The sequence below is a fragment of the Ruminococcus callidus ATCC 27760 genome, assembly GCF_000468015.1.
GTDB lineage: Bacteria > Bacillota > Clostridia > Oscillospirales > Ruminococcaceae > Ruminococcus_C > Ruminococcus_C callidus.
In genome coordinates, this window is record NZ_KI260408.1 from 28,857 (window position 1) to 86,527 (window position 57,671).

Annotated in this window: 52 protein-coding genes and 1 pseudogene (1 of these 53 only partly in view); 51 read left to right on the forward strand and 2 right to left on the reverse strand. The window is 46.6% G+C overall.

From position 1 onward, the window contains the following. Positions 1-47: 47 nt before the first annotated feature. Positions 48-1,961, reverse strand: coding sequence for a C39 family peptidase (locus tag RUMCAL_RS14635; protein WP_169725999.1), 1,914 nt, complete (start codon positions 1,959-1,961; stop codon positions 48-50). Positions 1,962-2,242: 281 nt separating this feature from the next. On the opposite strand from RUMCAL_RS14635, the gene panB reads away from it, so the two are divergent. The 11 genes from panB to RUMCAL_RS14640 all read left to right on the forward strand — a co-directional run bounded on the left by panB (position 2,243) and on the right by RUMCAL_RS14640 (position 14,186). Beyond that, positions 2,243-3,085, forward strand: coding sequence for a 3-methyl-2-oxobutanoate hydroxymethyltransferase (gene panB, locus RUMCAL_RS07845; protein WP_021682186.1), 843 nt, complete (start codon positions 2,243-2,245; stop codon positions 3,083-3,085). Beyond that, complete coding sequence (gene panC, locus RUMCAL_RS07850; RefSeq protein ID WP_021682187.1) at positions 3,082-3,942, forward strand: pantoate--beta-alanine ligase; 861 nt, start codon at positions 3,082-3,084, stop codon at positions 3,940-3,942. The genes panB and panC overlap by 4 nt, the downstream gene beginning before the upstream one ends. Then, complete coding sequence (gene panD, locus RUMCAL_RS07855) at positions 3,939-4,322, forward strand: aspartate 1-decarboxylase (RefSeq protein WP_021682188.1); 384 nt, start codon at positions 3,939-3,941, stop codon at positions 4,320-4,322. Before panC ends, panD begins: the two co-directional genes overlap by 4 nt. Positions 4,323-4,334: 12 nt before the next feature. Next, positions 4,335-5,528 carry a bifunctional phosphopantothenoylcysteine decarboxylase/phosphopantothenate--cysteine ligase CoaBC gene (coaBC, locus tag RUMCAL_RS07860; protein ID WP_021682189.1) on the forward strand — a complete coding sequence of 398 codons (1,194 nt, stop codon included), beginning with the start codon at positions 4,335-4,337 and terminating at the stop codon, positions 5,526-5,528. Between the two features lie 306 nt (positions 5,529-5,834). Continuing rightward, positions 5,835-6,467, forward strand: coding sequence for a peptidylprolyl isomerase (locus tag RUMCAL_RS07865; RefSeq protein WP_021682190.1), 633 nt, complete (start codon positions 5,835-5,837; stop codon positions 6,465-6,467). Between the two features lie 93 nt (positions 6,468-6,560). Continuing rightward, positions 6,561-7,952: a UDP-N-acetylmuramoyl-L-alanine--D-glutamate ligase gene (murD, locus tag RUMCAL_RS07870; RefSeq protein WP_040647552.1), complete on the forward strand. Its 1,392-nt coding sequence runs from the start codon at positions 6,561-6,563 to the stop codon at positions 7,950-7,952. A gap of 1 nt (position 7,953) precedes the next feature. Then, positions 7,954-8,973, forward strand: a complete 1,020-nt coding sequence (locus RUMCAL_RS07875) for a M42 family metallopeptidase (RefSeq protein ID WP_021682192.1) — start codon at positions 7,954-7,956, stop codon at positions 8,971-8,973. After that, positions 8,967-10,004: a M42 family metallopeptidase gene (locus tag RUMCAL_RS07880; RefSeq protein WP_021682193.1), complete on the forward strand. Its 1,038-nt coding sequence runs from the start codon at positions 8,967-8,969 to the stop codon at positions 10,002-10,004. Before RUMCAL_RS07875 ends, RUMCAL_RS07880 begins: the two co-directional genes overlap by 7 nt. After that, entirely contained in the window at positions 10,001-10,786 is a 786-nt protein-coding gene (locus RUMCAL_RS07885) for a GNAT family N-acetyltransferase (RefSeq protein ID WP_021682194.1), read from the forward strand. Before RUMCAL_RS07880 ends, RUMCAL_RS07885 begins: the two co-directional genes overlap by 4 nt. Before the next feature lie 3 nt (positions 10,787-10,789). After that, positions 10,790-12,064 (forward strand): methionine gamma-lyase family protein, encoded by a 1,275-nt coding sequence (locus tag RUMCAL_RS07890; RefSeq protein ID WP_021682195.1) that lies wholly within the window; start codon positions 10,790-10,792, stop codon positions 12,062-12,064. A 196-nt stretch (positions 12,065-12,260) separates the two neighbouring features. Further along, positions 12,261-14,186 carry a protein kinase domain-containing protein gene (locus RUMCAL_RS14640; protein ID WP_051343743.1) on the forward strand — a complete coding sequence of 642 codons (1,926 nt, stop codon included), beginning with the start codon at positions 12,261-12,263 and terminating at the stop codon, positions 14,184-14,186. A 1,146-nt stretch (positions 14,187-15,332) separates the two neighbouring features. Here the strand turns inward: RUMCAL_RS14640 and mnmL are convergent. Beyond that, positions 15,333-16,238 carry a tRNA modification radical SAM protein MnmL/YtqA gene (gene mnmL / locus RUMCAL_RS07900; RefSeq protein WP_021682198.1) on the reverse strand — a complete coding sequence of 302 codons (906 nt, stop codon included), beginning with the start codon at positions 16,236-16,238 and terminating at the stop codon, positions 15,333-15,335. Positions 16,239-16,781: 543 nt separating this feature from the next. On the opposite strand from mnmL, the gene miaB reads away from it, so the two are divergent. The 40 genes and pseudogenes from miaB to RUMCAL_RS08090 form a co-directional block, all read left to right on the forward strand. Next, positions 16,782-18,194 carry a tRNA (N6-isopentenyl adenosine(37)-C2)-methylthiotransferase MiaB gene (miaB, locus tag RUMCAL_RS07905; protein ID WP_242823497.1) on the forward strand — a complete coding sequence of 471 codons (1,413 nt, stop codon included), beginning with the start codon at positions 16,782-16,784 and terminating at the stop codon, positions 18,192-18,194. Further along, on the forward strand, positions 18,191-18,607 hold the full coding sequence (locus RUMCAL_RS07910) for a YlbF/YmcA family competence regulator (RefSeq protein ID WP_021682201.1): 417 nt from the start codon (positions 18,191-18,193) through the stop codon (positions 18,605-18,607). Before miaB ends, RUMCAL_RS07910 begins: the two co-directional genes overlap by 4 nt. A gap of 48 nt (positions 18,608-18,655) precedes the next feature. Continuing rightward, positions 18,656-21,280 carry a DNA mismatch repair protein MutS gene (gene mutS / locus RUMCAL_RS07915; RefSeq protein WP_021682202.1) on the forward strand — a complete coding sequence of 875 codons (2,625 nt, stop codon included), beginning with the start codon at positions 18,656-18,658 and terminating at the stop codon, positions 21,278-21,280. Between the two features lie 72 nt (positions 21,281-21,352). Further along, positions 21,353-23,365, forward strand: a complete 2,013-nt coding sequence (gene mutL, locus RUMCAL_RS07920) for a DNA mismatch repair endonuclease MutL (protein ID WP_021682203.1) — start codon at positions 21,353-21,355, stop codon at positions 23,363-23,365. A 3-nt stretch (positions 23,366-23,368) separates the two neighbouring features. Further along, entirely contained in the window at positions 23,369-24,331 is a 963-nt protein-coding gene (gene miaA / locus RUMCAL_RS07925) for a tRNA (adenosine(37)-N6)-dimethylallyltransferase MiaA (RefSeq protein ID WP_021682204.1), read from the forward strand. A gap of 73 nt (positions 24,332-24,404) precedes the next feature. Next, positions 24,405-24,644: an RNA chaperone Hfq gene (hfq, locus tag RUMCAL_RS07930; RefSeq protein ID WP_040647553.1), complete on the forward strand. Its 240-nt coding sequence runs from the start codon at positions 24,405-24,407 to the stop codon at positions 24,642-24,644. Positions 24,645-24,690: 46 nt separating this feature from the next. Beyond that, entirely contained in the window at positions 24,691-25,968 is a 1,278-nt protein-coding gene (locus tag RUMCAL_RS07935) for a biotin/lipoyl attachment domain-containing protein (RefSeq protein WP_021682206.1), read from the forward strand. Beyond that, a complete protein-coding gene (locus tag RUMCAL_RS07940) occupies positions 25,958-26,656 on the forward strand; it encodes a YggS family pyridoxal phosphate-dependent enzyme (RefSeq protein WP_040647555.1) in 699 nt (232 codons plus the stop codon). The genes RUMCAL_RS07935 and RUMCAL_RS07940 overlap by 11 nt, the downstream gene beginning before the upstream one ends. Positions 26,657-26,691: 35 nt before the next feature. Beyond that, complete coding sequence (locus tag RUMCAL_RS07945) at positions 26,692-27,189, forward strand: cell division protein SepF (protein WP_040647556.1); 498 nt, start codon at positions 26,692-26,694, stop codon at positions 27,187-27,189. Positions 27,190-27,213: 24 nt separating this feature from the next. Next, positions 27,214-27,969 carry a YlmH family RNA-binding protein gene (locus tag RUMCAL_RS07950; protein WP_051343745.1) on the forward strand — a complete coding sequence of 252 codons (756 nt, stop codon included), beginning with the start codon at positions 27,214-27,216 and terminating at the stop codon, positions 27,967-27,969. A gap of 43 nt (positions 27,970-28,012) precedes the next feature. After that, complete coding sequence (locus tag RUMCAL_RS07955) at positions 28,013-28,663, forward strand: DivIVA domain-containing protein (RefSeq protein WP_040647558.1); 651 nt, start codon at positions 28,013-28,015, stop codon at positions 28,661-28,663. Positions 28,664-28,729: 66 nt separating this feature from the next. Then, positions 28,730-31,510, forward strand: coding sequence for an isoleucine--tRNA ligase (gene ileS / locus RUMCAL_RS07960; protein ID WP_040647560.1), 2,781 nt, complete (start codon positions 28,730-28,732; stop codon positions 31,508-31,510). Positions 31,511-31,528: 18 nt separating this feature from the next. Continuing rightward, positions 31,529-32,041, forward strand: coding sequence for a signal peptidase II (gene lspA, locus RUMCAL_RS07965; RefSeq protein WP_021682212.1), 513 nt, complete (start codon positions 31,529-31,531; stop codon positions 32,039-32,041). After that, positions 32,034-32,948, forward strand: a complete 915-nt coding sequence (locus RUMCAL_RS07970; RefSeq protein WP_021682213.1) for an RluA family pseudouridine synthase — start codon at positions 32,034-32,036, stop codon at positions 32,946-32,948. Before lspA ends, RUMCAL_RS07970 begins: the two co-directional genes overlap by 8 nt. A 34-nt stretch (positions 32,949-32,982) precedes the next feature. Next, positions 32,983-33,735 (forward strand): annotated as a pseudogene (locus RUMCAL_RS16530) (Cof-type HAD-IIB family hydrolase); the annotation flags it as partial. 45 nt (positions 33,736-33,780) lie between these two features. Then, positions 33,781-34,620: a transketolase gene (locus tag RUMCAL_RS16535; protein WP_040647615.1), complete on the forward strand. Its 840-nt coding sequence runs from the start codon at positions 33,781-33,783 to the stop codon at positions 34,618-34,620. A gap of 3 nt (positions 34,621-34,623) precedes the next feature. Then, complete coding sequence (locus RUMCAL_RS07980) at positions 34,624-35,574, forward strand: transketolase family protein (RefSeq protein WP_021682215.1); 951 nt, start codon at positions 34,624-34,626, stop codon at positions 35,572-35,574. A 101-nt stretch (positions 35,575-35,675) separates the two neighbouring features. After that, positions 35,676-36,233, forward strand: coding sequence for a putative ABC transporter permease (locus tag RUMCAL_RS07985; RefSeq protein ID WP_040647562.1), 558 nt, complete (start codon positions 35,676-35,678; stop codon positions 36,231-36,233). Positions 36,234-36,282: 49 nt separating this feature from the next. Continuing rightward, complete coding sequence (locus tag RUMCAL_RS15075; RefSeq protein ID WP_021682217.1) at positions 36,283-36,576, forward strand: PRC-barrel domain-containing protein; 294 nt, start codon at positions 36,283-36,285, stop codon at positions 36,574-36,576. Positions 36,577-36,730: 154 nt separating this feature from the next. Continuing rightward, the gene (gene rpsB / locus RUMCAL_RS07990; protein WP_021682218.1) at positions 36,731-37,471 is read left to right on the forward strand and encodes a 30S ribosomal protein S2; all 741 of its coding nucleotides are present in this window, start codon (positions 36,731-36,733) and stop codon (positions 37,469-37,471) included. A gap of 115 nt (positions 37,472-37,586) precedes the next feature. Further along, the gene (gene tsf, locus RUMCAL_RS07995; RefSeq protein ID WP_021682219.1) at positions 37,587-38,510 is read left to right on the forward strand and encodes a translation elongation factor Ts; all 924 of its coding nucleotides are present in this window, start codon (positions 37,587-37,589) and stop codon (positions 38,508-38,510) included. Between the two features lie 207 nt (positions 38,511-38,717). After that, positions 38,718-39,449 (forward strand): UMP kinase, encoded by a 732-nt coding sequence (gene pyrH, locus RUMCAL_RS08000; RefSeq protein ID WP_021682220.1) that lies wholly within the window; start codon positions 38,718-38,720, stop codon positions 39,447-39,449. Positions 39,450-39,507: 58 nt separating this feature from the next. Then, on the forward strand, positions 39,508-40,062 hold the full coding sequence (gene frr, locus RUMCAL_RS08005; protein WP_021682221.1) for a ribosome recycling factor: 555 nt from the start codon (positions 39,508-39,510) through the stop codon (positions 40,060-40,062). Between the two features lie 44 nt (positions 40,063-40,106). After that, on the forward strand, positions 40,107-40,868 hold the full coding sequence (uppS, locus tag RUMCAL_RS08010; protein ID WP_051343747.1) for a polyprenyl diphosphate synthase: 762 nt from the start codon (positions 40,107-40,109) through the stop codon (positions 40,866-40,868). A gap of 2 nt (positions 40,869-40,870) precedes the next feature. Continuing rightward, positions 40,871-41,686, forward strand: coding sequence for a phosphatidate cytidylyltransferase (locus RUMCAL_RS08015; protein WP_021682223.1), 816 nt, complete (start codon positions 40,871-40,873; stop codon positions 41,684-41,686). Positions 41,687-41,782: 96 nt separating this feature from the next. Further along, positions 41,783-42,928, forward strand: a complete 1,146-nt coding sequence (locus RUMCAL_RS08020; RefSeq protein WP_040647565.1) for a 1-deoxy-D-xylulose-5-phosphate reductoisomerase — start codon at positions 41,783-41,785, stop codon at positions 42,926-42,928. A 90-nt stretch (positions 42,929-43,018) separates the two neighbouring features. Then, positions 43,019-44,086 (forward strand): RIP metalloprotease RseP, encoded by a 1,068-nt coding sequence (gene rseP, locus RUMCAL_RS08025; protein ID WP_021682225.1) that lies wholly within the window; start codon positions 43,019-43,021, stop codon positions 44,084-44,086. A gap of 12 nt (positions 44,087-44,098) precedes the next feature. Next, the gene (gene ispG, locus RUMCAL_RS08030) at positions 44,099-45,136 is read left to right on the forward strand and encodes a flavodoxin-dependent (E)-4-hydroxy-3-methylbut-2-enyl-diphosphate synthase (protein WP_021682226.1); all 1,038 of its coding nucleotides are present in this window, start codon (positions 44,099-44,101) and stop codon (positions 45,134-45,136) included. An 11-nt stretch (positions 45,137-45,147) separates the two neighbouring features. Next, the gene (locus RUMCAL_RS08035) at positions 45,148-49,485 is read left to right on the forward strand and encodes a PolC-type DNA polymerase III (protein WP_021682227.1); all 4,338 of its coding nucleotides are present in this window, start codon (positions 45,148-45,150) and stop codon (positions 49,483-49,485) included. A 77-nt stretch (positions 49,486-49,562) separates the two neighbouring features. Continuing rightward, positions 49,563-50,759, forward strand: a complete 1,197-nt coding sequence (hisZ, locus tag RUMCAL_RS08040) for an ATP phosphoribosyltransferase regulatory subunit (RefSeq protein WP_021682228.1) — start codon at positions 49,563-49,565, stop codon at positions 50,757-50,759. Continuing rightward, on the forward strand, positions 50,760-51,395 hold the full coding sequence (gene hisG, locus RUMCAL_RS08045; RefSeq protein ID WP_021682229.1) for an ATP phosphoribosyltransferase: 636 nt from the start codon (positions 50,760-50,762) through the stop codon (positions 51,393-51,395). Between the two features lie 5 nt (positions 51,396-51,400). Beyond that, positions 51,401-52,699: a histidinol dehydrogenase gene (hisD, locus tag RUMCAL_RS08050; RefSeq protein ID WP_040647620.1), complete on the forward strand. Its 1,299-nt coding sequence runs from the start codon at positions 51,401-51,403 to the stop codon at positions 52,697-52,699. After that, positions 52,699-53,628, forward strand: a complete 930-nt coding sequence (locus tag RUMCAL_RS08055) for a restriction endonuclease (protein WP_021682231.1) — start codon at positions 52,699-52,701, stop codon at positions 53,626-53,628. The genes hisD and RUMCAL_RS08055 overlap by 1 nt, the downstream gene beginning before the upstream one ends. A 21-nt stretch (positions 53,629-53,649) precedes the next feature. Then, the gene (hisB, locus tag RUMCAL_RS08060; protein ID WP_021682232.1) at positions 53,650-54,231 is read left to right on the forward strand and encodes an imidazoleglycerol-phosphate dehydratase HisB; all 582 of its coding nucleotides are present in this window, start codon (positions 53,650-53,652) and stop codon (positions 54,229-54,231) included. Positions 54,232-54,233: 2 nt separating this feature from the next. Further along, positions 54,234-54,842 (forward strand): imidazole glycerol phosphate synthase subunit HisH, encoded by a 609-nt coding sequence (gene hisH / locus RUMCAL_RS08065; RefSeq protein ID WP_021682233.1) that lies wholly within the window; start codon positions 54,234-54,236, stop codon positions 54,840-54,842. After that, positions 54,839-55,567 (forward strand): 1-(5-phosphoribosyl)-5-[(5-phosphoribosylamino)methylideneamino]imidazole-4-carboxamide isomerase, encoded by a 729-nt coding sequence (gene hisA / locus RUMCAL_RS08070; protein WP_021682234.1) that lies wholly within the window; start codon positions 54,839-54,841, stop codon positions 55,565-55,567. Before hisH ends, hisA begins: the two co-directional genes overlap by 4 nt. Before the next feature lie 3 nt (positions 55,568-55,570). Beyond that, positions 55,571-56,326, forward strand: a complete 756-nt coding sequence (hisF, locus tag RUMCAL_RS08075; RefSeq protein ID WP_021682235.1) for an imidazole glycerol phosphate synthase subunit HisF — start codon at positions 55,571-55,573, stop codon at positions 56,324-56,326. 23 nt (positions 56,327-56,349) lie between these two features. Beyond that, on the forward strand, positions 56,350-56,715 hold the full coding sequence (locus tag RUMCAL_RS08080; protein WP_021682236.1) for an SdpI family protein: 366 nt from the start codon (positions 56,350-56,352) through the stop codon (positions 56,713-56,715). Then, positions 56,702-57,049, forward strand: a complete 348-nt coding sequence (gene hisI, locus RUMCAL_RS08085) for a phosphoribosyl-AMP cyclohydrolase (protein ID WP_021682237.1) — start codon at positions 56,702-56,704, stop codon at positions 57,047-57,049. Before RUMCAL_RS08080 ends, hisI begins: the two co-directional genes overlap by 14 nt. 211 nt (positions 57,050-57,260) lie before the next feature. Beyond that, positions 57,261-57,671 carry the 5' portion of a hypothetical protein gene (locus tag RUMCAL_RS08090; protein WP_040647568.1) on the forward strand. It continues 357 nt past the right edge of the window, so the window shows 411 of its 768 coding nt (coding positions 1-411); it begins with the start codon at positions 57,261-57,263; its stop codon lies off the right edge, out of view.

Here is a 57,671-nt window from a genome sequence, read left to right on the forward strand (position 1 = left end):
GCCAGACGCTCTTTGTGCGGTATTGCCTTATGTGCTGTGGTTCATGATTATAGAATGACAACTGCCTGATAGCCCATTTGTGCATATCGTGCTTCCACCACGCTGCGTTTATAGGCAACCAGTCCCTTGCTCTGGTACGGATCATTCATGTAGTAATATTCCGCATCATAGCCTACCAGCACCAGACAATGCTCATGCCGTTTCCAAGTGAACAATTGACCCGTTTCCGGAATGACCCACTGTCTGCCGTTGTCCACATTTACCATGTTAATTGAAGCCCAAACCGCCACTGGAATACCATTGTCAATATAATCCGTCAGCAGGGACGTGAAAGCAGTACCAGTCAGATTCTTTGCAGTCTTGCCGTTTCCAAGAATCTTGTTCATGGCTTTTGTAAGCACCGGAGCATAGCAGCCAAACCCGCTGGAAGAACGCGGATCTCCCACAAACTTGCTGTTGGGGTCTGGTCCGTACTGTATACCGTTTTTCCATGTAAAGCCGCCCTTATCCAGATACTTATCCACAAAATCGGCAACGCTGACGTTGTAGCCGGCGTTTTGCAACAGCATGACAGCACTGGCACTTTCACAGCCGGTAGGGAATCCACTCTGGCTGATATATTTTACTGACAACTGCCGCTTTGTGATAACGCCGTTGCTATCAGTGGTAATACCATTTACTGTTTTACTGCATTGCAGAATGCCGGTATCGTCCGCAAAAAGGTAAGACTTTCCGTCAATCACCGTGACACCATGAGCCGGAATGCCATCTTTCTGAAAATAATATCTGTTCTTATCAATGTCCAGCCAGCCGATTGCCATGGAACCGTCTGCCTGAAAATAATAGCTGAAACCATTGGCAGCTTTTTGCCAGCCGATGACCGCAGAACCGTCTGTCCGGAAACAATATCGTTTGCCGTCAATTGTCTGCCAGCCAGTGCAAAGCTGGGCATCTGCTCCGAAATAGTACAGCTTGCCATTTTCTTTCAGCCAGCCAGTCTTTGCAGCACCGTCTTCCTGAAAATAATAGGTGGCACCACTAATGCTTTGCCAACCAGTGACCATAGAACCATTTTTTTCGTCAAAATAATATGTCTGGTTGTTCTGATAGAACCAGCCTCTGTGGAATGCACCGTTATTGTAATAATAGCGAGTCGTGCCATCCGGCATCTTCTGCATGCCCTCTTGAATAGCACCGTTTTCTTCCGAGAACGGATAATATTCTCCGTCTACCTGCTCCAGACCAGTATATTTTCCCTTTTCTTCGGAAATATAATAATTCCGGTTGTTCCAGTTGATCCAGCCGAACGTGATCGCACCGGTTTCCGGATCGTAAAAATACCGCTTACCGTCAACTGTCTGCCAGCCAGTGTGCAACGCTCCGTCTTCATAGAACCAGTAGGGAGCACCGTCGATCTCATGGATCCCGCCTTTCAGCACTGCACCATCTGCTTCGGCGTAGTAGATCGGGCTGCCTTCTTCCGCACGAAAGAAACCGGTCTGCAAAACACCGTCTGCATTGAAGAAATACCGGCGGGAAATGTTGTTATTCTCCAAAACCAGCCAACCGGTTTGTTTACCAGTGTCTTCTTGAATGTAGTACCGGCTGCCGTTCCAGTCCAGCCAGCCGAACTGTGATTCCCCAGTTTCTTTGTCATAGTAGTATCGATTCCCATTGACAGTCTGCCAGCCGGTAAGCAGTACACCACTTTCCGAAAACACGTAATATTTTCCGTCAATTTCCTGTGTGCCAGTCAGCTTATTGCCATCGGTATCATAGTAAATAATAGAACCGTCCGCCTGATGCACCCAGCCTGTAGTCAACTGCTCCGACTGTGTTGTTGCGGTGGCAACCGGCGGGATCGTTTCTATTGTTTCATCTGCATACGCAGGAGTTGTCAGAAGCGACAATCCCAGAATCGCCGCGGCAACAGTTCCTGTCCCAATCCATATTTTTTGCATGTGATGCATGAGTGTATCCTTTCGCTGTCCATGTTGCATGTAAATGTTTCTAACTACTATTATACGAGAACAAAATTGCGTTGTCAATGCTTTGCGAATTTTCAGCATATTTCTCAAAAATGAGTAGGGTTTTCACCAGAAAAGCTGTCACTTTTTCAGGAATCCAGAATCGGAAAATCGTTCTTTCCGCCTTGACATTTTCACATCTTTCTGCTATGATAGATACTGGACAGTATTCCCCATGGGAAATTGTACTATTCTCTGTTTGGAGGAATTGATTTATGAAACAAACGGTACAGACGCTTCAGGCGATGAAAGAACGGGGAGAAAAAATTGCGATGCTCACCTGTTATGACTACACCACCGCGAAGCTGATGGACGAAGCCGGCATGGATATGCTGTTAGTCGGCGACTCGCTGGGGAATGTAATCCTCGGCTATTCCGACACCATTTCTGTGACTATGGAAGACATGATCCACCATACCGCTGCGGTTTCCAGAGGTGTACAGAATGCTATGGTTGTAGCAGACATGCCGTTTTTGTCCTATCAGACCTCTGTTTATGACGCAGTTGTCAACGCTGGCAGGCTGATGAAAGAGGGCAGAGCCGGTGCTGTGAAGCTGGAGGGCGGCAAGCTGGTATGTGAACAGATTCGTGCCATTGTCAACGCTTCCATTCCGGTAGTAGCACATCTGGGGATGACGCCACAGTCTGTCAACACGCTGGGCGGATTCAAAGTACAGGGCAAAACTGCTGATGCAGCAAGGCAGCTGCTGGAAGATGCCAAAGCGGTAGAGGAAGCCGGAGCCTTTGCATTAGTCATGGAGTGTGTGCCGGCAAAGCTGGCTGCATTGGTCACCAAGACACTGCATATTCCCACAATTGGCATTGGTGCCGGAGCAGGCTGCGACGGACAGGTACTGGTATATCAGGACATGCTGGGCATGTTCTCGGACTACCGTCCGAAGTTTGTCCGGAAATTTGCCGAAGTCGGAAAAGTGATGCAGGAAGCATTCGCGTCGTACCGCAGTGAAATACAAGAGGGGAATTTTCCCACAGAAGAACATTCGTTTGCCATTTCTAACGAAGTAATGGCACAGCTGGAACAGGAGGCACAAGCATGAAAATCGTAGAAACAGTTGCAGAAGTACGGGAACAAGTCAAGGCTTGGCGAAAAGAGGGACTGACCGTCGGATTGGTTCCTACCATGGGTTACCTGCACGAAGGGCATCAGAGCCTGATTGCGAAAGCCTGTGCACAGAATGACCGTGTTGTGGTCAGCATCTTTGTCAATCCGACCCAGTTCGGACCCAACGAAGATCTGGAAAGCTATCCGCGGGATCTGGAACACGATGCTGCACTCTGCGAGAGTACTGGTGCCGCACTGATCTTCCACCCTACACCGGAAGAAATGTATCCCAAGGGATTTTGCAGCTTTGTGGATATGAACGTTCTCACCAAAGAGCTCTGTGGCTTGAGCCGTCCGGTACACTTCCGCGGTGTCTGCACCGTTGTGTCCAAGCTGCTGCATATCGTCCAGCCGGACAAAGCCTATTTCGGCGAAAAAGATGCCCAGCAGTTGGCGGTTATCCGCCGTATGGTGCTGGATTTGAATATGAACGTAGAAATCGTCGGCTGCCCTATTGTGCGGGAAAGTGATGGCCTGGCAAAGAGTTCCAGAAACACTTACCTTAGTCCTGCGGAACGCAAAGCCGCACTGGTGTTAAGCAAGAGCATTTTTGCCGGAAAGCAGCTGGCAGAAGCCGGAGAAACTGATGCAGCAAAGCTGGTACAGGCAATGACCAAGATCATCGAAGCCGAGCCGCTGGCAAAAATCGATTATGTAAAAGTTGTTGACCTGATGACTATGCAGCAGATTCCGAAGCTGGACAGACCGTTTCTGGCAGCAATTGCGGTTTATATCGGAAAGACACGTCTGATCGACAACTTCATGATGCAGGCAGGAGGTACCGCTGAATGAATATCACCATGCTGAAAGGCAAGATTCACCGTGCTACTGTAACACAGGCAGAACTGAATTATGTGGGCAGCATCACTGTGGATGCAGATTTACTGGACGCTGCCGGCATTCTGGAATATGAAGCGGTACAGGTGGTCAACATCGCAAATGGCAACCGCTTTTTGACATATACCATTGCCGGTGAACGGGGCAGCGGTGTGATCTGCCTGAACGGTGCTGCTGCACGGCAGGCACAGACCGGCGATAAGGTGATTTTGATGTCCTATGCTCAGGTAACACCGGAAGAAGCCAAAACCATGCAGCCGAAAGTTGTTCTGGTGGACGAGCACAACGCCGTGGCAAAAATCTCCCACTATGAAAAACACGGCGAACTGGCATAAGGCGGTGAGAACATGCTGCAGGGAAAAACAGTCGTTCTCGGCGTAACCGGAAGCATTGCGGCTTATAAGATCGCTTCTCTTGCCAGCAAACTGGTAAAGCTGCATGCTGATGTGCATGTGCTGATGACACAGAACGCAACAAATTTTATTACGCCGATCACTTTTGAAACACTGACCGGAAACAAATGTCTGATCGATACCTTTGACCGAAACTTTCAGTTTGATGTGGCACATGTCAGTTTGGCAAAAAAAGCAGATGTCATGCTGATTGCACCGGCTTCCGCCAACGTGATCGGAAAAATCGCCAACGGAATCGCTGATGACATGTTGACCACAACTGTTATGGCAAGCACCGCACCGGTGTTGATTTCGCCTGCCATGAATACTCACATGTACGAGAATCCCATTGTGCAGGACAACCTGCAAAAGCTGGAACGATTCGGTTACAAAATCATTGCACCGGCTGTGGGAATGCTGGCGTGCCATGACGTGGGAGCGGGAAAAATGCCGGAACCGGAAATGCTTCTGGATTGGATTCTGCGGGAAATCGCCTGCAAAAAAGACTTGCAGGGCAAAAAGATACTGGTCACTGCGGGGCCAACACAAGAAGCTGTAGATCCGGTGCGTTACCTGACAAACCATTCCACCGGTAAAATGGGATATGCACTGGCACGATGTGCCATGCTCCGCGGAGCAGATGTGACACTGGTAACTGGTCCTACGGCAATCACACCGCCGCCTTTTGTACAAACTGTTGCTGTGACCTCTGCAGAGGAAATGTATCAGGAAGTGACCAAACGGGCTGCGGAACAGAATGCCATTATTATGGCGGCTGCTGTGGCAGACTACCGTCCGGCAACAGTTTCTGCGGAAAAACAGAAAAAACAGGCAGGAGATGCAGTCTTACCGCTTTCCCGTACCAAGGACATTCTGGCATATCTGGGCGAACATAAGCCAGCAGGACAGTTTCTCTGCGGCTTCTCTATGGAAACCCAGCACATGCTGGAAAATTCCAGAGCCAAACTGAAGCAAAAACACTTGGATATGATCTGTGCCAACAATCTAAAAGTTGCTGGTGCCGGCTTTGGAACCGATACCAACGTAGTAACACTGATACAGGCTCAAAAAGAACAAGAATTGCCGCTGCAATCCAAGGAAGCTGTGGGACACGCAATTTTAGATGTCATTGCAAAGACGTTATCATAAGGAAGCACTGCATAAAGCCCGCCTGACGGCTTTGCACGCAATCTGCGTGCAGAATTTCTGTACAATCCGCCGAAAAATCTGACTACACATCTTACGCACAAGCTTTATGCAGTGTTTCTATAACAAAAAAGTCTTGCAATTCCAAAGAAAACATGCTATAATATCATTTATCCGTAGGAGTTTATTTTACCTTCCAGTTCGCTCTGAAAGATACAAGGCAAACTCTGCTGGCACTCCGAAAAGGGAATGCCGAAAAAATCAGCAGAATCGGCAAATTGCCGAGTTCTCACAGAAAGGCAATGCAATATGAAAAAACGTAGTTTAAAATTTCTGGCACTGGGCATCAGTGCTGTTATGATGATGGGAACCCTCGGAGCCTGCGGTTCGTCCAAGTCGGATTCTTCTACAGCAGACGGCAGTTCTTTTGTCATCACACTGTATCCGGACGAAGCACCGATCACTTGTGAAAACTTTGAAAAGCTGGTCAAGGACGGCTTTTATGACGGTCTGAAGTTCCACCGTGTAGTAGATGGTTTTATGGCACAGGGCGGCGATCCGAGCGGTGACGGTACCGGCGGCAGCTCTGAAACGATCAAGGGCGAATTCTCTCAAAACGGCGTAGAAAACAATCTTTCTCATACCCGTGGTGTAGTTTCCATGGCAAGATCCAACGATCCGGACAGTGCTTCCAGCCAGTTCTTCATCTGCTATTCTGATGATGACACATTTCTGGACGGACAATATGCTGCATTCGGAAAAGTTACCGAAGGTATGGACGTAGTAGATTCTTTCCTGAAGGTAGAGCGTTCTCTGGGTTCAGACGGTGCACAGTCCTCACCGAATCAGGACATTGTTATGGAAAAGGTAAAAATGATTGACGACGATTCTGACGGCAATCCCCGCGTAGAAATCACCATGAATGATTTTCTGAACGAATAAGTCATTTTTATTGTTCAAAAGAATGATTTGCAGCAGGCACGTATCCATTTGATCGTGCCTGCTGTTCTGTCACAAGCTAGGAGGAAAGCAATTATGCATAACGTTGCACGTTTTTTTGAAACCATGCAGAACAGCCGCGTGGCATTTATCGGAACCGGTGTTACAAATGGAGATATTATCCGCCTGTTTCGCAAAAAGGGCATTGATGTTACTCTGCTGGACCGCAAGAATCCGGAACAGCTGGGAAAAGTCTACACAGAATTTGAATCTCTCGGAGTCAAATTCTGTCTGGGGGACAGCTATCTGGATTCCCTGACTGATTATGATGTAGTTTTCCGTTCACCAGGCATGTACTATCACAACGAAAAATTGCAGGAAGCACGCAAAAAGGGCGTTGTTATCACCTCCGAAATGGAAGTATTCTTCTCTCTCTGTCCGTGCAAGATCTATGCCGTGACCGGTTCAGACGGCAAGACTACAACCACCACACTGATCTCAGAGTTCCTGTCCCATGCTGGCTTTCGTGTACACAAGGGAGGCAATATTGGTCGTGCTCTGCTGCCGATTATTGAAGAAATCCGCGAAGATGATGTGGCTGTCGTAGAACTTTCCAGCTTTCAGCTGCTGTCCATGCGGCAGTCGCCGGATGTTGCAGTCATTACCAATATCGCTCCGAATCATCTGGACGTACACGGTACGATGGAAGAATATATCTATGCCAAAACCAATCTGATTGCACATCAGGATGCATTCTCTAGAACCATTCTGAATCTGGACAACGAACCCACTATGCATCTGGCATCAATGGTTCGCGGCACGCTGACTACGTTTTCCCGCAGAACCAAACCGGAATTCGGCACCTATCTGCGGGAAGATGGTATGCTGTGCTTTACCAAAGACGGCAAGGACACACCGGTTGTCCACATGAATGACATTCGGATTCCGGGCATGCACAATGTAGAAAACTACCTGGCTGCAATCAATGCCGTATGGGGCACAGTTTCTGTCGAAGATATACAGTATGTGGCAAAGAATTTCGGCGGTGTAGAACATCGTATCGAATTCGTCCGCGAACTGGACGGTGTCAAGTGGTACAATGACAGCATTGCCACCAGTCCGACACGTGTACTGGCTGGACTGCGTTCTTTCCAACAGAAACTGATTGTCATTATGGGCGGATATGATAAGAAGATTCCTTTTGAACCAATGGCAGATACCGTCTGCAAACAGGTGAAGCTGGTATTGCTCATGGGCGTAACCGCAGATAAAATCGAAGCAGCGATCCGCGGCAGCCAGTTCTATCAGGAAGGTGCTCCGGAGTTGGTACATGTTGGCTCCATGGAAGAAGCAGTACAGGAGGCAAGAAAGCGTGCCAAGACGGGGGATATTGTTACACTGTCGCCGGCTTGTGCAAGCTTCGACCTCTATCCGAACTTTGAAGCAAGAGGAATCCACTATAAAAATCTGGTAAAGGAGCTGCACTGACATGGATTTGTTGAATTTGCTGGAACAGCTGACAGCAGCTTCCGGCGTGTCCGGCAGTGAAAACAGCATTGCTGCAGTGGCTCAGGAACTGCTAACACCGTACTGTGACACTGTTGAACAGCGACAGGGAAATGTCATCGGCATACTGGGCGAACGCCAAAGCGGCAAGCCACATGTGCTGTTAGATGCCCATATGGATCAGGTGGGCTTTCTGGTCACTGCGATTACAGAGGACGGTTTTGTCCGTGTTGGAAATGCCGGCGGGTTGGACTGTCGGTTCATGCCAGCACAGCGTGTCGTAATTCATGGAAAACAGGACATTGCCGGTGTGATTTGCTGTATGCCGCCGCACTTGCAGAACGGCGAAGAACATGTGCTCTCTGTCACAGAACTTGCAATTGATACCGGATATACCAAAGAAGAACTGGAGCAACTGGTAGAAGCAGGAGATACTGTTTCTTTCGATATGCCGCTTGTACCGCTGCAATCCGATTTTGTATGCAGCCGTTCTCTGGACGACCGCTGCGGCATGGCTTCTATTCTCTATGCTCTGTTTCTGATACAGGGAGAAGAACTGCCATGCAGCTGCTCCATTCTGTTTTCCACACAGGAAGAAACCAGCGAACGCGGTGCCACGATCGGTGCCTATGACATTGAGCCGGATATTGCCCTCGCTGTAGATGTGACATTTGCACTGGAACACAACGGTGATGCCACAAAATGCGGCAGCATGGGAAAAGGTCCGATGATCGGCATTTCTCCTTCTCTTTCCCGTAAAGTTACTGATGATTTAATTGCAGCAGCAGATGCAGAAAAAATCGCATGGCAACCGGAAGTGATGTCCGGCAGAACTGGTACCAATGCAGACTGCTTTTCTGTCACAAAGGGCGGCGTTTGTGCCGGAACGGTATCCATACCGCTGCGGTATATGCACACACCGGCAGAAGTAATTCAGATCTCTGATGTGAAAAAAAACGGTGAACTGCTGGCTGCTTACCTTAGGAGGTGCGGAACATGCTGAACCATTTTGAAACCCTGTGTAATCTCTGTGCATCGTCCGGTGACGAATCAGAAGTTCGCAATTATATTCTCTCTGTCCTGCGGGAACGAAAAGATGTTACGTGGGAAATCGACCCGCTGGGCAGTTTGCTGGTACAAAAACAGGGAAAAAAACGTGCTCCGCACAAGCTGATGATCAGTGCCCATATGGATGAAGTCGGCATGATCGTCACTCACGTCAACTCCGACAGCACATACTGTCTGGAAGCAGTCGGCGGCGTAGATGCATCAGTTGCACTGGGACGGCAAGTGCTGGTCGGTGAAGAGCATCTGCATGGTGTAATCGGTACAAAGCCGGTGCACCTGTTGTCTGCGGACGAAAAGAAAAAATTGCCCAAGTGGGACGAACTTGTTCTGGATATGGGTATTCTGCCGGAAGCAGAACGGCGGACAGCAGCCCGCGAGGGAACTTATGTCTATTTCGCTCCAAACTTTACCCGCATGGGAAAAAGCCGTGTTTGCAGCAAGGCAATTGATGACCGTGCAGGTTGTGCTATGCTGCTGCACCTGCTGGAGCAGGAAGCCCCCTACGATTTTACCGCTGCTTTTCTGGTGCAGGAAGAAATCGGACTGCGTGGGGCAAAAGCGGCAGCCTATACAGTCAATCCGGAATTTGCTCTGGTTCTGGAAGCCACCACTGCCGCAGACATTGCCGGTGCAGAGGGTGATGCAAAAGTGTGCAGTCTGGGCGAAGGTCCGGTAATATCCTTTATGGATCGCGGTGCAATTTATGATAAGGAATTATACCGTCTGGCATTTTCCATCTGCGAAAAAAACAAGATTCCGTGCCAAACCAAATCCCGCATTGCCGGCGGAAATGACAGCGGTGCAATTCATGCCAGCCGCGGTGGTGTACGGACACTGGCAATATCTTTGCCTTGCCGTTATCTGCATTCGCCGTCTTGTCTGGCGGATTTGAAAGACCTTGATGCTTGCACGGCTTTGCTGCCGCTGCTGATAAAATCCATAATGGAAGAAGTTTCATCGATATGATACAACAAATCACTGCATTTTCAGCAGCGGAAACCGCAATTCTAGAACAAAGCTGGCGTGGCAGACAAATGCTTGCCTATCAGAAAGCATACGGCGGCAGCTACGATTTCTGCCGCTTCTTTCGGGTGACAGGCTGTGGCGGCACTGGCTGGCTGTTTTTGTTTAATGCAACCCTGCTGATCTGCACCGAAGGAGATGTGCCGGAAGAAGAAATCTGCACATTCACTGCTATGCATCTGCCGTTTCGGGTGGAGTGTCCGGCATCGTTGCTGCCGATCCTATCGCAGATTCCAAACTATCAAAAACTCCACCGTTCCACATTTCAGCTAACGCCTTCAGAGCCCTCACCGGTATTCTGTCCAGAGGACATTAATGACACGCCCAAGCTGCAAGATGTTTATCAGATCTTGCAGGAAGGATTTCCCAATTTGTTGGAATATTCGCTCTGGCTGACAGACGTTTCGCATCGCTGCCGTCACCATATGAGTCAGGTGCTGACCTATAAGAATAGTTCTACGCTGACACTGGTGTACGACTGGAAAGGACATGTGCTGGTGGGACAAGTTGCCACAAAACTTGCACAGCGTGGAAGCGGTTATGCACGGGATTTCCTGCGGTGGATCGCTGGAGAACTGGCACGAGAGGGCAAACAGGCTGCTCTGTTTGCATTGGATGTGCGAATCAGCTTTTATCGGGAAATCGGATTTCAGGAAATTGAATCGGAATATGTATTGGAACGACAGGATATTCCCAAAGAACAGCAAGAAAAAGGAGCACTGTAAGCTATGCAGATTCAAAAATTTTTTCCCATTGACGACAGGCTTGCTGCGGCAGCAGAAGCCGCAGAGAAAAGCTGTGCAGCCGACTTTGCCAGAATCGAGGATAACGCTGCCTATAATGGTGCCAAAGTCTTGGCTGCTTTCCAGAAAAGCCGTGTCAGTGAACCTTGTTTCTATGGCACAACTGGTTATGGCTATGGCGATCAGGGCAGAGAGGTTCTGGATAAAGTCGTAGCAACTGCATTTGGCACAGAAGATGCACTGGTACGGCATAATTTTGTTTCCGGTACGCACGCTCTGACAGTGGCACTGTTTGGTATTCTCCGGACAGGAGATACGATGGTTTCTCTGACTGGCAGACCTTACGACACATTAGAGGGCGTAATCGGATTGAACGACGATACCCAGAGTGGCTCTCTGAAAAATTTCGGCGTGACCTATCGGGAAGTGCCGCTTTTGAAAGACGGTACACCGGATTATGAGGCAGTTCCTGATGCCGTTCGCGGAGCAAAAGTTGCCTATATTCAGCGTTCCCGTGGGTACTCTCTACGACCGGCACTGACCGTAGCACAAATCCAACGGCTGGCAGAACTGGTTCGCAGCACAAATCCAGACGCAGTCATTATGGTGGATAACTGCTACGGCGAATTCGTAGAAACCAGCGAGCCGGTAGAAGTTGGCTGTGATCTGATGATCGGTTCCATGATTAAAAATGTTGGCGGCGGTATTGCCCGCACCGGCGGCTATATTGCCGGAAAGGAAGCCCTTGTGCAGCAGTGTGCAGAGCGTCTGACCTGCATCGGTATGGGCAAGGAAGTAGGCTGTTCACTGGACATGAATCGGGAATTGTATCTCGGCTTCTTCCATGCACCGGATACCACGGCAAATGCATTAAAAACCGCAGACTTTGCAGCTGCTCTGTTCGGCAGCTTTGGCTTCTCCTGCCACCCACCAGTAGGTACAACACGTGGGGACATTGTAGAAGCGATCTGTCTGGGGGATGAAGCACATCTGACTGCATTTTGTCAGGGAATCCAGCAGGGTTCTCCCGTGGATTCCTTTGTAGTACCAGAGGCGTGGGATATGCCAGGCTATACCAGTAAAGTCATCATGGCAGCTGGTGCGTTTACCATGGGAGCCTCCATTGAATTGTCTGCTGATGCTCCGATTCGGGAGCCATTTGCAGTCTGGATGCAGGGTGGCATGACCTATACTTCCGGAAAGATCGGCGTGCTTCTGGCAGCACAAAAGATGCTGGATCAAGGATTGATTTCGCTCTGATACCGAAAAACAGTATCAAATCTATTACAAATGGATACAATTTGAACAGGATCAAATGAAATTTCAGGGAAAACAGTTGACATCGCTTAGAGTTGCTGGTAAAATATAATTTGCAGAATTTGAATTCCTAACAGATTTCCAAATCCAGGAATTTTAATAATAAAACCTGCCGAACCAAAAAACAGGAGGTATCGCTTTGGGAGAACGGAAATTATGCTATGGCTGCATGGAACGCACAGAATTTTCTGGCGGAGTCTGCCCCAATTGTGGATATTACGACAACGCTCCGAGTGACCCGTCTTTTATCATTCCGGGAACAAAACTCAATAATCGTTATATTGTCGGTGTGACACTGTCTGTCAACGGAGAAGGTATCACTTATCTTGCGTATGACCAATCCATTGGCTGTAAAGTATATCTGCGGGAATATATGCCACCAAATCTGTGCAATCGTGTCAGCGGTTCACCTGTGATCAGCGTGATTCCGGCACGGCTCGCACAATATAAGGCACTGATGGCAGAATTCACCGAACTGCATAAATCACTGGCACGGCTTCGCGGACAAGTGCATGTCAATACAGTGGTAGACCTGTTTGCAGAAAACAATACTACTTATGTGGTAGATGAATATATCCAGAGTGTCCGCTTTGTAGACTACCTGAAAGATAATGCCGGGGAATTGACATGGGGACAGCTTTCACATATGCTACCGCCGCTGCTGACAACACTGAGTCTGCTACACAATTCCGGCGTAGTGCACCGTGCAATTTCACCAGATACTATTTATGTAACAGATAAGGGCGAATTACTGCTGACAGCATTTTCTATTGCCGCAGTCCGCACTGCCAATACGGAACTGGAATGCGAAATTTACAATGGATACGCTGCACCGGAACAGTACTCTGCCAACGGACAGCAGGGCACATGGACAGATGTCTATGCTGTATGTGCGGTCATTTACAGAGTTCTGACCGGCTCTATGCCGCCCTCTGCAATCAGCCGTATGGAAAATGACAATCTGGTTGCACCGGCAGTTCTGAACCCCAACATTCCTCGTCATGTTTCCAATGTAATCATGCAGGGACTGAACCTGAACGGAACAGAACGTACCAAAACGGTAACCGAATTGGTAACTCGTTTGTTTGACGAACATGCAGAGGAAGAAGATGCCATTTATGGCGGTTTCGACAATGGTGGCTACGGACAGCAACCATATGCAAACCAGCAGCCTTATGCAGATGAACCGTATTCGGAATATCCGGAACAGCCTTATGATGACCAGAACTATCCGAATTATGATACTGGCTATTCTGATGATTACGCCTATGATGATTATCAGGAAGAAGATAATTATCGCCAGCCGCAAAAGGCAGGAGCAGTAGATCGTCTGCGTGTTCCGATCATTGTGGGAATTGTCTTGCTGTTGATTTTGCTGATTGTGGTATTCGTGGTAGCTGGTGACCTGTTCAAAGGAGATTCTTCCGAATCCAGTAAAACTACAACAGCAATTTCTGAAACTACTGCTGTTTCTGAAACACAGGAAGTGACTACAACGGCAGCAGTGGGTGACAGCGTGATGCCGCAGCTTCTGGGAAAGAACTTTGAGAATGCTAAAACGCAATACGCTTCGTGGATCACATTTGATGCAGAGGAAGTATTCAGTGACCAGTATGCTGCCGGACAGATCTGCTGGCAGGAATATGAAGTAGGCGATACTTTTGATTCATCTAAAAAAGTAAAAGTACAAGTCAGCAAGGGCTCCGCAACAGTTGAGATTCCGTCTTACTCCGGAAGCGGACACAACTCTTACGGAGAAAAACTGGACGAACTCAACATTCCTTATACTGAATCTGCAGAGAGCAGTTCCGGCTATAGCAACGGCAGTGTCATCCGTATTGTTGTAACGAAAAACGGACAGGAAACTGATCTGGGGGCAGGAGATTCGATCAATCTGAACGACAAGTATCAGGTCATCGTATATTATGCCTATAATCCGGAACCGGAAACGACTGCACCACCGGAAACAGAACCTGTAGAAGAAACCACAGCTGCTCCTGCAGAAACTGTACCGGAACAGCCGCCTGCTACAGAACCAGCTCAAACCGCAGCACCAGCACAGTAATTCGGTTTTGAAAATTCAATAAATTAAAAAGGCGGAGCAAGTTTTCCCTTGCTCCGCCTTTTTAATTTGCGTATATCTAAGGAAATACGCTCATTTCTATCCACGTATCCGTGTGTTTCATTTTAAATATAATTTTTAAATCAAAGCAGCATAGAAACAGTATGCGTTTATGCAAATAAGTTATCCTTTAAAAAATTATATAAGGTGACAGTTTATTTTGAAATATTATATCATGCAAAAGAATAAAAAGCAAATGCCCTGATTTCTTTTTCATTATTCAAAACAAACAAAATCGAATAGAATTTCTGGAAAAATATATTGACATTGCACTTGAAGTGTGGTATGATATAAACAACGAAAGGGAACAGCGACAAGGAGCTGGCGAAAAGATCTAAGTTGAATGATTCCCGAGCGATAAGTTTCCCAAGGTTTAAGGTTCATTCCTTTTGCGGAAACGATTTTACATCAAAAGGGAGGGCGAGATCCGATGGCAAGTGAAGAATCACAGTTGGATATGCTGTCAATATCGGGTGAATCGCCGGTGATGCAGGATTAAGAACGTAGCGAGAAGTCAACTTCGATTGGCTGTGGGCACGTAAGAAATGATAAAAAAATCTGTAAGCTGGTTGCACCTGATGCATGACATTCGCAACTGTCTGCATGAAAAATCTGTTATTTGAATTGGCAGCATATATTTAATTTCGTGCGATGACGGCATGAAATCTCCGGCACATAGTTGCCTTTACATAGTATGCTGATCTCCCAAGTAACAATCTCAGGTGATTCCCATGAAGTAAAATGTTTTGATTTATCAGTCACTTCGAATGAAAAAGGTGATTCCCATGGAAAGAAAAGCTTTTCTTTGAAATATAACAGAAAAGGTGAGTCCCATGGCTTGATATTGTACTTGCAAAGATCATAGGAAACGTGTTCTATCGGAAAGGACGTGTTTAATGTGTGGCTTTTAAAAAGACGATTTGTATGGTACGAAACAACGTGAGGAGTGAGTCCAATCGAAACTGATGCGAAAGAATGAAAGTTCTTTCATAAAATGAACCGAATAAAAATGTCCGGAATGGAGGTCTACCGTTCCGGATTTTTTGTACCCGCAAAAAGCCGGACGAAGATGCACATTCGTCCGGCTTTCTATGTTTGATAGTATTTTCCCTGCCAGTTATCTGTCTGCTTCAGATGACGAGCAATCGCGTTTCGCACTGCAAGTTTATCCCTGCTCCATAGCGGAGCCATCAATCTGTCAGAAGCACCGTCACCAGTTAGCCGTTCCACTACAGTTTCCGGCGGCAGCAGGCTTAACTGTGCCGCAGTAATCTGCACGTATTCCTGCATGGAAAGTGGCTGTAATTTTCCAGCTTTCCACAGTTGCTCCAAAGGTGTATCCCGAAGAATATGCAGCAAATGGATTTTAACAGCATCAGGGCGTAATCTGCCAATCCCACGGGCTGTTTCCAACATATCTGCATCTATTTCTAACGGCAGCCCGTTGATTAAATGCACACAAATTCGAATCTTTCTCTCCCGCAGTGCGGCAAACGCCTTTTGAAAAACCGCAAAAGAATACCCTCTGTGAAAAAAACGTGCCGTTTTTTCGTGAATAGTCTGCAATCCCAATTCAACAGTCAGATGCGTTTTGTCAGAAATATTTTCCAAAACAGAAAGGATCTCCTCAGATAGACAGTCCGGACGGGTACCAATTGCAATTCCGACTACATCAGGCTGCTGCAATGCCTCTAAATAACAGCTTTCCAAGTAATGCAGATCCCCATATGTATTGGTGTGTGCCTGAAAATAAGCAATGATGCCTGCTTCAGAAATATGCTGCTGGATTCGCTGTCGTTCTTGTGCAAGTTGCTGTGTAACGGTGCCGCTATGGGTAAAATGCCCGCTGCCGCCGTCACAAAAGATACAGCCGCCGGTTCCGATAGTTCCGTCAATATTAGGGCAAGTGCAGCCAATGTCCAATACTGCTTTCTGTACTGGTCTGCCAAATGTCTGCTGATAATACGCCGATGCAGAAAAGTATCGTTCTGCCATAAAATATACCTCCAAACAGAAGAAACCGGCAGGGAAAAGGAGAGGAGACCTGCCGGTTTCAGTTCAATTTATAGGAACGTACAGGAACAAAAATTTGTTTTGCAGGTGTATGCGTGCATCCGCTGCAAAACCAAACTTTGAAAATGAAGATGATGAAAAAGAGGTTACCCGTTTGAAACGGTGGAAAGGAGTGATAGATTCCTGTACGAGTATGGTTGGTCCGCTTCTTGCAAGAAACGGTAAGAATATCAGCGGCACTCTTGCACCGTACTTATGCACATGTGAAACAATTGCTTCAAATGACGATGGTAACAGTATATCAGTGGTTTGTGATTGCCTTGTGAAAAGTGGCTGGAAATTATCTGAAAATCCCCTTCTGCGATTTTCCTGAAATTTCGGAATGGAATTCCGAAGGGCAAATTCAGAAAAAGCCTTGCTTTTTGCAGAAAATTCGAAAAAAATTCTTGCAAAGAAAAGTGAGTTATGCTATAATAAAGTGTAATGACCTTTTTCAATGGAATACAGAAACGGAGATAGAGAATTATGGAATGTCGGAACAATCAGACAATGACAGCAGTGACAGAAGCCATGCGGCATCAGTTACAACCCTATCTATTTCAAGATCGGGACGTTGTGCGTGCACATGTGCATAGTTTTGGCTGTCAGCTGAATGTTTCAGACGGCGAACGAATTCGCGGCATGCTGATCGAACTGGGCTATACAATGACCGATTCCTATGAAGATGCAGATCTGATTCTGTTCAATACTTGTGCCGTGCGGGAGAGTGCGGAAGATCGGGTATACGGCATTCTCGGCAATGTAAAAAAGTACAAAAAGGCAAACCCGAATCTAATTCTGGTGCTTTGCGGCTGTATGGCATCGGAAGAACATACAGCAGAATTTGTCCGGACACATTATCCCTTTGTGGATATTGTTTTCGGTACTGCTTCTCTCAGCCGTTTTCCACAGTTGCTTCTGGAACATTTTCAGGGAAAAAAGTTTGCCTGTGATACCGGCGAATACGACGCCATGTATGAGGGAATCGTACCGTCACGGGAGCACCCGTTCAAAGCTTCTGTCCCCATTATGTTCGGCTGCAATAATTTTTGCACATACTGTATTGTACCGTATGTTCGCGGACGGGAACGCAGCCGTGATCCGGAACAGATTTTAAATGAAGTCAAACAACTGGTAGCAGACGGCTATAAAGAAATCATGCTGTTGGGACAGAATGTAAACTCCTACGGAAAAGATTTGGAGCAGCCGCTGACCTTTGCACAGCTACTTCGAAAAGTCAATGCAATTCCGGGAGAATTTGTAGTTCGGTTTATGTCGTCACACCCGAAAGATGCTACGCCGGAACTGCTGGACACAATTCTGGAATGTCCGAAGATCGGGCACCATTTGCATTTGCCGGTACAAAGCGGCAGCGATGATGTGCTCCGCCGCATGAATCGCCGCTACACCGTAGAAAAATATATGGAGAGTGTCAACTATCTTCGGCAAAGAGATCCGGATTTTTCCTTGACAACCGATTTGATCGTTGGATTTCCGGATGAATCCGAAGCAGACTTTCAAGGCACACTGGATTTGATCCGAAGTGTGCAGTATGATAACATCTATACATTTATTTATTCCAAACGCCGCGGCACCAAGGCTGCGGAAATGGAAGATCACACCACAGATGCTGAAAAGAAAAATCGTATGGAGCGTTTGCTTGCCTTGCAGCGGGACATCGCTTCTGAACACAACAAACGCTTCATTGGCAGAACACTGCGAGTACTGGTAGACGGGGAGAGCAAGCGGAAAGGCAGACTGGTCGGAAAGGACAGTGCATTCATTATTGTGGAATTTTCCGGTGACCCCTCCCTGATCGGCACATTTCAGAATGTCAGAATTACAGAAGCCAGAAACTGGGCAGTACTTGGCGAACTGGTAGAGGAGGAACAGGCATGACAGAAGTAGAAGCTGCGGTAAGACAATTGGGCAAAGCAATTCAGGCAGACCCGCGTTATCAGGCGTATTGGAAAGCCAAAACCGATAATGATGCAGATACAGAACTGCAGGAAAATATACAGGCATTTAATCTGAAAAAAATGTCCTATCAGCATGAAACTAAAAAGCTGGAGGAAAACCGGAATCCGGAAAAATTGGAAAAACTGGAACAGGAGATACAGGCACTTTATTTGCAGATCATGGAAAACCCGAACATGCAGGCTTTTGATACTGCCAAGCAGGCAATGAATATGATGATGCAGGAAGTGGACACCATTTTGTCCCTGTGTGCAAACGGAGAAGATCCGGATCGGTGTCACCCGGATCTGACCAACTGCACTGGCAACTGTTCTTCCTGCGGCGGCTGTCACTGAACACCTGTCGCGAAACAAGTTCTGAAGTGATTATCGGAGGTGAATCCCATGAACTTAGCAGATGTCCCCAGAGAAAAACTTTCTCCTATGATGCAGCAGTATGCAGCGACCAAAGAAAAATACAGTGACTGTATCGTGTTTTTCCGATTGGGCGACTTTTATGAAATGTTTTTCGAAGATGCTATTCTGGTTTCCAGAGAGTTGGAACTGACACTGACCGGAAAAGAGTGCGGTCTGGAAGAACGGGCTCCCATGTGCGGCGTACCGTATCACAGTGTAGAACTCTATTTGAAACGTCTGGTGGATAAGGGATACAAGATCGCAATTTGCGAGCAGATGACAGATCCAGCATTGAGCAAAGGCTTGGTAGAACGTGATGTCATTCGTATTGTTACGCCGGGTACGCTGATCGAGAGCAGCATGCTGGAAGATGATTCCAATAACTATATCTGTACCCTGTATTACGGAAATGACGGTTCCTGTGCACTTTGCTTCGCAGACCTTTCCACCGGAGAAATGTCCCTGACAGTACCACAGGAAGCATCTGACCTTTCTGTCCGCATTATGGACGTGCTGTCCCGCTACATGCCGGCAGAACTGGTAATGAACAGTCAGGCACTCTCTTTGAAGTCCGTTATGGATTTTATCAAAGTTCGGCTGCAGTGTGCAGTTTCTCTGCGAGATGACATCTGCTTCGATCCGGTACAAAATCGGGAATTGGTATGCCAGCAATTCGGTGTTCCTTCCTTGGATTTGTTGGGCATGACAGAAGACGGTGCTGATGTCAGTGCTGTCTGTGGTATGCTGGATTATATTCGGGAAACTCAGAAGCGAAACATCGCACGTTTTGTTTCCATTGAAGTTGCAGACAGTGCTTCAGCAATGGGGCTGGACTTGAACGCCCGCCGCAATCTGGAGCTGACAGAAACCATTCGCAACAAGGAGCGAAAAGGTTCGCTGTTATGGCTGTTGGACGATGCCAGAACCGCTATGGGCAAACGGCTGTTGAAAACATGGTTGGAACAGCCGCTGGTGCAGCCCGTCAAGATCATGGCAAGACTGGACGCAGTAGATGCATTTGTCAAGAAAAGCCTTGTGCTAATGGAAGTCCGAGATCTGCTGAACAACGTCTATGATCTGGAACGTCTGATGACAAGAGTCATTTACCAGAAAGCCACTCCACGGGATTTGAAGTCACTCTCCATGACTGCCCAGCAGCTGCCGGAACTGAAAGCACAGCTACGACAGCTGGCAGGGGATTCCCGCTTGCTGGCAACGCTGGAGCAACAAATTTCGCCGCTGGAACGAGTGTGTACATTAGTAGAAAATGCAATCGTAGATGATCCGCCAATCACTTTGAAAGACGGCGGCGTGATTCGGGACGGCTTCCATGAAGAACTGGATCGGCAACGCCACATTATGAACGGCGGCACACAGATTATCGATGAAATTCTTCAGCGGGAAAAAGAACGTACAGGCATCAAGGGTTTGAAAATTGGCTATAACCGTGTCTTTGGCTATTATCTGGAAGTTACTCGTTCTTATTATGATTTGATTCCCTCGGACTATATCCGAAAGCAAACACTGGCAAACAGCGAACGTTTCATCACAGAAGAACTGAAAAATGTAGAGAATGAAATTCTCGGAGCCAAAGACCGCGTACTGCGTCTGGAAGAAGGCATTTTCTCCGAAGTGCGGGATTGCCTGGCTGCCATGCTGAAAAAAGTTCAGGAAACAGCAGCGGCAGTTGCACAAGTTGACGTGCTGGCTTCATTTGCCAATGTGGCAATTGAGAACGACTACACAAAACCGGAAATCGCAGTAGACGGCAGCATTCAGATTACCGGCGGCAGACACCCTGTTGTGGAACGCATGCTGACAGAGGAAATGTTTGTGCCGAATGACACCTATCTGGATACCAAAGCACAGCGTATGCTGATGATCACCGGACCAAATATGGCAGGTAAATCTACATACATGCGTCAGGTGGCGTTGATTACGCTAATGGCTCAAATCGGTTCTTTCGTGCCGGCAGAGTATGCCAAAATTTCTGTCGTGGATAAGATCTTCACACGTATCGGAGCATCAGATGATCTGACAGCCGGACAGAGTACCTTTATGGTGGAAATGAAAGAGGTTTCAGACATTTTGAATTATGCCACCAAGAACAGTCTGGTAATTCTGGACGAAGTAGGCAGAGGCACTTCCACGTTGGACGGTGTTAGCATCGCACGTGCTGTAGCAGAGTACATCAGCAGCCGGAAAATCGGCTGTAAAACTTTGTTCGCCACCCATTACCATGAACTACTGGATTTAGAACAAGAAATCGACGGGGTAAAAAATTACAGCGTTGCTGTCAAGAAGCACGGCGATACCATTCGGTTTCTGCGAAAAATCGTTCCTGGCGGCGTTGATGACAGCTACGGCATTGCTGTTGCAAAACTCGCAGGGCTGCCGGATCAGGTCGTCAAACGTGCCAAGGAACTGCTGGCAGAAATGGAAGCACAGACAGCAGTATCCGCCCCGAAGCAAACCGCACAGACTGGACAGATCAGTTTTGCAGCAATGCAGCAGGAACGGGCAATTGCCACCTTGCAAAAAACACATCTGGCAGAATTAAGTGATGCAGAATGCAGGGAACTACTGGCTGATCTCACATCGATGCTGTCCTAGTATGTAAACACGCTTTAATAAAAGTGTTCACATGTCCGCGGTAAAATACCGCTTAGAAAGAAGGTGTTTGTCATGCCGCATATTACAGTTTTGCGGAAAGAAATTTCTGAATTGATTGCCGCCGGAGAAGTCATTGAGCGTCCGTCTTCTGTTATCAAAGAAGTGGTGGAAAATGCAATCGATGCCGGAGCAAAACACATCACAGTGGAAATTCAGCATGGCGGTACCACTTACATGCGAATCGTAGATGACGGCTGCGGCATGGCACCGGAGGAAGTACCTACTGCTTTTCTCCGTCACGCCACCAGTAAAATTGCAGAAAAAACCGATCTGGATCACATTTTCACATTAGGCTTTCGCGGTGAGGCTCTGGCTTCCATTGCAGCAGTGGCAAAAGTCACAGTATTGACGAAGCGAAAAGAGGATGATTTCGGCACCAGCTACAGCATTTCCGGCAGTACAGCAGGAGAATTGGAACAGACCGGTTGTCCGGACGGGACAACACTTTTGATCCGCGACCTGTTTTACAATGTTCCGGTTCGGAAAAAATTCATGAAACGAGATGTGACCGAAGCAAACGCCGTCAGCCAGATCGTTCAGAAAATCGCATTGTCACACCCAGAAATCGCATTTCGCATGATACGGGATAACCGAACGGAATTCCGTACCGACGGCAGCGGTGACTTGTACACTGCAATTTATGCCATTCTGGGAAAAGAGTTCGCTCATGACTTGATACCGGTTTCTTATGAGGACGGCATGAATCAGGTGACTGGTTTTGTGGGAAAGCCTTTGTACTCCCGTTCCAACCGAACGTTTCAGAATTTCTTTATCAATGGCAGATATGTTCGATCCAGACAGTGCAGCGTAGCTTTGGAAAACGCCTATCAGAATTTGATCATGGTCGGAAAGTTTCCCACCTGCGTGTTGATGCTGCAAGTTCCGCCGGAACAGGTAGATGTAAACATTCACCCTGCAAAAGCAGAAGTTCGTTTTTCCAATGAAAAAGCAGTCATGGACAGTTTATTCTTCGCAGTGAAAAATGCCCTGATGAAAAACGGCTTGATTTATGAGTTTCAAATGGATCATGTTCCACAGCGGGATTGGACTGCACAGCCAGAACCTCAACAGGAATTTGTGCAACCAGCATTGCCGCAGATCTCAGAGCCAGAACCAGAAGTGCTCCTTCCGCCGACAGAAAAGCCAGCAGCAGAACCGGCACCGAAAGAAACGACAAGGGAAACTGTTGCCCCACTGGTCAGCACCGCTTCGGCAACCATTGCAGTTCCGCCAATCGTTCTTCCGGAAACAAAATTTCATGATGAAGAACTGGAAGAAACAGCATATACAGAACAAACCGAAAGATCTCGACCTGTGGAGCCGGTTTCCATTCCAGAGTTGTCTGAAGGAAAGTATGAGTTTCTCAACAGTCGTTCCTTTGCAGAAAATCCTGTATCAGCAGCAAAAGAAACACTCCCAGCAGTGCCAGAACCCAAGGCTCAAGAGCATGTACAGATTCACGTGCTGGGAGAAATTTTTGAGAATTATATCATTGCAGAAGCTGCAGAAGAAGACAAACTGCTGATTTTTGATAAACATGCCGCACATGAGCGAGTGCTCTTTGAACAGCTTCGCTCCGGAGCATCAAAGCTGACCAGCCAGATGTTGCTTCGCCCCAGCGAAACTTTGCTTTCCATGGAAGAGTTTTCAGCGGTACAGGAAAATCTTCCAAAGTTAGCAGAAATGGGATTTGCCTTTGATTGCAGTAGTCCGCCGCAATTGCGGGCAACTGCCGTGCCGTCTTTCGTACTGCCACTGAATATTGATGAGGTTGTCACAGAGATCGCACATAACCTAGTACTAGGAAAACGCGATCCGCAGGTACACACTTTCAACGATACTCTGCACACCATTGCCTGCAAATCTGCCATTCGTTCCGGCGATCATTCCACCATACAAGAATTGCAGAAGCTGGCACAGCAAGTATGGGACGATGAAAATGTCCGACACTGTCCGCACGGCAGACCGGTAATGTTTGTGATTCGAAAATACGATCTGGAAAAACAATTCCGGCGGAGGGTATAGGTCATGACAGATTCAGAAAAAATACCAGTACTTGCAGTGGTTGGCCCCACGGCATCCGGAAAAACTTCACTTGGCGTGATGCTGGCAAAAGCATATCATGGAGAAGTTGTTTCCGCAGATTCCATGCAGATCTATCAGGGACTGAATATTGCAACGGCAAAGCCCACACCGGAAGAGCAAGAGGGTGTGCCGCATCATCTGATCGGCTGTGTCCCTGTGAATGCCACATTCAGCGTTGCAGACTATCTGGCGTTAGCAAAACCGACAATTGCAGAAATCTATCACCGAAAGCACCTGCCCGTCCTTGTCGGCGGAACTGGCCTTTACGTTTCATCATTGCTTTCCAACGTGCAGCTGGCTCCAACTACGCAGGACGCTGCACTACGGCAAAAATTTCTGGAATACGCCAAAGAGCACGGCAACATTGCACTGCATGACCAGCTAAAAGCATTGGATCCAGAAGCCGCAGCGGAAATCCACCCTAATAATCTGGTGCGTGTGATACGTGCACTGGAGGTTTGTACGCTGACAGGAAAAACATTCACCGCATGCAAAGCCGAAAGTCACCAGATCCCAAGTCCTTATCAATCCCTGATCATCGGCCTGACTTATGAACGGTCGGTGCTTTACGAACGAATCAATACACGGGTGGATCAAATGATAGAACAAGGCATGATCGAAGAAGCTTATCATGTGTATCAAAACGAAGCACTTCGGACTGCTTATCACGCAATTGGCTATAAGGAACTGATTCCATATTTTGAAAAAAAGATGCCATTGCAGGCGTGTATCGACAAAATTAAACAGGAAACCCGCAGATATGCCAAAAGACAGTTGACATGGTTCCGCAAAAATGATCGAATTCAGTGGATTATTTTAGACAAATCTGACAAGAAACCAGAAATTATGGAAAAGTGTCAAAAAATTATAGCCAAGTCCGGAGAAATGTGCTATAATATAAATTGAGCATTTATATACAAAGAGAAAATGAATGCAAAGCGCATTCGGTATTTTTCGCTCAAAGAAAAGGAGTCTAACAATGAACAACAAAAACATGAACCTTCAGGACGTATTCCTGAATCAAGCCCGAAAGGATCACATCGGCGTTACAATTTTTCTGACAAACGGTTTTCAATTTAAGGGCATTGTAAAAGGGTTTGACAGCTATATTGTCATTCTGGAATGTGACGGAAAACAAAACTTGGTATACAAACACGCCATTTCCACCATTATTCCCATACGTCCTGTTTCCATTTTAGAAAGTGATTCTGTAGAATGATGCAAAAGCATCTGGAAATCCGTTGGTTTTGTGAGGTGATCTGCATATGAATTCCAGCAATAAAATGAATAATGTGCTGTTAGTGCTTCTGTCGGCTTCTGTCATTGCTACATTTGGCACGATCATCTTTCACCTTGTGGACACTAGCTATGAAACAGAAACAGCCATGCGTGCCAAAGCAGATGAATCCAAATTCTTCGAGGGCGTCTATGTACGGGACGAAACAGTACTGACTTACAGCGACACTGGTGCAATCAGTTATCAAGTACCGGACGGAGGAAAAATTGCAGTCAATGATGTGATTGCCGAAATTTATCCGGACGAGAGCACCATTGAAAAAAAACAACAGGCAGAGGCATTACAGGAAAAGCTGAATGTTTTGGAACGTATCTCCAATCCCGGAACGCTGGAACAAGCACAGCCTGCGGATTTATCCCGCCAGATTTCTCAGTACTACGAAGAGATGATTCAGAATCGAAACGCTGGAAATCTCTCCGGCATGGCAGCCGCAGAACAACAGTTTATGGAATCCTGCAGCACATATCAGATCGTTGTCAGCAAGGGAACCGTTTCTTTTGCACAGCAAATTTCTGATTTGACTGCACAGATACAGACTTTGCAAAGCGAGGAAGCAACACCCATAGACACTATTACATCAGATAGTTCTGCCTATTTTGTCAGCCATGTGGATGGGCTGGAGTCTGTACTGACTGCGGAAAATCTGGCAAATATCACGCCAGAACAGATTCAGGATATTACTAAAAAAAGTAGCGAAAATAATCTCCAAACGAATCAAGATCAAAACACAGTGGGAAAATCCATTGCACAGTACGGCTGGTACATGCTTGGAATTATTGATAATCAGGATCAGAAATATCAGGTCGGTGATTCTGTCAAGATTCGTCTGATGACGTCTTCCGCAACAGCAGATGCCACCATTCAGGAACTCCGAAATACCGGAGAAGACGGCAAGGTCATGGTGGTTTTATACAGCGATATGCTAACATCGGACTTTGTACAGAATCGAACTGAAAATGTCGAAATGATTCTTGGAGAATATGAGGGCATCAAGGTGCCGCGGAGTGCGATCCGTTTCAAAGACGTAGAAGAAACCGTCACTGATGAAGAAACCGGCGAAGAAAAAACACAGACCGTGAACAGCCGGGGCGTTTATGTGCAGGACGGTGAAAAAGTGGAATTCCGACGTCTGGATGTAGTTTACGAAGGCAAAGACTATGTGCTTTCTAAACTGAATGCAGGCGATGGTTATTTAATGCTTTATGATTCCATAATTGTAGAAGGGATTGATGCAAATGGAAACTAATTTTGCTTATATCGACGAAAACTACAAACGAATCGTCGATGCGATGGAGGAAGCAAAGGCAAAGTACCGTAAGCCGACAGACGAAATTACATTGATGGCGGTCACCAAAACGGTTGCCCCGGAAGCGGTAAATCATGCGATCAGCTGTGGTATCCACACCTTGGGTGAAAACCGCGTGCAGGAATATCTTTCTAAAAAAGATTTTTATGCAAAAGATGCAAAAGTTCATTTTATTGGACATTTACAAACCAATAAGGTAAAGTATATCATTGAGGACATGGAACTGATTCATTCGGTAGACAGCATCAAGCTGGCATCTGAAATTGACCGGCATGCAGCACGTGTCAATAAAGTGCAGGACATCTTGATTGAAGTTAATGTCGGCGGGGAGGAATCCAAAAGCGGCATTGCACCGGATCAATTAGAAGAATTGTTGTGGCAGGCAGGACAACTGTCCCACGTACATGTACGCGGGCTGATGACAATCCCGCCAGTAGAGGGTGATGAGAAATTTCTTTACAAAATGCAACAACTTTATCTTGACATTTCCTCCAAAAAAATGGATAATATAGATATGGAGATTTTGTCGATGGGAATGTCGGGGGATTTTGCCACCGCAATTCGCTATGGTTCGACACTTGTCCGGATCGGGACAGCCTTGTTCGGTGCAAGAAATTATCAGAAATAAAATGAAATCCGCTGATGCGGAGAATGGAGAGTATCATGAATTTTATAGACAATCTGAAAGACTTCTTTATGCCGGCTGATGATAATGAGCCGGAAACCCCGAGCATGACTCCGCCGGAACCAGAACAGGCTCCGCCGCAGAGCCACGCTGCACAGACCTCTGGTTACAGCAATTCTAGTTACAGCAGAGGTGCGTCTTCTTATGAAGAACGAAAGGGCGGCAATGAACGCTATGCAACGATCAAGGCAACTGCACAGTTTCAGGTAGTGCTGGTACAGGCAACTTCCTATACTTCAGACTCCAAGAAAGTTGCAGATTATTTGATGCAGAATAAGACTGTTGTTCTGAATCTGGAAAAGATTGACGATGATGAAAAGCGTCGGATCATTGACTTTGTAGTTGGTGCGGCATATGCAACCCATGGTCGGATCAAGCCGGTAGCCAACCAGACTTTCCTGATTATTCCGCAGAATGTCGGTTTTGACGGCGACAGCCTCGTTGGCGAACTGCAGAGCAACGGTCTGGTAGGTTAACAAACAAAAATGGCAAGCCGAAACATGAAAATGGCAGATGCGGTGCAGCAACTAAAAGCACATTGGAACGATCTGGCGAACCGATGCGTGCGGGACAACCGTCCGTACTTTACGGATTTTTTACCGGCAGAAGATACCGCAATGGCAGAAGCGATTGCAAATACAGCAGGAGCAGTCTGTACAGCTTGGGGCGGAACAGAAAACACCACTCGTGTAATACTTTGTTTTGCTCCGGATTTCATTCCGGTTACACCGGAACAGTTTCCAATCCAGTGTCTGACGTTTTCTTATCGTGTTCCTAAGCCGCCAACACATCGGGATTTTCTCGGAGCATGTATGGCATGCAATCTGGAACGAGATACGATCGGCGACATTTTGATCGATACGAAGATGGCACAAATGTTCGTCTGTGCCCATGTGGCTCCTGTGCTTTTACAGGAAGTTCATCAGATTGGACGAGTTGGTGTCAGCGTGACGGGAGATGATCCGGTCTGCCTGTCGGTGCAAACGGATTTCCTGCTGATACAAGGCACGATTGCATCTCTGCGGGCAGACGCAGTTGCCGCACTGGCAACGCGTCTGAGTCGGGAAAAGGCAGTGCAGTTGATTCGGCAAGGCCGGCTGACCTATCGTCATGCAGCGATCGATACGCCTTCTGCTGTAATGCAGGTGGGTGATGTGTTTTCAATTCGTGGCTACGGAAAATTTCGTATTGCCGCGGTCGATGGCATCAGCCGAAAAGGAAGATACCATATCACAATTCAAAAATATCAGGGCTAATGTAGGATAGGCTGCATAGGCTCTTATGAGAGGAGATACCATAATGATTAGTGCAAGCGAAATCCATGAATTACGGTTTGAAAAAGCTGCTTTCGGCTATAAACAGGAAGACATTGATGAATTCCTGAATAAGCTGGAAGAAGAAGCTGCAATCGCCCAGCGAGAACTGGATGACAGCAACAACAAAATTCAGGTTCTGGCAGACAAGGTACGGGAATACATGCGTGATGAAGATGCATTGAAGGACGCACTCCTCGGTGCACAAAAGGAGGGTCACCGCATCATTTCCGAAGCCAACGCCAAGGCAGAAGAGATCATTGCACAGGCAAAAGAAAAAGCAGATGCAATGATGGACGAGGTAACTGTACAGCACGATGCCCTCATTGAAAAGAATGAGGCAGAGATCGAGGAGGAGCACAAGAAACTGGCAGCTGCAAAAAAGCAGGTCGCTGATTTCAAAAAAGCTCTCTTTGACATGTACAAGGAGCATCTGAACATGCTCTCTGCTATGCCGGAAGAAGATGACACTACCTTTGGTATGACAGAAGAAAATGCGACAGAACCGGCACAGCCGAAGCCAGCAGTAGCCGCTGCACCAGCTGCAAGCGATCCGTTTGATGCGGAACCGTTTTCTGCAAAAGCAATTCAGGGAGCATATGACTCCAGATTCGGCGACTTGCAGGATAAAGACTAATTTCAGGGAAAGGAGCGGCTTTTGCCACAGCGATACGCTGAAAAGGAGAAAAAGCCGGATCAAGCTATGTCACAGGATTACAATAAGACCTTAAATTTGCCTAAAACAGATTTTCCGATGCGTGGAAACCTGCCGAAGCGGGAACCTGACACTTTACAAAAGTGGGAAGACGAGGATCTGTATGAACAGATGATCGCCAAAAATGAAGGGAAGCCGAAGTACATTCTTCACGACGGCCCTCCGTATGCCAATGGTGAAATTCATCTGGGTACTGCTTTGAATAAGACACTGAAAGATTTCATTGTCAAGTATAAAAATATGAGTGGCTTCTGTGCACCGTATGTGCCGGGCTGGGATACACATGGTTTGCCGATCGAACTGAAAGCAATGAAGTCTATCGGCGTAGAAAATGGTGCCATTCCGCCGGTAGAACTGCGAAAGCACTGCAAAGACTTCGCCATGATGCATGTCAAGAATCAGATGGCACAGTTCAAGCGTCTGGGCAGTCTGGGACATTACTGTGATCCGTACCTGACACTGAAGCCGGAATATGAAGCACGTCAGGTCGAAGTATTCGGTGAAATGGCAAAACGCGGTTACATGTACAAGGGATTGAAGCCGGTTTACTGGTGCCCTGACTGCAACACTGCACTGGCAGAAGCTGAAATCGAATACGAAAACGATCCTTGTTATTCTATCTATGTGAAATTTCAGGTGACTGACGACAAGGGTCTGTTTACAAAGCTGGGAATTGCCAAGGAACAGGTTTACTTTGTTATCTGGACAACCACAACATGGACCATTCCGGGCAACCTTGCAATTTGTGTGGGACCGTCTTATGACTACACACTGGTCAAGGTTGGCGAGGAATACTACTGCATGGCTGCGGAACTGGTTTCTGCAACAATGAAAGCAGCTGGTATTACCGAATACGAAATGGTCGGCAGCTTCACTGGTGCAGAACTGGAACATGTCAAAACTAAGCACCCGTTGTATGACCGTCTTTCTCCGGTAATTGTCGGTGATCATGTAACATTGGAAAGCGGTACTGGCTGCGTTCATACTGCACCGGGCTATGGTGTAGAAGACTTTGAAGTCTGCAAGAACTATGACGACATTGGCATTCTGGTCTGCGTAGACGACAAGGGTCGCCAGACCAAGGAAGCCGGCGAGTTTGAAGGCATGGACACCGATGCGGCAAACCGTGCAATTGCTGCGAAGCTGACAGAAGTTGGTGCAATGCTGGCAACAGAAAAAATTGTCCACCAGTATCCGCACTGCTGGAGATGCCACAAACCGATCATTTACCGTGCAACAGAACAGTGGTTCTGCTCTGTTAACGGCTTTAAGGACGAAGCAATCAAAGCAATTGAAAATGTCAAGTGGATTCCTGCATGGGGAGAAGAACGCATCAAAGGCATGGTTCGTGACCGCAGCGACTGGTGTATTTCTCGTCAGCGTACTTGGGGCGTGCCGATTCCGATCATCTATTGCAAGGACTGCAAAAAGCCGATTGTCAATGATACCACTATTCGCGACATTGCAGAATTGTTCCGCAAAGAGGGAGCAGATGCATGGTGGACAAAGGATCTTTCAGAGTTTCTTTCTCCGGAAGTACAGTGCGAATGCGGCTGTAAGGAATTCACCAAGGAATATGACATCATGGATGTATGGTTCGACAGTGGTGTTTCTCACAGTGCTGTCATGGAACAGTATGACTGCTTGCAGTGGCCGGCTGATCTGTATCTGGAAGGTGCAGACCAGTATCGTGGTTGGTTCCAGTCTTCTCTGCTGACTTCTGTCGTTTATAAGGGCAGTGCACCGTATAAGGCTGTCTGCACACACGGCTGGGTCGTTGACGGCGAAGGCAGAAAGATGTCGAAATCTTTGGGCAACGGCATTATGCCGGAAGAAATTGTCAAGAAATACGGTGCAGACATTCTTCGTCTGTGGGTAGCTTCTTCCGATTATCACTCTGACATTCGTATTTCAGAGGGTATTTTGGGACAGTTGTCCGATGCCTATAAGAAGATCCGGAACACTGCCCGTTACATTCTGGGTAACTTGGGCAATGGTGACGGATTCCATCCGGATCGCGACAGCGTATCCGACGATCAGTTGCTGGAACTGGATCGCTGGGCACTGATGCGTCTGGATAACGTAATCCAAAAGGCACATGAGGGCTATGAAGCATTTGACTTCCACATCGTATTCCACGCAATCCATAACTACTGCACCACTGATTTGTCCAATTTCTATCTGGACATCATCAAGGATCGTCTGTACTGCGAACCGGAAAATTCCGTGGCTCGTCGTGCAGCACAGACCACGATTTATCGGATTTTGAGTGCACTGACTCGTCTGATCGCACCGATCCTCTCCTTTACCGCAGAAGAAATCTGGTCTTATCTGCCGCATGCTGCAAGCGATGATGCCAAGAGTGTATTCCTGAACGAAATGCCCAAGGCAAGCGGATTGACAGAAGATGCAGACTTTATGGCAAAGTGGGATCTGATCTATCAGACTCGTATGGAAGCTAATAAGGTTCTGGAAGAAAAGAGAAATGAAAAGCTGATCGGTAAATCACTGGAAGCCAAGGTGACAATCGCTGTTGCAGATGATGCTCAGTATACAGTATTGTCAGAAGCTGCTGACATTCTGGCAAAGGTGCTGATCGTATCTGTTGTTTCTGTTGTAAAGGCAGAATCCGGAGAAACTACCTATACAGTAGAACGTGCCGCTGGTGAAAAGTGCGAACGCTGCTGGATGTATCTGGACAGTGTTGGCAAGAATGCTGCACACCCAACACTCTGTGCACGTTGTGCTTCTGTTGTAGATCAGCTGTAATCGGGAAAGGATGTATTTGTGCTGATTGCAGCCTTAATCGGAATTATCTTGCTGACCGCAGCAGATCAACTGATCAAATACTGGGTCGTTCAGGATTTGAAACCAGTCGGAAGTGTACCGTTTCTGCACATTGGCGATCATAAAATTCTGGATTTGACTTATCTGGAAAATAACGGAGCTGTTTTCAGTAGTTTTGCCGGCATGCGTTGGCTGCTAGTGGGAACAACGGTGATTCTGATGGCGTTTTGTGCTTACTGGCTGGTACGTCATGGAAAAAAATCCAAGCTGCTGACAGTCAGCTTGACCTTGATTCTAAGCGGCGGTCTGGGCAATTTAATTGACCGACTGTTTCGCGGTGGTCTGGTGGTAGACTATCTGGAAGTGAAGCTGTTTCACTTTGCCGTGTTTAATTTTGCAGATTGTTGCGTGGTAATTGGCGTTGTTTTGTTTGCAATTTACTTTTTGTTTGTGGAACCAAAACTCAATTCCAAAGCCAAGGCAACAGCTGAGGGAGAACAGAAAAATGCCTGAAACTTTGTCTTTTTGTGTGCCTGCGGAAGCGGACGGAGAACGTCTGGACAAATGGCTTTCCGGACAGGAGAGTCTTGCGATGACGCGTTCCGCCCTGCAAGTTCGTATGGAACACGGTGATGTGACAGTAAATGGCAAAAAAGTTCCGAAAAATTATCGGCAAAAAGCAGGGGATCAAGTTTTGGTGCAGCTGCCGGAACCAGAGCCGCTGGAATTGCAGCCGGAAAATATCCCGCTGGATATTGTCTATGAAGATGATGACTTACTTGTGGTGAACAAACCCAAGGGCATGGTTGTACATCCGGCTCCCGGACACGCGACAGGAACGCTGGTACATGCACTATTGTATCATTGCGGAGATCGGCTTTCCAGCATCAATGGCATAATTCGCCCCGGAATCGTGCACCGTATCGATCGTTTTACAAGCGGCTTGCTAATGGTGGCAAAAAATGATATGGCACATCAGTCGTTATCGGCACAAATTGCCGCCCATTCATTTACAAGAGAATATCAGGCGGTGGCAATGGGACATTTTCGCGAAGCAGAAGGGACGATTTCTGCTCCGATCGGACGACATCCGGTAGACCGCAAAAAAATGTGTGTCACAGAAAAAAATTCCAAACCTGCTACAACGCACTATACTGTGATTGCAGAATATCCCCGTGCCACGCATTTACGGCTGCGATTGGAAACCGGACGCACACACCAGATTCGAGTACATTTAGCGTATTTGGGTCACCCGATTCTGGGTGATGATGTCTATGGAAAAGCATTTCCCGGAATCGAAGGGCAGTGTCTTCATGCTGCCAAAATCGGATTTATTCATCCGTCTACAGGGCAGTATCTGGAGTTTGAAAGTCCTTTGCCGGAATATTTTGAAAAGGTACTTCGAAAACTGAAATCCTGAAAGGGTGATTTTGATGCAGTCTTTGGAAAATACCATGCTTATTACGGACCTGGACGGTACATTGCTGCCAGCCAGCAAAGAGATTTCTGTGGCAGATGCAGCAGCAATTTCCCAGTTCCGTGCAAAAGGTGGCAAATTCGCAATTGCAACTGGAAGAACGTTGCAGGCGGCTCAGCGATATTTGAAAAAGCTGCAGCCCAATATTCCTGTGATATTGTTCAACGGAGCAGCTATTTATGATCCGGTAGCAGAAAAGTGGCTTTACACAGAAGAATTGCCGCCAGAAGCCGTATCGATTACCCGACAAGTGTTAGAAGCATTTCCGGACGTTTCGGCGGAGATTCTCCGCACAGACGGCACCTATGTTTCCAGAATGACACCTTATGAAAAGGAGCATCTGGAGATCTGTCAGGTGGAACCCATTCTGGCAATGCCGGAGGAAATTCCGCATGGTTGGCTGAAAGTGCTGTTTGCAATTGCACCCGAACGAATGCCTGATTTGATTGCCTATTTTCAAGAACAAAACTGGACGTGTGCAGATTTTGTACAGTCTGAAGCACGTTTTTATGAAATGCTGCCGAAAGGCGTTACTAAAGGGAGTGCCCTTCGGCGGTATCGCACCATATGCGGTGCGGAAAGCTGGCATATTGTGGCGGCAGGAGATTTTGACAACGATCTGGATATGCTTCGCGTAGCAGACACCAGTGCCTGTCCGTCTAATGCACAGCCCTGCATTAAAGAAATTGCCAATATACAGTTGATGCATTCCTGTGAAGAAAACGCGATTGCAGAATTGATTTATCGTCTTTCGAAATCATTGGAGGTTCATAACATGGATGAAATGACCAAGAAAAAATTGCAGGCAACTGCCTGCCGTATTCGTATGGGTGTTATTGAAGGCACCTATCACGCAAAGTCCGGTCACCCGGGCGGCTCTCTCTCGATTTGTGATACACTGACTTATCTGTATTTTGCAAAGATGCACGTTGACCCGAAGAATCCGGAAATGGCAGACCGTGATCGTCTGGTGCTTTCCAAAGGACACTGTGCACCGGCTCTGTATTCCACACTGGCAGAACGTGGATTTTTCCCGAAAGAAGAACTGCAATCTCTGCGTCATATCGGCGCACTTTTGCAGGGGCACCCGTGTATTCATATTCCGGGCGTAGATATGTCCAGCGGTTCTCTGGGACAGGGCATTTCCGCAGCCTGCGGCATGGCACTGGCAGGAAAAATGGACAATGCTGCTTATAAGGTTTACACCATTCTGGGTGATGGCGAAATCGAAGAAGGACAGGTTTGGGAAGCTGCAATGTTCGCAAACCAGTATCATCTGGACAATCTGGTAGCAATTGTAGACAACAACGGTTTGCAGATCGACGGCAAGCTTTCCGAAGTTTGCTCGCCGGAGCCGATTCCGGAAAAGTTTGAAGCGTTCGGCTGGCATGTCATTCGTATGGACGCACACGATTTCGATGCAATTGATGCTGCAATGCAGGAAGCTGAAACAATCGTAGGCAAGCCGGTTGCGATCATTCAGAAAAGTGTCAAGGGCAAGGGTGTGTCCTTTATGGAAAATCAGGTCGGCTGGCACGGCAAAGCACCGAATCAGGCAGAGTATGAACAGGCAATGGCTGAACTGACAGCCCAGCTGAAGGAACTGGAGGGTTAAACGATGGCAGAATTGCAGAAAAAAGCAACAAGAGAAAGCTATGGTGAGGCACTTCGTGATCTCGCTGACAAATATCCGGAACTGGTCGTACTGGATGCCGATCTGGCTGCTGCCACAAAAACAGGCATTTTTAAGAAAGCTTATCCGGAGCGTTTCTTCGACTGCGGTATTGCAGAAGCAAACATGATGGGCGTTGCTGCCGGACTTTCCACGGCAGGAAAGATCCCGTTTGCCAGCACATTTGCCATGTTTGCTGCCGGCAGAGCATTCGAAATCGTGCGGAACTCTATCGGTTATCCGCACCTGAATGTAAAAATCGGTGCAACTCATGCTGGTATTTCCGTTGGTGAAGACGGTGCCACACATCAGTGCAACGAAGATATTGCACTGATGCGAACCATTCCGGGTATGACAATTTTGAATCCGGCAGACGATGTAGAAGCAAAGGCTGCTGTAGAAGCTGCCATTCAGTATGAGGGACCGGTTTACTTGCGATTTGGCAGACTGGCAACTCCGATCTTCAACGATGCTGCAACTTATAAATTCAAAATTGGTAAAGGCATTACACTGCGGGAAGGCACAGATGTAACTTTGGTTGCTACTGGTCTGATGGTATGGGAATCCATGAAGGCAGCAGAACTGCTGGAAGCCGAAGGAATCCACGCTCGTGTACTGAATATTCACACCATTAAGCCGCTGGACACTGAACTGATCTGTAAGGCTGCTTCAGAAACTGGTCTGCTGGTAACTGTAGAGGAACACAGTATTATCGGTGGTCTGGGCGGTGCTGTTGCAGAAGCAGTTACTGCATGCTGTCCGGTTCCGGTTGTTCGCATTGGCGTGAACGATGAGTTCGGTCATTCTGGTCCGGCTGTAGAGCTGCTGAAGGAATTTGGTCTGTGTGCAGAAAACATTGCCGCAGTTGCCAAAAAGGCAGTTACCGAAAAGAAGTAATTTTTTCATAAGTACACATAGGATACAAAAGCAGGCGTTTCTATTTTTGTGAGAACACCTGCTTTTGTATTAGACAGATGATGATTGGAGGGAGGACAGAAATGCAAAATAAACTGCAAACAATTGAAAAATTGTTCCTCTATTTTCTCATGGCAGCAATTATTGGCTGGTGCTATGAAGTGTTTTTAGAAGTTGTTGTCTATCGTTGGGGGTTTCAAAACCGAGGCGTACTGTTTGGCCCGTATTGTCCGGTATATGGAGTCGGCATGCTGGCATTTTTGCTCTGCTTTGGAAAATTTGCAAAAATGCAACTATCATGGCGTGTACGTTGGGCAAGACCGATTCTGATTTTTCTGGGTTGTGGGGCAGTTGCCACATTGATCGAATTGGCGGTCAGCTATCTGTTGGAATGGACAACTGGAAGCTGGCCATGGCAAACCTATGCAGACTATGCAATCAATTTTCAGGCAAGAGTTGCTCTTTCCCCGTCTGTTCGTTTTGGCATCGGCGGCGTTCTGTTTTTGTATCTGCTTCGCCCGCTGTTTGCCAAAATTACCGGACTGATGTCGGAAAAGGTATTGCACGTAGTGAGCATCACAGCAGCAGTTATAATGGGACTGGATTTGATTTGTACCGTCCTTTTCAAATTGTTTTTGTGAAAGAATTCGCAGAATCTTGCATATCCTGTTGCAGAGGTGATGCACTGTGGTGTGTACGCTGGAAGAACTGCGTTGCAAAGATGTCATTAATATTGTAAATGGTGAAAACCTTGGCCGTGTCGATGATCTCCAAATGGACGCAAATTCTGCAACTGTCACAGCATTGATTTTGTATGGCAGACCACGCTTTTTCGGAATTCTGGGGCCGCGTGACAATTGCATCATCGGTTTTCGGCAAATCCGATTGGTTGGAAAAGATGCTATTTTGGTGGAGTTAGGGAATCCCAGCAATTGTACAACTTGTACAAATGCGAGCTTAAATCAACAAAAATATTCTACATAGAAATACTTGACCAATTGGCTCGGTTTTTGGTATAATAATAAGGCAGTTCACACGTCTGCTTTGGTTTTCACGGGTGCTTTGCAGAAATGCAGAGTTGTGCAGCCGAAAAAGCAGGCGGAGGAAGCAAAACCATTTTATTTAGGAGGACTACACAATGGGCGTAGTATCTATGAAGCAGCTCTTGGAAGCTGGCGTACACTTTGGTCATCAGACCAGAAGATGGAACCCGAAAATGGCTCCGTACATTTTCACTGAACGTAACGGCATCTACATCATCGATTTGCAGAAGACCGTAAGAAAGCTGGATGAAGCTTACATGTTCATCCGCGATCTGTCCGCACAGGGCGAGTCTGTACTGTTCGTTGGTACCAAGAAGCAGGCCGGCGATTCCATTAAGGAAGAAGCTACCCGTGCTGGTGCTTACTATGTAAATGCACGTTGGCTGGGCGGTATGATGACAAACTTCTCTACCATTCAGAGAAGAATCAAGCGTCTGGAACAGCTTCACGAAATGGAAACAGACGGTACATTCGATCTGTTGCCGAAGAAGGAAGTTGGTAAGCTGCAGCTGGAAATTGAAAAGCTGGAGAAATTCCTGGGCGGTATCAAGGAAATGAAGAAGCTGCCGGGTGCACTGTTTATCGTTGACCCGCGTAAGGAACGCATTGCAGTTGCAGAAGCTAAGAAGCTGAACATTCCGATCGTAGCTATCGTTGATACCAACTGTGATCCGGACGAAATCGATTATGTTATCCCGGGTAACGACGATGCAATCCGTGCTGTAAAGCTGATTGCCGGCGTTATGGCTGATGCAATTATCGAAGGTCGTCAGGGTGCTGATGCTGCCGCTGCGGAAGCTGCAGAAGCAAAGGCTGCTGAAGAAGACGCTGAATAAGCAGAAGCGAAACTGAAATATCTGTTAGATCAAAAACCCGAATATGCTTGACATGAGCAGTCTATTCGGGTTTTTTGAGGAAATCGTTTGAAATAAGAATTAGGAGGAAGATCCAATGGCTAATTTTACTGCAAAAGATGTCAACGAACTGCGGAAGTCTACCGGTGTTGGTATGATGGACTGCAAGAAGGCTTTGACAGAAGCTGACGGTGATGTAGAAAAGGCAATTGAACTGCTGCGTGAAAAGGGACTGGCTACACAGGCAAAGAAGGCTGGTCGTGTTGCCGCAGAAGGTATGGTAGTTGCAAAGGTAAATGCAGACAATTCTGTAGGCTGTGTTGTTGAAGTAAACTCTGAAACTGACTTTGTTGCAAATACCGATGAATTCAAGGCATTTGTAAATCAGGTTGCTGATACCATTATTGAAAAGAATCCGGCTGACGTAGAAGCTCTGAAGGCAACTACTGTTTCCGGCGGCACAATGACTGTTGACGAAGCACTTCAGGAATTGTTCCTGAAGATTCGTGAAAATCTGCAGATTCGCCGCTTCGTTCGCATGGAAGGTATTCTGGTACCGTATATCCACGGCGGCGGCAAGATCGGCGTTATGGTTCGTGCAGAATCTCCGGCTGGTGCAATTCCGGAAATTCTGGCAGCTGCAAAGGACTGTGCACTGCAGGTTGCAGCAATGAATCCGCCGTATCTGAAGCGTGAAGATGTTCCGGCAGCTGTTCTGGACGAAGAAAAGAAGATCATTCTGGCTCAGATGGCAGAAGATCCGAAGATGGCAAATAAGCCGGAACAGGTAAAGGAAAAGATTGCAGCTGGTAAGGTTGGCAAGTACTACGGTGAAAACTGCCTGCTGGAACAGGCTTTCGTAAAGGAAAACAAGGAAACTGTTCAGAGCTATGTAGATGGCGTTGCAAAGGCTGCAGGCACTACAATCGCAATCACCGCTTTCGTTCGTTTTGAACGCGGCGAGGGCATCGAAAAGAAGGCTGACAACTTTGCAGAAGAAATTGCCAGCATGATCAAGTAAGAATATTTTTTCACAAGGCGATTATGCCGAAAAAAGGGAGCATGGCAATTGTCATGCTCTTTTTTTATTTTTTTGCAGAAATCACTTTACTTTTCCCGAAAAATAGTGTAAAATAAACATATAGATTGTCCTCCAGAATGGAAGGCATTTTGTCGGATTCCAAATAAGGTCTGAAAATCGAGAAACAAACGAAAGGAATTTAGAAACATGGAACCTAAGTATCATCGAGTTCTTCTGAAATTAAGCGGTGAAGCTCTTGCTGGTCCGAAAAAAACCGGATTGGACACTGCAACGATGCTCCCAATTTGTAAGAGCATTCAAAAGTGCGTGAATGCTGGCGTGCAAATGGGGATCGTAGTCGGCGGCGGCAACTTCTGGCGTGGACGTTCCAGTGAAAATATGGATCGTACCAGAGCAGACCACATTGGTATGCTGGCAACTACTATGAATGCATTGGCAGTTGCAGATATGCTGGAATCGCTGGGATTGGAAGTTCGCGTGCAGACTGCAATCAGCATGCAGCAGATCGCAGAACCATATATTCGCAATCGTGCTATTTCGCACCTGAAAAAGGGCAGAGTTGTAATTTTCGGCTGCGGTACCGGAAGCCCGTTCTTCTCCACAGATACTGCTGCAACTCTGCGTGCGGTGGAAATTGAAGCAGATATTCTGCTGAAAGCAACAATGGTAGACGGCGTTTATGACAAGGATCCGCACAAGTACGATGATGCGGTACGCTACTCCCGTCTGACATTCAGCGATGTCCTTGGCAGTGCACTGCAGGTTATGGACAGCACCGCTGCATCTATGTGCCGTGATAACAAAATGCCGATGCTGGTATTTGATCTGAATCGACCGGAAAATATCTACGATGCAGTGATGGGCGAAGATATAGGTACCGTTGTGTCCGAAGTAGACCCGATTGCCACAGAAGTATAAAAACAATTTTGTTTGCATAAAATGAATTGAAAGGAGCCCCGTTAATCGGGGAAGTACTATGAAAGAATTGATGAAAGAAACCGAAGAAAAAATGAAAAAGTCTAATGCCAGACTGGCACATGAATTTACAACCATTCGTGCTGGTCGTGCAAATCCGGCTGTTCTGGATAAGGTACAGGTAGACTATTATGGTGTGCCGACTCCGATTCAGCAAATGGCTGCCGTATCTGTTTCCGAGGCCCGAATTCTGGTAATTCAGCCGTGGGATGTTACTTCTCTGAAGGCAATTGAAAAGGCTATTCTGTCTTCTGATGTAGGAATCACACCGACCAACGACGGCAAAGTCCTGCGTCTGGTATTTCCGCAGCTGACAGAAGACCGCCGTAAGGAACTGTGCAAAGACATTAAGAAATTGGGCGAAGAAACCAAGGTTGCTGTCCGGAATGTTCGTCGTGAAGCAATTGAAAAGCTGAAAGCAAAGAAAAAGGCTTCTGAACTGACAGAGGACGAGGTCAAGGACGGCGAAAAGCAGGTTCAGGATCTGACAGATAAGTATGTTGCAGAAATCGATAAAATGGTAACTGCAAAGGATCAGGAGATCATGAGCATCTGATTGCATTGACTCGAAAACCTGCAGCAGAATAGGAGATGAACGATATGGCTCTGCCATTTTTCAACAAAAAAAATGTACCAAAAGATGAAACAGGAACAATTGTTCTTCCGGAACAGCTGCCGCAGCATGTCGGCTTCATCATGGACGGAAACGGACGGTGGGCAACCAAACGTGGTATGCCACGAAAGTTTGGACATCGGGAAGGAGCAAAAAATTTCAAAGACCTGTCCCTGTATTGTCGGGATATTGGTCTGCGAAATGCATCTTTTTATGTTTTCTCAACAGAAAACTGGAAACGTCCACAAGATGAAGTAAATGCAATTATGGATTTGTTCTGGGATTATCTCTGTGAAGCAGATCAGTATCTGGAAAGACGCGTTCGTATGATTTTTGTCGGTGACCGAAGCCGTTTGCAGGATCGATTGCAAAAGCGTATGGAAGAACTGGAACATGATTCCAGAGATTTCGAAAAGATGAATCTGATTCTTGCAATCAATTACGGCGGACGAGATGAAATCAAACATGCTGCACAGGAGATTGCCAAAGAAGTACAGGCAGGAAAACTTGCACCGGAAGCAATCACAGAACAAACCATTTCTGAGCATCTGTATACCGCGGGGCTTCCGGATGTGGATCTGTTGATTCGCCCCAGCGGAGAACTGCGGCTGTCCAACTATCTCATCTGGCAATGTGCATATGCAGAATATTACTTTACAAATGTTTTGTGGCCGGACTTCAACCGCAACGAATTGAATAAGGCTTTGGCAGACTATGCACAGCGTGGCAGACGATTTGGAGGAATTTGACGATGAAAGTTCGGATTATCTCTGGCGTAGTTGGCGGCATTCTGGCAATCCTGATTTTGATTCTGCATAAGACCTTCGTATTTCCATTGGCAATTGCGGCTTTGATTTGCATTGCACTATTTGAACTGTTTCGTGCAGGGAAGTGCCTGCATTGCCGGATTTCTATCGGTGCCGGGTTTCTGTATGGTGCTGCACTGCCGTTCTTACAGTATTACGGAAACACTTCTGCGACAATCGCATTGACATTCCTTTGTATCGTTGCGATGTTTGCAGAAATGGTTTTGCTGCATAAGCATATCACATATCAGAATACCCTGTTTATTGCCGCAATTACACTTTTGGTTTCCCATTCTTTGAGCATGCTGAATACTTTGCTGCATATCAGCCAATTTGGTCTGGCAAGCGTTATTCTAGCACTGTCTTCTGCATGGATTGCCGATACTGGTGCCTATTTTGCCGGAACATTTTTGGGAAAGCATAAGCTTTGTCCGGAAATCAGCCCGAAGAAAACTGTAGAAGGCTTTTTCGGCGGGATTGTGACGGATGTCGTGGTAATGGTGATTTTTGCCTTGATTTACAGCTTGATCGCACACGCACATGTACACTATCTCTGGCTGATTTTTATTGGCATTGTTTGTGCTGTAATCAGCGTACTGGGAGATTTGAGTGCATCTGTACTGAAGCGTCAGCAGGGAATCAAAGACTTCGGAAATATCATGCCCGGACACGGCGGTGTCATGGATCGTTTTGACAGCGTTTTGTTTACAGTTCCGGCATTTTATGCACTGGAAATGATGTATCCGGTGTTCTTTGGATAATTGCATGGGTTCATGCACAAACCACACGATGTGAGGCCCTTTGCTTTGCATCGTGTTGTGTTTATGGGCACATGGATCAAAAAGGAGAATGATAAAATGAAAAAGGCAATCTCGATTCTCGGATCGACAGGTTCTATCGGAACACAGTCTTTGGAAGTTGCCAGATCCCACGAAATGCAGATTTACGCATTGGCTGCCAATCGAAATGTTGATGCATTGGAACAGCAAGCACGGGAGTTTCTCCCGAAAAAGGTCTGCATCTTCGAAACTGAAAAATACGCAGAACTAAAACAGCGTCTGGCAGATTTGCCAGTACAGGTGCTCTGCGGTATGGAGGGACTATGTGACATTGCATCAGATAAAAATGCAGATATTCTCATCAATTCTGTGGTAGGCATGGTCGGGCTGCTGCCAACACTGACCGCGATTTCTGCCGGTTTGGACATTGCATTGGCAAATAAGGAAACGCTGGTTGCCGGCGGTTCTCTGGTTATGGAACAGGCAGCAAAAAAAGGCGTTCGAATTTATCCGGTAGACAGCGAACATTCTGCCATTTTCCAATGTTTACAGGGCAATCGGCGGGAACAGCTGCACAAAATCATTCTGACGGCTTCCGGCGGACCGTTCTTCGGAAAAACTCGTCAGGAACTGGAGCATGTCACTGTAGCAGATGCCTTAAATCACCCGAACTGGAGCATGGGCAATAAAATTACCATTGACTCTGCAACACTGATGAATAAGGGACTAGAATTCATTGAAGCTAAGTGGCTCTTTGACCTGACACCGGAACAGATTGAAATTGTTGTACACCGGCAGAGTGTGGTGCATTCCGCAGTCGAATATCAGGATTGTTCAGTCATTGCACAAATGGGCGTGCCGGATATGAAAATTCCAATTCAGTATGCACTATTGTATCCGGAACGGCTGCCTTGTCCAACAAAACATCTGTCACTGACTGATTACGGAACATTGACTTTTGAAAAACCGGATATGGAAACATTCTCCTGTCTGAAAACGGCAATTGCAGCAATTACAACCGGTGGCACAGCACCTTGTATTGTAAACGGGGCAAATGAGGTAGCAGTTGCTGCATTCCTGTCCGGAAAAATTCGTTTTCTGGACATCGGTGCATTGGCACAAAAGGCAATGGAAATGATTCCGGCAACCAAGATAGAAACCTATGAGGATGTTATGCGGGCTGACACAAAGGCTCGGGAATTTGTACGAAATACTATCGCATAACGATTTACAATTATAGAACCGCTGCATAAAATTCAACTGTCGATTTTACACAAAATCTGTTTGCAGTGGTTCCTTAGAAAGGACCTGCATATGCAGCATATTATCACGATCCTCATTGCAATTCTCATTTTCGGTTTAATCATCGGCATTCACGAATTTGGACATTTTATCGTTGCAAAGCTGAACCACATTCAAGTCAATCAATTTGCAATTGGCATGGGACCCAAACTGATTCATTTTCAAAAAGGCGAAACAGAATATTCTCTCCGGTTGTTTCCAATCGGTGGATTCTGTGCCATGGAAGGCGAGGATCAGTCCAGTGACAATCCTAACGCTTTTGAAAAAAAAGCAGTCTGGCGTAGAATGACGGTAGTACTTGCCGGTGCATTTATGAATCTGGTTCTGGGATTTCTGCTGATTGCAATTCTGCTGTGCACAGCACAGAAAGTGCCGTCTTTGACAATCGCAAAATTTGCGGAAACGACCAATTCTGCCGGAAATACTGTAACTGCATCGGAAAGTGAACGATCCGGCCTGCAAATCGGCGATAAAATTGTTGCAATCGACGGCAGCCATATTTTTTCCACAACTGATCTGATTTACAAACTGCAAACAACAGATACAGACACCTATGACATTACTGTAAAGCGTGACGGTTCCCGTGTTACCATTGAAAATGTAACGTTCCATAATGATAACACAGGTGGTCTGCTGGATTTTTCTGTGGAGGGAAAATCTAAAAATCCGGTAAACGTCATCACCTATGCCGCCAAAGACACAGTGGCAACTGCCAAGCTGATTTGGATGTCATTGATTGAACTGGTCAGCGGAAAATATAGTCTGCAAGACCTTTCTGGTCCTGTCGGAACTGTCAGTGTCATTGAACAGGCAGCATCTACCGGAGAAAATCTGCTGGAACGGGTGCAGTCTGTCATGAATTTGACAATTTTCATTACAGTAAATGTAGGTGTATTCAACCTTTTGCCGATTCCGGGACTGGATGGCAGTCGGTTTGTGTTTCTGTTGATTGAAGCGATTCGACGAAAACCAATTTCAAAAAATCGGGAAGCTATGGTTCATTTTATTGGTATGGCAGCACTGTTTCTGCTGATGATTCTGGTAACAGTACAGGATATAGGGCGATTCTTCAAAAATTAGGGAGTGACAATCATGAGAGAAATAAAGCCGGTAAAAGTCGGCAATTGTATACTGGACGGAAAACACATCTACATTCAGTCCATGCTGAACACTCGTTCCGATGATATTGCAGGCAGTGTTGCACAGGCAGTGGCATTGGAACAGGCAGGCTGTGAAATTGTACGGGCAGCGATTCCAAATCATGAAGCCATTGCATTGATTCCGGCAATCAAGGAAAAAATCTCGATTCCGTTGGTGGCGGATATTCATTTCGATTACCGACTGGCATTGGAAGCTGCTGAAGCAGGAATCGACAAGATTCGCATCAACCCCGGCAATATTGGCGGCATGAGCCGTGTTCAGGAAGTCGTCCACGCCTGTCAGGAACGACAGATCCCTATTCGCATTGGTGTAAACTCTGGCTCATTGGAAAAAGAAATCCTTGCAAAGTACGGTGCTCCGACAGCGGAAGCGTTGGTAGAAAGTGCAATGGGGCATGTACATATGCTGGAAGAATGTGGGTTTGATGATATTGTCATTTCCATGAAATCTTCCGATGTTAATACCATGATCGATGCTTATCGTCTATGTGCACAGCAGTGCAATTACCCGCTGCATCTGGGCGTTACAGAAGCTGGAACAGAGCGTATGGGCATGCTGAAATCTGCAATTGGCATTGGCTCGTTGATTCACGACGGCATTGGCGAAACCATTCGGGTATCCCTGACAGAAGACCCTGTCAAGGAAATTCGTGCGGCAAGAGATATTTTGAAATGTATTGGGAAGCGTGGCGGACCGCAAATCGTATCCTGTCCTACCTGTGGCCGGACACGAATTGATCTGGTAAAAACAGCAAAAGAAGTAGAAGCAGCTCTGGAACATGTAGAGAAAGACATTAAAGTAGCTGTCATGGGCTGCGTTGTAAATGGTCCCGGAGAAGCCAAAGAAGCAGACATCGGAATTGCCGGTGGTGACGGCTGTGCAATGCTGTTCCGCAAGGGAACAGTTTTACGAAAGGTCGCGGAACAGGACATTGTTCCGGAACTGATGGCTGAAATTGAGAAACTGTAGGAGTGGAACATATGGATTTGAATTTCGCAGAGTTTCTGGAAGAATATGTCCCGATTATGCCAGAATCCATCAAAGACGGTATTTTGAATCGGCTGACATATTCCGAAAACCTGACGAAAATTTCGTTTTATATCACATTTCCCCATCTGGTACCGGCACAGGATCTGGTCGCACTGGAACACGAACTGGAAATTCGGCTGGAAATTCATGCTGTTCGTCTGCATCCACGGTATGCCCCAGAATTGTTTTCTATGGCATATTTTCCGGATCTGGTCATGTTTCTGAAACGGGAAATGACCGTTGTCAACGGTTTTGTTGACGGAGCAGACATTACACGGGAAGATAATACCATTCGAATCCAACTGCACAACGGCGGCTATGATATTTTGAAAAAGTATCACGTAGCAGATTTCTTTTCCGGTTTGCTGGAAAAAATGTTCTCTACGCCGTTTCATGTGGTATTTGAAGGGGAAACCAGTGTCAGTGAAGCTGCTTTCCATGAAATGATCTCCAAGGCAGAACAGGAATTACCCAAACATGAAGCTCAACTGCAAACTTCTACAGCACCTGCTCCGGCAGTAACTCACAGCGATAAGGAAAAGCCAATTGCACAAAGCGTTACTATGAACGAGGATATTCCGGGCATCGTTCCTGGAAGTGCTATCCTGATCAAAGGCAGACCGATTCGGGATATTCCTATGCCGATTCGGGAAGCTGTAGAAGTACAGAATCAACGTGTGGTAATCATGGGTGATGTCTTTGCAATGGATTCCCGCGAAGTACGGGGAGAGCGAACCATTTTGACCTATCAGATCACAGACGGCACTTACTCGGTATTGGTCAAGATTTTCGATTCCACAGAAAAAATTGAGAAGCTGCCGTTTCATGAAATCAAAAAGGGAAGTACATTATTGATGATCGGACGGATCGGCTATGATGAATTTGCAAGAGAAGATGTCATGAAACCGGAATCTATTGTTGTGGTAAAACGACAGCGGAAAATGGACAATGCCCCCAAGAAACGTGTAGAATTGCATTGCCATACCAACATGTCCCAAATGGATGCAGTTACGCCCTGTGGCAAACTGGTAGAACGTGCCCATGAATGGGGACATCCTGCAATTGCAATCACAGACCATGGTATTGCACAGGCATTTCCGGATGCCATGAATGCGTGGCGTGGCTTTAAGGACAAGAATTTCAAAGTGATTTTCGGCTGCGAAGCCTATGTAGTCAATGACTTGAATCGTCTACTGGTAGTTGATAATCCAGAAGACCGAACACTGCAGGACGAAATCATTGTTTTTGATGTGGAAACAACCGGCTTGAGTCCAGCCAATGACCGCCTGACAGAAATTGGTGCAGTTCGTATGCGTGGCATGCAGGTGGTGGAAACATTCAACACCATGGTAAATCCGGAACGACCGATTCCGGCAAAGATCGTGGAACTGACAGGTATTACGGATTCCATGGTAGAAGATGCTCCCAAAGAAGTAGAAGCAATGCGGAAGTTTATTGAATTCTGCGGTGAAAATCCGGTTTTGGCAGCACACAACGCCAATTTCGATACTTCTTTTGTCCGCAATGTCTGCAAGAGAAATCATATCACATTTGAGTTCGCAACACTGGATACACTGGTACTCTGCAAGAGCATGCTGCCTACTATGGCACGCCACAAGCTGGATGGTGTTGCAAAGGCTCTGAAATTGGGAAAGTTCGATCATCATCGGGCATCAGACGATGCACAGATTCTGGCAAAAATTTACAAAGAATTGGTCAGCCGTCTGATGCAGACAAAGGGTGCCACAATGCTTTCTGATCTGAACACCAAAACACAGGAAATCGATGTAAAAAAACTGAAATCGTTTCACCAGATCATTCTGGTACGAAATAATATCGGCTTAAAAAATTTGTACAAGTTGATTTCCTATGGGCATATCGAATGTTTTTACCGAAAGCCATTGATCCCCAAATCAGTGTTGATGCAGTATCGGGAGGGCTTGATTTTCGGCAGTGCCTGCGAAGCCGGCGAACTCTTCCGAGCATTCGTGGAAGAGAAACCGCATGAGGAAATTGTGAAACTGGCAAAGTTCTATGACTATCTGGAAATCCAGCCGGCAGGGAATAATGCTTTCATGATTCGAAACGGTACTGCTGCCAATATGGAACAATTGCAGGAATACAACCGCAAAATTGTTGCACTGGGTGATGAACTGGGAATTCCGGTTTGTGCAACCTGTGACGTGCACTTCATGGACAAGGAAGATGCCATTTACCGCGAGATCCTGCAAGCCGGACAAGGCTATGACGATGCAAAATTTCAGCCGCCGCTGTATCTGCGTACCACGGAAGAAATGCTGGAAGAATTCTCCTATCTTGGTGAAGAAAAGGCATACGAAATTGTTGTTACCAACACCAATGCCATTGCAGATCAAATTGAACACATTCAGCCGTTCCCGAACGGTACCTTTACGCCGACCATTGACGGTGCCGAGGAAGATTTGGTGCGAATCACCAATACTAAGGCAAAGGAAATCTATGGTGACCCATTGCCGGAACTGGTAGAAAAGCGACTGAACCGCGAACTCTCCTCTATCATCAAACATGGTTTTTCTGTGCTGTATATCATTGCACAGAAATTGGTTTGGGATAGCGTAGACCATGGGTATCAAGTTGGTTCCCGTGGTTCTGTTGGCTCCTCTTTTGTGGCATCTATGGCAGGAATTTCCGAAGTCAACCCGTTGGCACCACACTACGTCTGCCCCAAGTGTAAACATAGCGAGTTTATCACAGACGGCAGCATTGGTTCCGGCTTTGACCTTCCTCCAAAAAACTGTCCGGAATGCGGTACGGAAATGAATCGGGACGGACATGATATTCCTTTCGAAACATTCTTGGGATTCGACGGCGACAAGGCTCCGGATATTGACTTGAACTTCTCCAGTGAATACCAATCATCCGCTCACCGTTACACGGAAGAACTTTTCGGACGAGATAACGTGTTCAAAGCAGGAACCATTTCCGCTGTCGCCGACAAAACAGCCTATGGTTACGTGAAAAAATATCTGGAAGAAAAGGGATTGCAGTATAGTCCTACTGAGATCAACCGACTGTCGATCGGCTGTACGGGTATCAAACGAACAACTGGTCAGCACCCCGGCGGCATGGTTGTTGTCCCCAGCGATTATGATGTATATGACTTCACGCCGGTACAGCACCCTGCGGACGATGCCGAATCTGAAATTCTGACAACACACTTCGACTTCCATTCGCTCCACGATACCATTTTGAAACTGGACGAACTGGGGCATGTCGTACCGACCATGTATAAGCACTTGGAAGATGCCACTGGTATCTTGATTCACAATGTTCCCACAACAGATCCCAAGGTCATTCAAATGTGTACCGATGCTTCTGTTCTGGGCGTTACACCAGAAGAAATCTACTGCCAGACGGGAAGCCTTGGCATTCCGGAAATGGGAACCGGCTTCACCATTCAGATGCTGCTGGACTCCAAACCGAAAAAATTCAGCGACTTCCTGCAAGTCAGCGGACTTTCCCACGGTACTGACGTATGGCTTGGAAATGCCAAAGACTTGATCGATAACGGCACCTGTACCATTTCTGACGTAATCGGTACCCGTGACAGCATTATGACCTATCTGCTGCACAAAGGCGTTGAGCCGAAACAGGCATTCCAGATCATGGAGGACACCCGAAAGGGAAAAGCCCCCAAGACTTTTACACCGGAACGTGTACAAATGCTGAAAGATCACAATGTGCCGCAATGGTATATTGACAGCTGTCTGAAAATTAAGTACATGTTCCCGAAAGCCCATGCAGCAGCGTATGTTACTGCTGCCATTAAACTGGGTTGGTTCAAGCTGTATCACCCATTGGCGTATTATGCGGTGTATTTCAGTACTCGCGGTGATGATTTCGATGCAATTCTGGCGTTGCAGGGCAAGGAAGCTGTTCGGGCAAAAATCGAAGAACTCAAGGAAAAGGGGAATGACCGTTCCAAAAAAGAATCTGATTTGCTGGATACGCTGCTGATTGTCAATGAGATGCTTAGCCGCGGCTGCGAATTCCTGCCTATTGATCTCTACAAGTCTCATGCTACAAAGTATCTGGTAGAAGATCATAAAATCCGGATTCCGTTCAGTGCGATTCCGGGCATTGGTATTTCAGCTGCACAGAACTTGTATGAAACAGCACAAAAGCGGGATTTCATTTCTATTGAAGAGTTTCAGACACAAAGTGGTGCATCAAAAACAATAATTGAAACGTTGGAACGGTTGAATGCTATGGGCGATTTACCGAAATCCAGTCAGATGTCACTGTTTTAAGAAATTTGTCTTGACTTTATTCGTTTTATGTGATATTATGCTATTATAGTAGCATACTAAAGCATTAGGAGAGCTGTATGAGAAAATATGATTTGATTACCCCTGAGGGGACAAAAGATTTTTTATTTGAAGAATGTTATGTGCGTCGTGAAATCGAGCAGAATCTACATGACTTGTTTCACAGCAAAGGCTATTCGGAACTTACTACACCGGGATTGGAATTTTTCGATGTGTTCCAGTCAGAATCCGGTCACTATCCGCAGGAACGACTGTATAAGCTGACCGACAGCAAGGGACGCTTGCTGGTACTCCGTCCGGAATCTACCATGCCGATTGCACGCGTCACAGCAACCCGTCTGCGAGATGCATCATTACCGCTGCGACTGTGCTATACTCAGTCAGTGTATCGCTTTGAACCTGCACTCAAAGGCAGAAGCGATGAAATCACACAGGCAGGTATTGAACTACTGGGTTCATCTTCCTATCTGGCAGATGTGGAAATGATTACCACAGCCATTGAGGCACTGGATTCGTTCGGCAGTGACCATGTGAGCTTCTCTTTGGAACTGGGTGATGCCGGTGTATTTAAGGAACTGATGCGGGAACTGCATGCCACACCGGAAGAACGGGAAAATATCCGTTATTTGATTGAAACAAAAAACTATCCGGCATTGAACGACGTGCTGGACACCATGGATGATGTGAAAGTTGCTGCTGCACTGAAGAAACTGCCGGCACTGTTTGGCGGTGAAGAAGTGTTTGAAAAGGCTTCACAGCTTTATTCCAATCAGCGAATCGATGAAATCCTTATGGATCTGAAGAAACTGTATAATGACATTTCCACCGTAATCGGAAAAGGTCGTCTGACTGTCGATCTGGGTATGGTCAATAATGCTGACTACTATACCGGTGTCATCATCAAGGGCTATCTGGAAGGCTACGGAGAAGAAGTACTCTCCGGCGGACGGTACAATAAACTGCTGTCTGATTTTGGTTATGACATTCCGGCAACCGGCTTTGCAGTCAATGTCGATGCTGTGGCAAATGTCCGCATGAAGGATCGCCCTGTTGTCCTGAAGCCGGCAGATGCTGTCATTTTTGCAGCAACTGGCTATGAAATGAAAGCCGCAAAGGTTTCACAGGAATTACGCAGCCGCGGACAGGTTGTTGAATTTGCATTCTTCGACAGTCTGGAACTGGTGCGGGAATATGCACGGGAAAATAAAATCGGAAAAGTCGTTGTTGTAGATGAAGAAATTACGGAGGTAGAATAAATGGCAAAGCCGCTTAGAATTGCATTGACAAAAGGCAGACTGGAAAAAGATACTGTCGGACTGCTGGAACGGTTGGGCTATGATTGTACCGCTGTACGAGAAAAAGGTCGCCGCCTGATCCTGCCGATTCCGGACGGCAACATGGAAGTCGTTCTGGCAAAGGCAAATGACGTCATCACCTATGTAGAACATGGCGTTTGTGATATGGGCGTTGTGGGAAAAGACACCATTATTGAAATGCAGGGCAAATTTTTCGAACTGGTTGATTTGGGATTTGGCAGATGTAAATTTGCTCTGGCATGCAAAAAAGGAACAGATTTTTACAGCGGCTTCGGCGTAAAGTGCATTGCGACCAAGTATCCAAATGTTGCACGCCGCTTTTTTGAAAGCAAAGGCATGGACGTTGATATTGTAAAAATTGAAGGTTCCGTGGAACTGGCACCGCTGCTGGGACTGGCAGACGGCATTGTAGACATTGTAGAAACCGGCGTTACCCTTCGAGAAAACGGCTTGGAAGTGGTAGAAGATGTCGTTCCGATCTCTGCACGTCTGATTGCCAATACCGTTAGTCTAAAGCTGCGGCAGACAGAAATTGAAGCTTTGATTCAGAAAATTGAGGAGGCTTTATCAAAATGATTACCATGAAAACCATTAACGCCAGCGATCTGGCACAGCGTGATGCATTTTTCACCAGCTTGGACAAGCGTACCGGTGAAACCAACCAGCGTGTTACGGAAACTGTCAGCGAAATTATCCGCACAGTCAAAGAGGGCGGCGATCAGGCAGTCAAAAATTACACCTTGAAATTCGACGGCAGTTTGCCGGAATATTACGAAGTGCCCCGCGATGTCATCAATGACGCAATGACAGAAGCTGATCCGGCATTTGTAGATGCCATGCTGAACGCTATTGAAAATGTTCGCGATTTCCACCAGCGTCAGGTACAGGAAGGCTTTATCCACGCACTGCCGAATGGTGTGATTCTGGGACAGCGTGTCCGCGGTCTGGAACGTGTTGGTCTGTATGTGCCGGGCGGTACGGCTGCTTATCCCTCCAGCGTTATCATGAACGCAGTGCCGGCAAAAATTGCTGGCGTTAAGGAAATTATCATGGTAACACCGCCCTGCAAGGACGGCACACCGAATCCGGATATTCTGGTAGCAGCCGGACTTTGTGGGGTAGACCGTGTATTCCTCTCCGGCGGTGCACAGGCAATTGCAGCACTGGCTTATGGTACAGAAGAAATCCCGAAGGTGGATAAAATTGTCGGACCAGGCAACATCTTTGTGGCAACTGCCAAGAAGCTGCTGTACGGTGTTGTAGATATTGATATGATCGCAGGTCCCAGTGAAGTTCTGGTTATGGCAGATGAAACCGCTGACCCGAAATTTGTTGCCGCAGATCTGATGTCACAGGCAGAGCACGACGTACTGGCTTCTGCAATTCTGGTAACTACCAGTGCAGAACTGGCAGAAAAGGTACAAGCAGAAATCAATCGTCAGGTGCAGTATCTTTCCCGCAAGGAAATCATTGAGAAATCGATGAATGAATATGGTGCAGTTCTGCTGTGCAATACCCGTGAAGAAGCCACTGTTCTGGCAAATATGGTTGCACCGGAACACTTGGAAGTACTTATGGAAAGCCCCATGGAACTGCTGGGAGCACTGGACAATGCCGGTTCGGTATTTCTGGGAGCATATGCATCGGAACCGCTGGGCGATTACTACGCTGGTCCGAACCACGTTCTGCCCACCAGCGGAACGGCACGGTTCTTCTCTCCACTGGGCGTACAGAGCTTTACCAAACGTTCCAGCTACACCTACTATACCAAGGACGCTCTGCATGCAGCTAAGGACGATATTGTGCTGATTGCAAACAAGGAAGGCCTGACCGCACACGCCAATGCAATTACGGTGCGGTTTGAGAAGGAAGAAAAGTAATGGCAATTCCAAAATATTTTGAATTTTTTGCTCCTGTTATGGAATGCCTATTAGACGAAAAAGAACATTCTACAAAAGATATTCGTAATTATTGTGTGAGTTATTATTCCATAACAGAAGAAGAACTACAAGAAAGATTAACTAGTGGACAATACAAATACAGCAATAGAATTGCATGGGCAGAGATATACCTAAAGAATGCAGGTCTTATTGAAAGTCCAAGCCGATCAAAATATATAATCACAACATTAGGGAAACAAGCTGCAAAAAATGGAGTACAAAATATAACTCTCGAATATCTTACACAATTTGAATCTTTTCGCCAATTCAAAGGAGAAAAAGAGCAAAAATCAATAGCTAATTCTATGGACAACTCCACTTGCAATGATAGCGAATCTCCTGAATTAAGTTTGCAAGATCCTCAAGAACAGTTAGATACTATTAGTCGCCAACTTAATGAAAGTCTTGCTATTAACTTGATGCAAAAAGTTTTAAAAATGTCTCCTTATGATTTTGAAAAATTAGTTGTTCAGTTGTTGGAGAAGATGGGATATGGAGAACCTAGTGTTACAAAAAAATCGGGCGATGCTGGCATTGACGGTTCAATAAAAGCAGATAAATTTGGGTTTGATACAATTTATGTGCAAGCCAAACAATGGAAGCTAGATTCTACAGTCAGCAGACCAGAAATCCAAAAGTTTTTAGGTGCATTAGTTGGAAAAGGTGCTTCTAAAGGTTTGTTTATTACGACAGCGAAATACTCAAATGAAGCAATTCAACTTGCTAATCAAAAAATGCCACAAAAAATTGTTTTAGTAGATGGCGATATGCTAATACATTTAATGATTGAATATAATCTCGGTGTTCATATTGAAACAATATATGAGTTCAAACAGATTGATGATGCTTTCTTTGACGATGATGACTAAAAAGTATAGGGAGGAATCCATATGCGGCAAGCACAACTTGCACGAAAGACCAAAGAAACAGACATACAGGTAGCCGTAAAACTAGACAACATAGGAACTGCCAACATCGATACCGGCATCGGCTTTTTTGACCATATGCTAACAGCACTGTCTGTTCACAGCGGCATCAGCATGGACATTGCCGTAAAGGGTGACCTCTATGTAGACGGACACCATACTGTAGAGGACACCGGTATTGTTCTGGGAAAAGCACTGGGCGAGGCACTGGGCGATAAGTCTGGTATTACTCGTTACGGCAGTGCATTTATTCCCATGGACGAAGCTCTGGCATTTTGCAGTCTGGACATCAGCAACCGTCCGTTTTTGGTATTTCAGGGGACGTTCACCAATGCCATGATCGGACAGTATGATGCCTGCCTGACGGAAGAATTTTTCCGTGCCTTTGCATTCAACGCCGGCATTACGCTTCATGTGAATATGATGTATGGCTCTAACGATCACCACAAGTGTGAGGCAGCATTCAAAGCCGTTGCCCATGCCTTAAAAACCGCGGTAACCCCGCTGGAAGCAGGAAAAACCTTGTCCACGAAAGGAGTGCTGTAAACATGATTGCCATTATCGACTACGGTGCCGGCAATATTTTCAGTGTAAAAAATGCACTGGACTATCTGGGATTAGCTGGCGAACTGACTTCTGATCCGGAAGCAATTCGCAAAGCAGATGCATTGATTTTGCCCGGCGTAGGGGCATTCCCCAGTGCCATGCAGATGCTGCACGACAGCGGATTGACCAACATCATTCAGGAAGAAGCTCACAAGAAACCTTTTCTGGGAATTTGTCTGGGTATGCAGCTGATTTTTGAAAAAGGATACGAATTTGAAGAATGCAACGGTTTGGGGCTGATCCCCGGCAAAGTAGAAAAAATCGTTGCTCCGGATATGGTGATCCCACATATGGGCTGGAACAAGCTGGAAATGCAGCATGACTGTCCGATTCTCCGAAATATGCCGGAAGAATCCTATGTGTACTTTGTTCACTCCTATCAGGCGGTAGTGCCAGACGAATATCTGGCAGCCTATGTGGAATACGGACCAGCAAAAATTCCGGCAATGGTCTATGACGGAAAAACGGTTTACGGAGCCCAGTTCCATCCGGAAAAAAGCGGAGAGATCGGGCTGCAAATTCTGCGGAACTTTGGAGGGCTGATTCAATGATTATTTTACCAGCAATCGATATTAAAGACGGCAATTGTGTTCGCCTGTTCAAAGGTGATTTTTCCACAGTAGAAAAAGTAGCAGCGGATCACATGGAAACTGCCAAAGGATTTGAAGCGGCAGGAGCATCATGGATTCACATGGTAGATCTGGACGGTGCCAAAGAGGGCAGACCGGTAAACCAGCATATTTATGAAGATGTTGCAGCAAAGACCGGATTGAAAGTAGAAGTCGGCGGCGGTATCCGAAATCTGGAAACCATTGACACTTATCTGAAAAGCGGTGTAGAACGTGTCATTCTGGGCTCCGCAGCATTGAAAAATCCACAACTGGTAAAAGATGCAGTACAAAAATTTGGCAGCCAGCATATTGCAGTGGGAATCGATGCCAAGAATGGCATGGTTGCCACAGAGGGCTGGCTGGAAGAATCTGACACAGATTATATTACGCTGGCGAAAGAAATGATTGCAGTAGGCGTACAATATTTTATCGTAACCGATATTGCGAAAGACGGCACGCTTTCCGGTGTCAATCTGAAACAGCTGAAAGACTTGCGAGATGCAACCAACAGCAATTGCAACATCATTGCCAGCGGCGGTGTGCATACAATTAAAGACATTCGCGGTTGTAAGGAACTTGGACTGTATGGCACGATCTGCGGCAAGTCGATCTATAAAGGCACACTGGATCTGAAAGAAGCCATTGCTTTGGCGGAAGGGGTGTAACATATGCTGGCAAAACGAATTATTCCTTGTCTGGACGTGCGAAACGGAAAAGTGGTCAAAGGTGTAAACTTTGAGGGAATCAAAGATGTTGGCGATCCGGTAGAATGTGCCTACGCCTATAACCAACAGGGTGCAGATGAAATTGTCTTTTACGATATTACTGCGTCTTACGAGGGCAGAGGCGTGATGCTGGACGTGGTACGGGAAACAGCAAAAAAAGTTTTCGTTCCGCTGACCGTTGGCGGCGGCATTAAAACCGTCGATGACATTCGTGAAACACTCCGTGCCGGTGCAGATAAAGTTTCTGTCAATTCACAGGCAGTGCAAAATCCTCAGCTTATCAAAGACGGGGCAGACATTTTCGGCTGCCAGTGCATTTGCGTGGGAATTGATGCCAAGAAAGTCGGCGAAAATCAATGGACAGTTTTCATTAACGGTGGCCGTGTAGACATGCACTTGGATTTGATCGACTGGGTAAAACAGTGCGAACAGCTGGGTGCCGGAGAAATCTGCCTGAACTCCATTGACACAGACGGTGTTCGCGGCGGATTTGATTTACCAATGCTGAAGGCGGTTTGTGATGCTGTACAAATTCCGGTTATTGCCAGCGGCGGTGCCGGAAAGTTGTCCGACTTTGCAGAAGCATTTCTGAAAACTGGTTGTTCCGCAGCACTGGCAGCATCGTTGTTCCATTTCCGCGAACTGACTGTACAGGAAGTCAAGGCAGACTGCCGTGCAAAGGGAATTCCTATGCGATAACGATTTGAGGAGAACATTGCACTATGATTTTTCTCATTTTCTGCGTACTTTGTATTCCTATTATTCAACTGATAGGTGGCTGGTGCATGCGATACCACACACCAAAGAAAATCAATAGCTGGATTGGCTATCGCACCACAAATGCAACGAAAAATGCAGATACATGGAAACTTGCCAATCAGTATTGCGGCAAGCTTTGGCTGATGATCGGAACAGTTTCGCTGATTCTTTCTGCGATTATTAGTTTTAGCTGTCTGTTCTTTTCCAAAAAAATTGCCGCCATTTTGATACCGGGAATGATTAGCGTACAGACACTTGTACTTCTGCTGACAATTCCTTTTGTAGAAGCCAAATTAAAAAGGGAGAACACTTCACATGATAAAAATTGACATCAACGATCTGGACAAATATTTCCAGAAAGGTGAACTGATTCCGGCAATCGCATTTGATGTGGATACTAAAACCGTACTGATGCTGGCATACATGAATCGGGAAAGCTTACGGAAAACACTGGAAACCGGATACACATGGTACTGGAGCCGTTCCAGACAGGAACTTTGGAACAAGGGTGCCACCAGCGGGCACTTACAGAAAGTCATTTCTATTTACAGCGACTGCGACAATGATACGCTTTTGCTGAATGTCAAGCAGACCGGTGTGGCATGCCATACCGGCTCATACAGCTGCTTTTTCAATGAAATGTACCAAAGCGAAGAAGACTGACATTTTAGAAAACGCTACATATAGCTGCATATATAAGATATGCATACAAATCTGTCAGAACAGGCTCTTTCTTAATCCAAGTCGAAAAATGCCGTGCAGGACAAATCCTGTGCGGTTATTTTTTGGACGGATAGTCACAAATGGGAGAACTCCTGAATACACTGTAGAGAAGCATTTATCATGCTTGACAGTGATAAAAGGAGGTTTCGCTATGAACCAGCATCATTCTTTGCCGGAATCGTGTGCAAATACAGTTCCGATCAAAGTCAACCGCGTGTTTGACAGCTGCAGCGACAGAGATTGTTTCTCAAATATCCAGATTCTCATGGACGGAGGAGCACTGCCGGAGAATATTACAATGGTCAAAAGCCGGTGCGTTCGTGTGTCCGACATCTGCATGAATATTGAACCAGTACCGTTCAACCGCGGGTTCTATTCTATTGACTTGACCTATACGTTTCGGATAGAATTCATGGCATATGAACGGGCATGCAGCAGTCCTGTGCTCCTGACCGGAACAGCCTATGCCAGCAAAAATGCGATTCTCTACGGCGGTGAAAGCAACACTCAGACATTTTTCAGCAGCGAAGAACAGCTGGGAGATACCAATGCCTGCTGTGAA

Excerpts from the sequence above, each read along its gene's own strand:
- panB (WP_021682186.1), top strand. The coding sequence starts at position 2,243 with ATGAAACAAACGGTACAGACGCTTCAGGCGATGAAAGAACGGGGAGAA.
- RUMCAL_RS14635 (WP_169725999.1), bottom strand. The coding sequence starts at position 1,961 with ATGCAAAAAATATGGATTGGGACAGGAACTGTTGCCGCGGCGATTCTG.
- hfq (WP_040647553.1), top strand. The coding sequence starts at position 24,405 with ATGAACAACAAAAACATGAACCTTCAGGACGTATTCCTGAATCAAGCC.
- RUMCAL_RS07955 (WP_040647558.1), top strand. The coding sequence starts at position 28,013 with ATGATTAGTGCAAGCGAAATCCATGAATTACGGTTTGAAAAAGCTGCT.
- RUMCAL_RS07950 (WP_051343745.1), top strand. The coding sequence starts at position 27,214 with ATGAAAATGGCAGATGCGGTGCAGCAACTAAAAGCACATTGGAACGAT.
- hisD (WP_040647620.1), top strand. The coding sequence starts at position 51,401 with ATGAAAACCATTAACGCCAGCGATCTGGCACAGCGTGATGCATTTTTC.
- RUMCAL_RS07970 (WP_021682213.1), top strand. The coding sequence starts at position 32,034 with ATGCCTGAAACTTTGTCTTTTTGTGTGCCTGCGGAAGCGGACGGAGAA.
- pyrH (WP_021682220.1), top strand. The coding sequence starts at position 38,718 with ATGGAACCTAAGTATCATCGAGTTCTTCTGAAATTAAGCGGTGAAGCT.
- RUMCAL_RS07980 (WP_021682215.1), top strand. The coding sequence starts at position 34,624 with ATGGCAGAATTGCAGAAAAAAGCAACAAGAGAAAGCTATGGTGAGGCA.
- RUMCAL_RS07890 (WP_021682195.1), top strand. The coding sequence starts at position 10,790 with ATGCAGATTCAAAAATTTTTTCCCATTGACGACAGGCTTGCTGCGGCA.
- mutL (WP_021682203.1), top strand. The coding sequence starts at position 21,353 with ATGCCGCATATTACAGTTTTGCGGAAAGAAATTTCTGAATTGATTGCC.
- tsf (WP_021682219.1), top strand. The coding sequence starts at position 37,587 with ATGGCTAATTTTACTGCAAAAGATGTCAACGAACTGCGGAAGTCTACC.
- RUMCAL_RS08055 (WP_021682231.1), top strand. The coding sequence starts at position 52,699 with ATGGCAATTCCAAAATATTTTGAATTTTTTGCTCCTGTTATGGAATGC.
- hisI (WP_021682237.1), top strand. The coding sequence starts at position 56,702 with ATGATAAAAATTGACATCAACGATCTGGACAAATATTTCCAGAAAGGT.
- RUMCAL_RS07880 (WP_021682193.1), top strand. The coding sequence starts at position 8,967 with ATGCTGAACCATTTTGAAACCCTGTGTAATCTCTGTGCATCGTCCGGT.
- RUMCAL_RS07865 (WP_021682190.1), top strand. The coding sequence starts at position 5,835 with ATGAAAAAACGTAGTTTAAAATTTCTGGCACTGGGCATCAGTGCTGTT.
- frr (WP_021682221.1), top strand. The coding sequence starts at position 39,508 with ATGAAAGAATTGATGAAAGAAACCGAAGAAAAAATGAAAAAGTCTAAT.
- RUMCAL_RS07940 (WP_040647555.1), top strand. The coding sequence starts at position 25,958 with ATGGAAACTAATTTTGCTTATATCGACGAAAACTACAAACGAATCGTC.
- mnmL (WP_021682198.1), bottom strand. The coding sequence starts at position 16,238 with ATGGCAGAACGATACTTTTCTGCATCGGCGTATTATCAGCAGACATTT.
- rpsB (WP_021682218.1), top strand. The coding sequence starts at position 36,731 with ATGGGCGTAGTATCTATGAAGCAGCTCTTGGAAGCTGGCGTACACTTT.
- ileS (WP_040647560.1), top strand. The coding sequence starts at position 28,730 with ATGTCACAGGATTACAATAAGACCTTAAATTTGCCTAAAACAGATTTT.
- RUMCAL_RS07945 (WP_040647556.1), top strand. The coding sequence starts at position 26,692 with ATGAATTTTATAGACAATCTGAAAGACTTCTTTATGCCGGCTGATGAT.
- RUMCAL_RS08015 (WP_021682223.1), top strand. The coding sequence starts at position 40,871 with ATGAAAGTTCGGATTATCTCTGGCGTAGTTGGCGGCATTCTGGCAATC.
- panC (WP_021682187.1), top strand. The coding sequence starts at position 3,082 with ATGAAAATCGTAGAAACAGTTGCAGAAGTACGGGAACAAGTCAAGGCT.
- miaB (WP_242823497.1), top strand. The coding sequence starts at position 16,782 with ATGGAATGTCGGAACAATCAGACAATGACAGCAGTGACAGAAGCCATG.
- mutS (WP_021682202.1), top strand. The coding sequence starts at position 18,656 with ATGAACTTAGCAGATGTCCCCAGAGAAAAACTTTCTCCTATGATGCAG.
- hisF (WP_021682235.1), top strand. The coding sequence starts at position 55,571 with ATGCTGGCAAAACGAATTATTCCTTGTCTGGACGTGCGAAACGGAAAA.
- hisG (WP_021682229.1), top strand. The coding sequence starts at position 50,760 with ATGGCAAAGCCGCTTAGAATTGCATTGACAAAAGGCAGACTGGAAAAA.
- rseP (WP_021682225.1), top strand. The coding sequence starts at position 43,019 with ATGCAGCATATTATCACGATCCTCATTGCAATTCTCATTTTCGGTTTA.
- RUMCAL_RS07910 (WP_021682201.1), top strand. The coding sequence starts at position 18,191 with ATGACAGAAGTAGAAGCTGCGGTAAGACAATTGGGCAAAGCAATTCAG.
- hisB (WP_021682232.1), top strand. The coding sequence starts at position 53,650 with ATGCGGCAAGCACAACTTGCACGAAAGACCAAAGAAACAGACATACAG.
- hisA (WP_021682234.1), top strand. The coding sequence starts at position 54,839 with ATGATTATTTTACCAGCAATCGATATTAAAGACGGCAATTGTGTTCGC.
- RUMCAL_RS08080 (WP_021682236.1), top strand. The coding sequence starts at position 56,350 with ATGATTTTTCTCATTTTCTGCGTACTTTGTATTCCTATTATTCAACTG.
- ispG (WP_021682226.1), top strand. The coding sequence starts at position 44,099 with ATGAGAGAAATAAAGCCGGTAAAAGTCGGCAATTGTATACTGGACGGA.
- coaBC (WP_021682189.1), top strand. The coding sequence starts at position 4,335 with ATGCTGCAGGGAAAAACAGTCGTTCTCGGCGTAACCGGAAGCATTGCG.
- hisZ (WP_021682228.1), top strand. The coding sequence starts at position 49,563 with ATGAGAAAATATGATTTGATTACCCCTGAGGGGACAAAAGATTTTTTA.
- RUMCAL_RS16535 (WP_040647615.1), top strand. The coding sequence starts at position 33,781 with ATGGATGAAATGACCAAGAAAAAATTGCAGGCAACTGCCTGCCGTATT.
- hisH (WP_021682233.1), top strand. The coding sequence starts at position 54,234 with ATGATTGCCATTATCGACTACGGTGCCGGCAATATTTTCAGTGTAAAA.
- RUMCAL_RS07985 (WP_040647562.1), top strand. The coding sequence starts at position 35,676 with ATGCAAAATAAACTGCAAACAATTGAAAAATTGTTCCTCTATTTTCTC.
- miaA (WP_021682204.1), top strand. The coding sequence starts at position 23,369 with ATGACAGATTCAGAAAAAATACCAGTACTTGCAGTGGTTGGCCCCACG.
- RUMCAL_RS07875 (WP_021682192.1), top strand. The coding sequence starts at position 7,954 with ATGGATTTGTTGAATTTGCTGGAACAGCTGACAGCAGCTTCCGGCGTG.
- panD (WP_021682188.1), top strand. The coding sequence starts at position 3,939 with ATGAATATCACCATGCTGAAAGGCAAGATTCACCGTGCTACTGTAACA.
- RUMCAL_RS08035 (WP_021682227.1), top strand. The coding sequence starts at position 45,148 with ATGGATTTGAATTTCGCAGAGTTTCTGGAAGAATATGTCCCGATTATG.
- RUMCAL_RS07885 (WP_021682194.1), top strand. The coding sequence starts at position 10,001 with ATGATACAACAAATCACTGCATTTTCAGCAGCGGAAACCGCAATTCTA.
- RUMCAL_RS08020 (WP_040647565.1), top strand. The coding sequence starts at position 41,783 with ATGAAAAAGGCAATCTCGATTCTCGGATCGACAGGTTCTATCGGAACA.
- uppS (WP_051343747.1), top strand. The coding sequence starts at position 40,107 with ATGGCTCTGCCATTTTTCAACAAAAAAAATGTACCAAAAGATGAAACA.
- murD (WP_040647552.1), top strand. The coding sequence starts at position 6,561 with ATGCATAACGTTGCACGTTTTTTTGAAACCATGCAGAACAGCCGCGTG.
- RUMCAL_RS07935 (WP_021682206.1), top strand. The coding sequence starts at position 24,691 with ATGAATTCCAGCAATAAAATGAATAATGTGCTGTTAGTGCTTCTGTCG.